The 56,860-nt window shown below is 69.4% G+C and carries 52 protein-coding genes and 5 pseudogenes (2 of these 57 running past the window's edge); 38 read left to right on the forward strand and 19 right to left on the reverse strand.

Annotated elements, in window-relative coordinates; all coding sequences use genetic code 11:
* Positions 1-180, reverse strand: partial view of a nitrate- and nitrite sensing domain-containing protein gene (locus OG737_RS02090; RefSeq protein WP_328924409.1) — the 5' end (the start) only. 2,406 nt of this gene lie to the left of the window's left edge; only the first 180 of its 2,586 coding nucleotides appear in the window; the start codon lies at positions 178-180; its stop codon lies off the left edge, out of view.
* Positions 181-311: 131 nt separating this feature from the next.
* Entirely contained in the window at positions 312-1,088 is a 777-nt protein-coding gene (locus OG737_RS02095) for an MHYT domain-containing protein (RefSeq protein WP_328930183.1), read from the reverse strand.
* 178 nt (positions 1,089-1,266) lie between these two features.
* Here OG737_RS02095 and OG737_RS02100 point away from each other — a divergent pair, with 178 nt between their 5' ends.
* Positions 1,267-1,866 (forward strand): class I SAM-dependent methyltransferase, encoded by a 600-nt coding sequence (locus OG737_RS02100; protein WP_405921125.1) that lies wholly within the window; start codon positions 1,267-1,269, stop codon positions 1,864-1,866.
* Positions 1,867-1,930: 64 nt separating this feature from the next.
* Here OG737_RS02100 and OG737_RS02105 read toward each other — a convergent pair whose 3' ends face one another.
* Complete coding sequence (locus OG737_RS02105) at positions 1,931-2,845, reverse strand: oxygenase MpaB family protein (RefSeq protein WP_328924411.1); 915 nt, start codon at positions 2,843-2,845, stop codon at positions 1,931-1,933.
* A 135-nt stretch (positions 2,846-2,980) separates the two neighbouring features.
* On the opposite strand from OG737_RS02105, the gene OG737_RS02110 reads away from it, so the two are divergent.
* Together OG737_RS02110 and OG737_RS02115 are read left to right on the forward strand one after the other, a co-directional pair.
* Positions 2,981-3,760: a hypothetical protein gene (locus tag OG737_RS02110; protein WP_328924412.1), complete on the forward strand. Its 780-nt coding sequence runs from the start codon at positions 2,981-2,983 to the stop codon at positions 3,758-3,760.
* A 33-nt stretch (positions 3,761-3,793) separates the two neighbouring features.
* Positions 3,794-4,249, forward strand: a complete 456-nt coding sequence (locus OG737_RS02115) for an SAM-dependent methyltransferase (protein WP_328930184.1) — start codon at positions 3,794-3,796, stop codon at positions 4,247-4,249.
* 218 nt (positions 4,250-4,467) lie between these two features.
* Here the strand turns inward: OG737_RS02115 and OG737_RS02120 are convergent, their stop codons facing one another.
* A complete protein-coding gene (locus OG737_RS02120) occupies positions 4,468-4,650 on the reverse strand; it encodes a hypothetical protein (protein WP_215150480.1) in 183 nt (60 codons plus the stop codon).
* A gap of 319 nt (positions 4,651-4,969) precedes the next feature.
* On the opposite strand from OG737_RS02120, the gene OG737_RS02125 reads away from it, so the two are divergent.
* A complete protein-coding gene (locus OG737_RS02125; RefSeq protein ID WP_328924413.1) occupies positions 4,970-6,298 on the forward strand; it encodes a GAF domain-containing protein in 1,329 nt (442 codons plus the stop codon).
* A gap of 53 nt (positions 6,299-6,351) precedes the next feature.
* On the forward strand, positions 6,352-7,875 hold the full coding sequence (locus OG737_RS02130; RefSeq protein WP_328924414.1) for an aldehyde dehydrogenase family protein: 1,524 nt from the start codon (positions 6,352-6,354) through the stop codon (positions 7,873-7,875).
* A 557-nt stretch (positions 7,876-8,432) separates the two neighbouring features.
* Here the strand turns inward: OG737_RS02130 and OG737_RS02135 are convergent.
* A complete protein-coding gene (locus OG737_RS02135; protein WP_328924415.1) occupies positions 8,433-8,711 on the reverse strand; it encodes a helix-turn-helix domain-containing protein in 279 nt (92 codons plus the stop codon).
* A 282-nt stretch (positions 8,712-8,993) separates the two neighbouring features.
* Here OG737_RS02135 and OG737_RS02140 point away from each other — a divergent pair, with 282 nt between their 5' ends.
* From OG737_RS02140 to OG737_RS02210, 15 genes are all read left to right on the forward strand, one after another.
* Positions 8,994-9,947: an ABC transporter ATP-binding protein gene (locus tag OG737_RS02140; RefSeq protein ID WP_328924416.1), complete on the forward strand. Its 954-nt coding sequence runs from the start codon at positions 8,994-8,996 to the stop codon at positions 9,945-9,947.
* Positions 9,944-10,750 (forward strand): ABC transporter permease, encoded by an 807-nt coding sequence (locus OG737_RS02145; protein ID WP_328924417.1) that lies wholly within the window; start codon positions 9,944-9,946, stop codon positions 10,748-10,750. Before OG737_RS02140 ends, OG737_RS02145 begins: the two co-directional genes overlap by 4 nt.
* A 101-nt stretch (positions 10,751-10,851) precedes the next feature.
* Positions 10,852-11,472 (forward strand): hypothetical protein, encoded by a 621-nt coding sequence (locus OG737_RS02150; RefSeq protein WP_328924418.1) that lies wholly within the window; start codon positions 10,852-10,854, stop codon positions 11,470-11,472.
* Between the two features lie 10 nt (positions 11,473-11,482).
* A complete protein-coding gene (locus OG737_RS02155; protein WP_328924419.1) occupies positions 11,483-11,860 on the forward strand; it encodes a nuclear transport factor 2 family protein in 378 nt (125 codons plus the stop codon).
* Positions 11,857-12,873, forward strand: a complete 1,017-nt coding sequence (locus OG737_RS02160) for an LLM class flavin-dependent oxidoreductase (protein ID WP_328924420.1) — start codon at positions 11,857-11,859, stop codon at positions 12,871-12,873. The genes OG737_RS02155 and OG737_RS02160 overlap by 4 nt, the downstream gene beginning before the upstream one ends.
* A 49-nt stretch (positions 12,874-12,922) precedes the next feature.
* Positions 12,923-13,480, forward strand: a complete 558-nt coding sequence (locus tag OG737_RS02165) for a flavoprotein (protein WP_328924421.1) — start codon at positions 12,923-12,925, stop codon at positions 13,478-13,480.
* Positions 13,477-14,457: a hypothetical protein gene (locus OG737_RS02170; RefSeq protein WP_328924422.1), complete on the forward strand. Its 981-nt coding sequence runs from the start codon at positions 13,477-13,479 to the stop codon at positions 14,455-14,457. The genes OG737_RS02165 and OG737_RS02170 overlap by 4 nt, the downstream gene beginning before the upstream one ends.
* A gap of 209 nt (positions 14,458-14,666) precedes the next feature.
* A complete protein-coding gene (locus tag OG737_RS02175; protein WP_328924423.1) occupies positions 14,667-14,813 on the forward strand; it encodes an LxmA leader domain family RiPP in 147 nt (48 codons plus the stop codon).
* Positions 14,814-14,988: 175 nt separating this feature from the next.
* On the forward strand, positions 14,989-16,290 hold the full coding sequence (locus OG737_RS02180; RefSeq protein WP_328924424.1) for a pitrilysin family protein: 1,302 nt from the start codon (positions 14,989-14,991) through the stop codon (positions 16,288-16,290).
* 190 nt (positions 16,291-16,480) lie between these two features.
* Positions 16,481-17,677: an insulinase family protein gene (locus OG737_RS02185; protein WP_328924425.1), complete on the forward strand. Its 1,197-nt coding sequence runs from the start codon at positions 16,481-16,483 to the stop codon at positions 17,675-17,677.
* The gene (gene lxmK / locus OG737_RS02190) at positions 17,674-18,786 is read left to right on the forward strand and encodes a class V lanthionine synthetase subunit LxmK (RefSeq protein ID WP_328924426.1); all 1,113 of its coding nucleotides are present in this window, start codon (positions 17,674-17,676) and stop codon (positions 18,784-18,786) included. The genes OG737_RS02185 and lxmK overlap by 4 nt, the downstream gene beginning before the upstream one ends.
* A gap of 5 nt (positions 18,787-18,791) precedes the next feature.
* Positions 18,792-19,760: a T3SS effector HopA1 family protein gene (locus tag OG737_RS02195; RefSeq protein WP_405921126.1), complete on the forward strand. Its 969-nt coding sequence runs from the start codon at positions 18,792-18,794 to the stop codon at positions 19,758-19,760.
* Positions 19,761-19,839: 79 nt separating this feature from the next.
* Positions 19,840-22,203 (forward strand): SDR family NAD(P)-dependent oxidoreductase, encoded by a 2,364-nt coding sequence (locus OG737_RS02200; RefSeq protein ID WP_405921127.1) that lies wholly within the window; start codon positions 19,840-19,842, stop codon positions 22,201-22,203.
* On the forward strand, positions 22,191-23,606 hold the full coding sequence (locus tag OG737_RS02205) for a KamA family radical SAM protein (RefSeq protein WP_405681461.1): 1,416 nt from the start codon (positions 22,191-22,193) through the stop codon (positions 23,604-23,606). The genes OG737_RS02200 and OG737_RS02205 overlap by 13 nt, the downstream gene beginning before the upstream one ends.
* Positions 23,607-24,096: 490 nt before the next feature.
* Positions 24,097-24,420 (forward strand): hypothetical protein, encoded by a 324-nt coding sequence (locus OG737_RS02210; protein WP_328924430.1) that lies wholly within the window; start codon positions 24,097-24,099, stop codon positions 24,418-24,420.
* A 752-nt stretch (positions 24,421-25,172) separates the two neighbouring features.
* Here OG737_RS02210 and OG737_RS02215 read toward each other — a convergent pair.
* Entirely contained in the window at positions 25,173-25,634 is a 462-nt protein-coding gene (locus OG737_RS02215; RefSeq protein ID WP_328924431.1) for a tetratricopeptide repeat protein, read from the reverse strand.
* Positions 25,635-25,658: 24 nt separating this feature from the next.
* On the opposite strand from OG737_RS02215, the pseudogene OG737_RS02220 reads away from it, so the two are divergent.
* Together OG737_RS02220 and OG737_RS02225 are read left to right on the forward strand one after the other, a co-directional pair.
* Positions 25,659-25,766 (forward strand): annotated as a pseudogene (locus tag OG737_RS02220) (SAM-dependent methyltransferase); the annotation flags it as partial.
* Between the two features lie 199 nt (positions 25,767-25,965).
* A complete protein-coding gene (locus tag OG737_RS02225; RefSeq protein WP_328924432.1) occupies positions 25,966-27,474 on the forward strand; it encodes a DUF4246 domain-containing protein in 1,509 nt (502 codons plus the stop codon).
* Between the two features lie 7 nt (positions 27,475-27,481).
* Here OG737_RS02225 and OG737_RS02230 read toward each other — a convergent pair.
* Positions 27,482-27,630 (reverse strand): annotated as a pseudogene (locus tag OG737_RS02230) (IS5/IS1182 family transposase); the annotation flags it as partial.
* Positions 27,631-27,893: 263 nt separating this feature from the next.
* Here OG737_RS02230 and OG737_RS02235 point away from each other — a divergent pair.
* The 8 genes from OG737_RS02235 to OG737_RS02270 all read left to right on the forward strand — a co-directional run bounded on the left by OG737_RS02235 (position 27,894) and on the right by OG737_RS02270 (position 35,171).
* Complete coding sequence (locus OG737_RS02235) at positions 27,894-28,973, forward strand: COX15/CtaA family protein (protein WP_328924433.1); 1,080 nt, start codon at positions 27,894-27,896, stop codon at positions 28,971-28,973.
* Between the two features lie 426 nt (positions 28,974-29,399).
* Positions 29,400-29,507 (forward strand): keywimysin-related RiPP, encoded by a 108-nt coding sequence (locus OG737_RS02240; RefSeq protein ID WP_158688462.1) that lies wholly within the window; start codon positions 29,400-29,402, stop codon positions 29,505-29,507.
* Positions 29,508-29,609: 102 nt separating this feature from the next.
* On the forward strand, positions 29,610-31,496 hold the full coding sequence (locus OG737_RS02245) for a lasso peptide isopeptide bond-forming cyclase (protein ID WP_328924434.1): 1,887 nt from the start codon (positions 29,610-29,612) through the stop codon (positions 31,494-31,496).
* A 4-nt stretch (positions 31,497-31,500) separates the two neighbouring features.
* Positions 31,501-31,758 (forward strand): lasso peptide biosynthesis PqqD family chaperone, encoded by a 258-nt coding sequence (locus OG737_RS02250; protein WP_328924435.1) that lies wholly within the window; start codon positions 31,501-31,503, stop codon positions 31,756-31,758.
* A gap of 41 nt (positions 31,759-31,799) precedes the next feature.
* Positions 31,800-32,216: a lasso peptide biosynthesis B2 protein gene (locus OG737_RS02255; RefSeq protein ID WP_328924436.1), complete on the forward strand. Its 417-nt coding sequence runs from the start codon at positions 31,800-31,802 to the stop codon at positions 32,214-32,216.
* Positions 32,217-32,274: 58 nt separating this feature from the next.
* On the forward strand, positions 32,275-33,960 hold the full coding sequence (locus OG737_RS02260; protein ID WP_328930185.1) for an ABC transporter ATP-binding protein: 1,686 nt from the start codon (positions 32,275-32,277) through the stop codon (positions 33,958-33,960).
* Between the two features lie 282 nt (positions 33,961-34,242).
* A complete protein-coding gene (locus OG737_RS02265) occupies positions 34,243-34,842 on the forward strand; it encodes an RNA polymerase sigma factor (RefSeq protein ID WP_328924437.1) in 600 nt (199 codons plus the stop codon).
* On the forward strand, positions 34,839-35,171 hold the full coding sequence (locus tag OG737_RS02270; RefSeq protein WP_328924438.1) for a hypothetical protein: 333 nt from the start codon (positions 34,839-34,841) through the stop codon (positions 35,169-35,171). Before OG737_RS02265 ends, OG737_RS02270 begins: the two co-directional genes overlap by 4 nt.
* Here OG737_RS02270 and OG737_RS02275 read toward each other — a convergent pair.
* The 4 genes and pseudogenes from OG737_RS02275 to OG737_RS02290 all read right to left on the reverse strand — a co-directional run.
* Positions 35,156-36,139, reverse strand: coding sequence for an MASE1 domain-containing protein (locus tag OG737_RS02275; RefSeq protein ID WP_328924439.1), 984 nt, complete (start codon positions 36,137-36,139; stop codon positions 35,156-35,158). The two genes, OG737_RS02270 and OG737_RS02275, sit on opposite strands and share 16 nt — an antisense overlap.
* Before the next feature lie 72 nt (positions 36,140-36,211).
* Positions 36,212-37,042 carry a PP2C family protein-serine/threonine phosphatase gene (locus OG737_RS02280; protein ID WP_328924440.1) on the reverse strand — a complete coding sequence of 277 codons (831 nt, stop codon included), beginning with the start codon at positions 37,040-37,042 and terminating at the stop codon, positions 36,212-36,214.
* A 138-nt stretch (positions 37,043-37,180) separates the two neighbouring features.
* Positions 37,181-37,324, reverse strand: a pseudogene (locus OG737_RS02285) (agmatine deiminase family protein); the annotation flags it as partial.
* A 73-nt stretch (positions 37,325-37,397) separates the two neighbouring features.
* Positions 37,398-37,768 (reverse strand): annotated as a pseudogene (locus OG737_RS02290) (agmatine deiminase family protein); the annotation flags it as partial.
* Between the two features lie 47 nt (positions 37,769-37,815).
* Here OG737_RS02290 and OG737_RS02295 point away from each other — a divergent pair.
* A pseudogene (locus tag OG737_RS02295) lies at positions 37,816-37,938 on the forward strand (agmatine deiminase family protein); the annotation flags it as partial.
* An 86-nt stretch (positions 37,939-38,024) separates the two neighbouring features.
* Here OG737_RS02295 and OG737_RS02300 read toward each other — a convergent pair.
* Both OG737_RS02300 and OG737_RS02305 read right to left on the reverse strand, forming a co-directional pair.
* Positions 38,025-38,600 carry a DUF2231 domain-containing protein gene (locus tag OG737_RS02300; protein WP_328924442.1) on the reverse strand — a complete coding sequence of 192 codons (576 nt, stop codon included), beginning with the start codon at positions 38,598-38,600 and terminating at the stop codon, positions 38,025-38,027.
* Positions 38,601-38,701: 101 nt separating this feature from the next.
* Entirely contained in the window at positions 38,702-39,130 is a 429-nt protein-coding gene (locus OG737_RS02305) for a Fur family transcriptional regulator (protein WP_328924443.1), read from the reverse strand.
* Positions 39,131-39,437: 307 nt separating this feature from the next.
* On the opposite strand from OG737_RS02305, the gene katG reads away from it, so the two are divergent.
* Together katG and OG737_RS02315 are read left to right on the forward strand one after the other, a co-directional pair.
* Positions 39,438-41,627 carry a catalase/peroxidase HPI gene (gene katG / locus OG737_RS02310; RefSeq protein WP_328924444.1) on the forward strand — a complete coding sequence of 730 codons (2,190 nt, stop codon included), beginning with the start codon at positions 39,438-39,440 and terminating at the stop codon, positions 41,625-41,627.
* Positions 41,628-41,780: 153 nt separating this feature from the next.
* The gene (locus OG737_RS02315) at positions 41,781-42,563 is read left to right on the forward strand and encodes a DUF72 domain-containing protein (RefSeq protein ID WP_328924445.1); all 783 of its coding nucleotides are present in this window, start codon (positions 41,781-41,783) and stop codon (positions 42,561-42,563) included.
* 24 nt (positions 42,564-42,587) lie between these two features.
* Here the strand turns inward: OG737_RS02315 and recQ are convergent, their stop codons facing one another.
* Both recQ and OG737_RS02325 read right to left on the reverse strand, forming a co-directional pair.
* Positions 42,588-44,618, reverse strand: a complete 2,031-nt coding sequence (gene recQ / locus OG737_RS02320) for a DNA helicase RecQ (RefSeq protein ID WP_328924446.1) — start codon at positions 44,616-44,618, stop codon at positions 42,588-42,590.
* 194 nt (positions 44,619-44,812) lie between these two features.
* Positions 44,813-45,802 (reverse strand): DJ-1/PfpI family protein, encoded by a 990-nt coding sequence (locus OG737_RS02325; RefSeq protein ID WP_328924447.1) that lies wholly within the window; start codon positions 45,800-45,802, stop codon positions 44,813-44,815.
* Between the two features lie 135 nt (positions 45,803-45,937).
* Here OG737_RS02325 and OG737_RS02330 point away from each other — a divergent pair, with 135 nt between their 5' ends.
* On the forward strand, positions 45,938-46,528 hold the full coding sequence (locus tag OG737_RS02330; RefSeq protein WP_328924448.1) for an isochorismatase family protein: 591 nt from the start codon (positions 45,938-45,940) through the stop codon (positions 46,526-46,528).
* Between the two features lie 7 nt (positions 46,529-46,535).
* Here OG737_RS02330 and OG737_RS02335 read toward each other — a convergent pair whose 3' ends face one another.
* From OG737_RS02335 to OG737_RS02345, 3 genes are read right to left on the reverse strand one after another with little or no spacing between them, the layout of a single operon-like run.
* Positions 46,536-47,579: an MBL fold metallo-hydrolase gene (locus OG737_RS02335; protein WP_328924449.1), complete on the reverse strand. Its 1,044-nt coding sequence runs from the start codon at positions 47,577-47,579 to the stop codon at positions 46,536-46,538.
* Complete coding sequence (locus OG737_RS02340) at positions 47,576-48,862, reverse strand: hypothetical protein (RefSeq protein WP_405921128.1); 1,287 nt, start codon at positions 48,860-48,862, stop codon at positions 47,576-47,578. Before OG737_RS02340 ends, OG737_RS02335 begins: the two co-directional genes overlap by 4 nt.
* A complete protein-coding gene (locus OG737_RS02345) occupies positions 48,859-50,037 on the reverse strand; it encodes a caspase family protein (RefSeq protein WP_328924451.1) in 1,179 nt (392 codons plus the stop codon). The genes OG737_RS02340 and OG737_RS02345 overlap by 4 nt, the downstream gene beginning before the upstream one ends.
* Before the next feature lie 142 nt (positions 50,038-50,179).
* On the opposite strand from OG737_RS02345, the gene OG737_RS02350 reads away from it, so the two are divergent.
* Entirely contained in the window at positions 50,180-51,454 is a 1,275-nt protein-coding gene (locus OG737_RS02350; RefSeq protein ID WP_328924452.1) for a pyroglutamyl peptidase, read from the forward strand.
* Between the two features lie 30 nt (positions 51,455-51,484).
* Here the strand turns inward: OG737_RS02350 and OG737_RS02355 are convergent, their stop codons facing one another.
* Positions 51,485-52,303 carry a YhjD/YihY/BrkB family envelope integrity protein gene (locus OG737_RS02355; RefSeq protein WP_405921129.1) on the reverse strand — a complete coding sequence of 273 codons (819 nt, stop codon included), beginning with the start codon at positions 52,301-52,303 and terminating at the stop codon, positions 51,485-51,487.
* 339 nt (positions 52,304-52,642) lie between these two features.
* Here OG737_RS02355 and OG737_RS02360 point away from each other — a divergent pair, with 339 nt between their 5' ends.
* The 3 genes from OG737_RS02360 to OG737_RS02370 form a co-directional block, all read left to right on the forward strand.
* Positions 52,643-52,753, forward strand: a complete 111-nt coding sequence (locus OG737_RS02360) for a class III lanthipeptide (RefSeq protein WP_328924454.1) — start codon at positions 52,643-52,645, stop codon at positions 52,751-52,753.
* 105 nt (positions 52,754-52,858) lie between these two features.
* On the forward strand, positions 52,859-55,555 hold the full coding sequence (gene lanKC, locus OG737_RS02365) for a class III lanthionine synthetase LanKC (RefSeq protein WP_405921130.1): 2,697 nt from the start codon (positions 52,859-52,861) through the stop codon (positions 55,553-55,555).
* Positions 55,552-56,860: the 5' portion of an ABC transporter ATP-binding protein gene (locus tag OG737_RS02370; protein WP_328924456.1), read on the forward strand. It continues 221 nt past the right edge of the window; only the first 1,309 of its 1,530 coding nucleotides appear in the window; the start codon lies at positions 55,552-55,554; its stop codon lies beyond the right edge, outside the window. The genes lanKC and OG737_RS02370 overlap by 4 nt, the downstream gene beginning before the upstream one ends.

The raw sequence follows: 56,860 nt of genomic DNA on the forward strand, positions 1-56,860 counted from the left end.
GGGGCCGCGGACGCGGGGGGCGGTGGGGGCGGCCGGGGCGGGCTGGTGGACCACCTGCTCCGCGGGTTCGTCGGCCGGCGGGCCGGCGTGGGCCCGGCGGCCTGTTGGCGTGGCGCGGCCGTCCGCAGGCGCGGGCAGCCGCGGCGCCGCTGCTTCCGGTTTTCTGCGGGGTGTGCGCATGGGCTCCTCGTTCCGGGGCGGTACCTACAGGTGCGGTCGTACGGTCGTAGGGGCGGTGTGCGTCTGCGTCCCCCGGCGTCTCTGCGTCTGCGTACGTGAGTACGCAACGTCCGGCGGCGGGACAGGCGTGCTCAGGCCGCCGCGGTGTGCTCCCCCAGGTGGCGGGCGGAGGCGGACGCGGCCCGCTCGTCGGCGGTCGGGGAGAGCGCGACGAACGCGGCGGTGATGAACAGGTAGGAGCCCAGCCCGACGGCGAGCGGGAAGATGAACTGCATGGCCGTGGCGCCGGGCAGGGTGGTGTCCGAGGGGCTGACGCTGACGGCGACGGCCATCATCCCGGTGTAGTGCATGCTGCTGACGGCGGCGCCCATGACTAGCGAGGCGACGGCCACGGCGACCGGTGACTTGATGTTGAGCGCGGCCCACAGGGCGGCGGTGGCGGCGACCACGGCGATGGCGACGGAGAGTCCGACCGTGAGCAGGTCGTAGGAGACGTCCCCGTGCAGGCGCAGGGCCGCCATTCCCAGGTAGTGCATGCTGGCGACACCGAGGCCGGTGGTGAGGCCGCCCAGGACGAGCGACCGGCCGCGCTGCCTGCCGTAGCCGACGGTGAAGACACCGGCGCCGACGACCAGCATGGCGACGAGCAGGCTGAGGATGGTGAGCGGCACGTTGTAGTGGATCTCGGTGCCGGTGACGTCGAAGCCGAGCATCGCGACGAAGTGCATCGTCCAGATGCCGGTGCCGATCGCGGAGGCGGCGGTGAGGAGCCAGTTGCGCCGGGAGGGTCCGGTCGCGGCGAGCGCGCGGACGGTGCAGCGCAGCCCGAGGGCCGCGCCGATCGATGCCATCAGGTACGACAGCGCGGGTGTCAGCCAGCCGTAGGCGGCGTGGTCCAGATGTCCCAGGTGTCCCATGGCCACCGGACGCTAGTCCGGGTGAGGGCGCGAACAAGGGGAGCATTTCGAAAGACGCTGGAACTGCTGGGATATGACAGAGATACGTTCATCTTCGATCACGCCACGTGCCACCTTGCACACGGTCCGCAGACCTGGACGGGGTGCGGCGGTGGGGGATCATGGGCGCATGAGCGAAGACCACACGCACGTGCAGGAGTTCTTCGGAGCGCGCGCCGCCGACTGGGACCGGAAGTTCCCCGGGGACGCGCCCGCCTTCGCGACCGCCGTGGCCGAGTTCGGCCTGCGGCCCGGCGACCGCGTGCTCGACGCGGGCTGCGGCACCGGGCGGGCTCTGGCCCCGCTGCGCGCCGCGGTCGGGCCCACCGGCAGCGTGCTCGGCGCGGACCTCACCCCCGAGATGCTGGCCGCCGCACAGCGGGCCGGGCGGGCCACCGAGGGCACACTGCTGCTCGCGGACGTGGCCCGGCTGCCGCTGCGCGACTGGGCACTGGACGCGGTGTTCGCGTCCGGCCTCATCGCCCACCTGCCCGACCCGGAGGCGAACCTGCGCGAACTGGCGCGGGTGGTCAGCCCCGGCGGCCGGCTCGCGCTTTTTCACCCGATCGGGCGAGCCGCCCTCGCCGCCCGCCACGGCCGCGAGCTGACCCCGCAGGACCTGCGGGCCGAGTCCAACCTGGGTCCGTTGCTGGCCCGTTCGGGCTGGGAGCTGACCTCCTACGTCGACGAGGACGCCCGCTTCCTGGCGCTGGCCGTACGTCACCTGTGACACGTCGAAACATGACACGCATGTACGTCGGCCAGGCGCCCGGGATGCGCGGAGGCCATCGGGATCACGCCGGGGGCTGGGCCTCGGCTCCGGCCGGCCGACGGGGATGGGGGACGGGACAGCCGCCCGCGCCGGGCACGGGGAAGGTGCCGAGCTCGCCCACGTCGTAGCCGCCCCGGTAGTTCTTGATCTCCGGGTTCTGGCGGGCGTAGTGCGGGGCTTTGCGCGGGGGCAGCAGCCGTACCGCGCGCCCGCGCAGCCACAAGGCTCGCTGGACCAGCCGCTGGACCGGCGGGCGCGGGCGCTCGTAGCGGAAGGCGCTCAGCAGCGGCTCGTCGAGAAGGGCGAGGCTCCCGCTGCGGACGGCGGGGGCGAGCGGCGCCGGGTACCAGGAGGCCATCAGGTCGAGGGTGGCGTCGGCGACCTTCCGGGCGCCTTCGTCCCAGCCGAAATGGGCCTCTTCATATGCGTTCAGGGTGGTCTCGAACTCCTCGTAGGAGCCCGGAATGTCCTTGATGCCCATGTGACGGCCGAGGGTCGCGTAGTAGTTCGCGCAGGCGCGGCGCTCGTGGTGGGTCAGCGGACGCCAGCCGTAGGCGTCCAGCCAGCGCGACGGAATCACCACGAAGGTGCACAGGACGTAGCGCATGTCCTCGTTGGTGATGTCGTAGCTGCGGTGCATCTGGTTGACGCGGCGGATCGCGGTGCGCGCGGTGTCGCTGTCGAAACCGTGCTCGACGACCGCGTCGAGGAGCAGCGCCGTGTCGTCGTAGCGCTTCTGGGTACGGTCCGTGAACTCGGCGGTCTCGGCCAGCAGGCGGCCGATGGAGGGGACGGCGTACGTCCGGAAGAGGGCGAGTTCCAGGGCGCGGGTGAAGTCCCACGGAAACTCGTAGGTGGCGGTGAGCCGGTAGATGGCGAGGAAATCCTTGTCGGGGTCGAGACGGAGGATCTCCCTCAGCCGGTCGTATCGCTGCACCGGGTGTCCCTTTCTGTGGCGGGCCCCCAACTCTACGTGCAGGCAGCGGCCATGGAAATCGTCGGCCGCAGGCTCTCGACGTGCGGGTTACCCGCTGGTTAAGGTGCGCCGACGAGAGAGCTACCAGGAGGCCAGGTGTCCGACGACGAGGGTGGCGGCTCGCTGTACGTGCTGACCGCCGTGCTGCTGACCCCCGCGCAATTCCCGAGCATCCTGGGCGACGACTTCCCCGAGGCCTGCTCCCTGCTGGGCGTGGAGCAGGCCGGGGACGGGTACGGGCTGGTGCTCGGCCAGGACGAGGAGGGCGCGCGCTGGACGGTCGTCGTGGACGACGTCTCGCTCGTGGCCACGGCCATCGCCTCCTGGGACTGCGGGATGGAGTACGACCTGTCGCCCGACGAGCGGTCGATCGTGGTCTCGCTGGCCGGCTGGCCGCTGGACTTGTCGGTGGCCGCATCGGGGATCCCGGAGCCGCACGATCCGGAGCAGGGGGCGGACGGCACGGGACGGGTGCCTCTGGCGCCGCCGTCGGCCGAGGTGTGGGGTCCGGTGCAGCGGCGGATGGCCGCGGACCAGGTCGCGCGGGAGTGGGCCGACTGGCGTGAGCGCGTGGCGACGGACGGCGGCGCAGCGGCCGCCGCGCATCCCGGGCTGGCCCGGGCACTGGAGGAGGCCCAGGGGTACACGCTCACCCCGCCGCCGCCTGGGCGGGTGCGGTCCTCCTTCGCGGGTGAGGGGGCCCGGACCCTGCGGGTGGACGGGCCCGGCTGGTCATTGGTGGCCCGTACCGGTGACGCGGCTTTCGTCCTGCTCGACGATGAGCCGGGCGAAGTGCTGTCCGTCCCCCGGGAGGGGGAGCATGATCTACCGGAACTGCTGGCGGCGCTGGACCGCGTCGCGCTACGCCCGGCTTGACCGCGACCGGAAGTTCAAGGGGGAGCTGTGACGATGGAGTGCGAGCCGGTGGGCGTGGTGGTGGGCGGCCGCGCGGAGGTGGTCGACGACGACTGGGGGCATGAGGCGGCGGTGATCCGCCTGGACGGCACCCGGTTCGGCCCGGAGGCGCTGTACGGGCTGGAGGACTTTTCGCACGTCGAGGTCGTCTACCACTTCGACCGTGTGCCGGTGGAGAAGGTCGAGACGGGTGCGCGGCGCCCGCGGGGCAACCCGGACTGGCCGCTGGTCGGCATCTTCGCCCAGCGCGGCAAGAACCGGCCGAACCGGCTGGGTGTCTCGCGGTGCCGGGTGGTGAAGGTGGACGGCCTGGACCTGCACGTGGAGGGCCTCGACGCGGTGGACGGCACGCCGGTGCTCGATCTGAAGCCGTACATGGCCGAGTTCGGTCCCCGCGGCGAGTTGCGGCAGCCCGAGTGGGCAACTGCGCTCATGCGCGACTACTACTGAGCGCGCGCCTCGACTCACGCCTCTGTATCGGCCCCTGCGCGGAACTACCGGCGGGGGCCGAACACGGATGCCTCCTGCGGGCACCCGCCCCGCACGGACGCCGACGGCTACCGCGACGACACGGCGGCACGCCTGGGAACCGGCGGCGCCGCCTGACTGCGCCGCGCGGGCCGGCCGGGCTCCGCGCCGAAGGCAGAGCCTGGTCGGCCCTGCCGCCGTCAGCGGCCGATCTGCTTCCTGGATATACCCCGCAGTCGACGCCGCTGAGAGGAGTCCAGCAGGAGGTAGGCGGCCGCGGGCACGCCGATCAGCACCAGCAGCCCCGCCCAGAACCCGACCGCCCAGAACAACACGATGGCTGCCACTACACCGGCAACCGCGACCTTTCCGCTCGTGGACATCTGCGGACACCTCCTCCTGCCGTAGGCCACTACCCCCTCAACGCACCAGCGCGACCGCGCGTTCCCGAGCCCGGAACGCGTGCGTCGCGGTAGCGCCTCGACCGTCCCGTGACCCTCGGTAGCCACACGCACGGATTGCATACTCTCCGTGATCTCCGGCCGAGGCGAGGGCGGGGAGACGGACCCGCAGGCCCCGGCCACGCCCGCGGCGCTTCGGCGCGGACCGGTCTGCGCAGTGGCCGACGTACCGCTTGTCGGGGGCCGGTGCCGGGACGACGATGGGGGCGCTCCGGGTACCGCGGCACCACGGGAGGGTGACATGGACGATCCTTCGGTGGCGCTGCCGGGCGGTGCCGATCCCGCCGCGCGGACGCGGGAACTGCGGCGGGCCCATGCCGCGTTCACCCTGGAGGGCCGGGTCGAGGCACCGGTCCGGGCGGTCATCGCGAAGTCCTGGCGTCGGTGCGCCCGTGCCCGGGTCAGCCCGGAGTGCGCGCCCCGGGTGGAGCTGGCGGAGGCGGAGCTGCGGCCGTACCGCGAGGAGCACCCCCTGGCTCGGGTGATGCCGCTGTTCAGGGACCTCGTGGGAGCCTTCGCCGCGCACGGGGCGCATCTGCTGGCGGTGTGCGACGCGCGGGGCAGTCTGCTGTGGGTGGAGGGCGAGCCGGGCACACTGCGGCGGGCGGAGCGGCTCGGCTTCGTCCCGGGCGCGCGCTGGGCGGAGACCGCGATGGGAACCAACGCTCCCGGTACGGCGGTCGCGGTCGGTGAGCCCGTGCAGGTCTTCGGAGCGGAGCATTTCAGCCGCCGGGTCCATCCGTGGACCTGCGCGGCGGCCCCGGTCCGCGATCCCCGGAATGGCAGGGTGCTGGGCGCGGTGGACATCACCGGCGGCGACGGCCTCGCCCACCCCCACTCCCTCGCCTTCGTGCAGGCGGTGGCGCGGGCTGCGGAGGCTCAGCTGGCCCTGGCCGACCCCGGCCCGCCGGCCGCCCGCGACACCCTCGCCGCGCTCGGTCAGGACGAGGCGGTGCTGGTGACAGGGGGGCGCAAGGTGCGGCTGGGGCGGCGGCACAGCGAGATCATGGCGCTGCTCGCCCACCACCCCGAAGGGTTGTCGGGCGAGGAGCTCGCGATCGCGCTGTACGAGGACGAGTCGGTGTCACCGGTGACGTTACGCGCCGAGATCTCCCGGCTGCGCGCGCTGCTGGGGCCCGCGGCCCCACTGTCGCGGCCCTACCGCACGGCCGGTCCGCTCGACGCCGACTTCACCGCGCTGACCCGGCACCTGGCCGCCGGGGCGGTGTCCGCCGCCCTCCACCACTACCCGGGCCCCCTCCTGCCCGCCTCCACCGCGCCGGGAATCGTGCGGCTGCGGCGTCGGATCGAGGACCAGGCACGGGCCGCCGTGATAGCCCGGGCGGACACCGGCCTGCTGACCGACTGGGTGTGCAGCCCATGGGGCGCGGACGACCGGGAGGCGTGGCGTGCGCTGGCGGCAGCGCTGCCGCCCGAGGGCAGGCCGGCCGCGCTGGCCCGCGTCCACGCCCTGGACCGGGAGTTCGGCGCGCGCGGGCCCGACGTACGGGAGCTCGCTCGGCCCGGCGGCCGCGGGCGTGCAACGTATCCGCAACCTGCCCGCTCCTAGCCTCCCGGCGAGCGCTGTCCGACGGTGGCCGGCGCCCGGCAAGGGAGGACACCATGGCCCGTTACGCTGCGCCCGGTACCGAGGGGGCGCTCATGTCGTACGCGTCCCGCTACGGCCACTTCATCGGCGGCGAGTACGTCGAGCCCGCCCGTGGCCAGTACTTCGCGAACCCCTCCCCCGTCAACGGACAGCCCTTCACCGAGGTGGCGCGCGGTACCGCGGAGGATGTGGAGCGGGCGCTGGACGCGGCGCACGCGGCCGCGCCCGCCTGGGGGCGGACCTCCGTGACGGAACGGTCCACGATCCTGCTGCGCATCGCGGACCGGATGGAGCAGAACCTGGAGGCGCTCGCGGTCGCGGAGACCTGGGAGAACGGCAAGCCCGTACGGGAGACCCTGGCGGCCGACATGCCGCTGGCCATCGACCAGTTCCGCTATTTCGCGGGCGCCCTGCGCGCGCAGGAAGGGGCCCTGAGCCAGCTCGACGACGACACGGTGGCGTACCACTTCCACGAACCGCTGGGCGTGGTCGGCCAGATCATCCCGTGGAACTTCCCGATCCTGATGGCGGTGTGGAAGCTGGCTCCCGCGCTGGCCGCGGGCAACACGGTGGTGCTCAAACCGGCCGAGCAGACCCCGGCGTCGGTGCACTACTGGCTGAGCCTGGTGGCGGACCTGCTGCCGCCGGGCGTGGTGAACGTCGTCAACGGCTTCGGTGAGGAGGCCGGGAAGCCGCTGGCCTCCAGCCCGCGCGTGGCGAAGATCGCCTTCACCGGCGAGACCTCCACCGGGCGGCTGATCATGCAGTACGCGGCCGAGCACCTGAAGCCCGTCACCCTGGAACTCGGTGGCAAGAGCCCGAACCTGTTCTTCGACGACATCTGGTCGACCGACGACGACCTGCGCGACAAGGCCCTGGAGGGGTTCACCATGTTCGCCCTCAACCAGGGCGAGGTGTGCACCAGCCCGTCGCGCGCCCTGATCGAGCGGGGACGGTACGGGGACTTCCTCGACGCGGCGGTGGCGCGCACGGAAATGATCGTGCCGGGCCACCCGTTGGACACGGACACGATGATCGGCGCGCAGGCCTCGGAGGAGCAGCTGAAGAAGGTCCTGTCGTATGTGGAGATCGGCCAGAAGGAGGGCGCGAAGGTCCTCACCGGCGGTCTGCGCCAGGAACTCGACGGCGATCTGGCCGGTGGCTTCTACGTCCAGCCGACCATCTTCGAGGGCGACAACCGCATGCGGATCTTCCAGGAGGAAATCTTCGGACCGGTGGTGTCGGTGACCTCGTTCCAGGACTTCGACGACGCGGTGCGGATCGCGAACGACACGGCGTACGGCCTGGGCGCCGGCGTGTGGACCCGCGACATCAACACCGCCTACCGCGCGGGCCGCGCGATCCAGGCGGGCCGCGTCTGGACGAACTGTTACCACGCGTACCCGGCGCACGCGGCCTTCGGCGGCTACAAGCAGTCCGGCATCGGCCGCGAGACCCACAAGATGATGCTGGAGCACTACCAGCAGACGAAGAACCTCCTGGTCAGTTACTCCCCGAAGAAGCTGGGCTTCTTCTAGAGGCACAAAAGAAGGCGCCTGACCTGGGCTTTTGCCCGTCAGGCGCCTTCTACGCGCCCCTCTCACAACGAGGACCGCTCTGCGCGCCCTATCCCAGTTCCTCCCACCGCCATCCCGCGCCTGACCAGCGGTTCCGGACCAGTCACGGACCAGATCTGACGATCAGCCCTCTGCAGCAGCCTCACCGGCACGCCGGTCCAACTCCTGCAAGGACTGCTCAATGAGCCGGCTGGAGTGCTCCTAAACGCCGGCGAGGAACTTGGCGTAGCGACGGAAGAGGACCCCGATGCCCTGCCCGGCATGTCGAGCACACTCGGCCGGGTCCACGCCAGAGCGAAGCCAGAACGAGATGCCGGCGTGCCGGAGGTCGTAGGGCCGCCCCCTTCCGCTCCTCCGGCGGCTCCGTTCCCCATGCCTTCTTGTTGAACGCCCACGAGCAGAGCGCACGCCGAAGAACGCGCGGCTCAGGAAAGGCGGCCCCAGGGCGTACCAGGCGGGTGCAATCGACGCGCACGACTGGCTCACCGCCTACCACCTGCCGCCCTGCGCACCCGGCCTCAACCCCGTGGCCTGTGGTCGAGGACCGCCTGCCGCACGGCGGCCTGCTCGGCCTCGCCGAGCACCTGGTGCAACCCGACCGGCTTACCGCGCGGGCGCATGACCAGCGCCTCCCGGCCGTCGATCTGCCACTTCGCCCACCACTTGTCGACCGCCTTCAGCGACACCCCGAACAGCGCCGCCACGTCCTCACGGTCCCGCCCCGCCACCAGCGCGGCCACCGCCCGCAGCCGCAGGGCCTCCTGCGCCGACGGCGACAGCTGCCGCGCGTCCCCCACCCGGCCAACGACCCAGAACCCGAACCGTTTCTGATCAATGCCAGCTCGCGTTCACCGTCGCCCGCAGGGCAGCCACTGCCCATCAGGCACGACATGACGCATGAGTTTGACAGAGGGGAGATGGCAGGTTTTGATCAACTTTCACTGGAGGAAAGGGCGGCATCTGGGGAGGGGCGCGCGAGGCTTCTCGATGCCTTGCACGGAACGTCATACCAAATGGCGTCGGCCGGCTGATGACATATCACACTGTCAGCTGCTCGAGAACGACACGAGACTGGAACCATGAACGACGACAACGGTTTAGTGATCGACGCGCGTGACGTGCAGAGAACGTACGGGGCCGGGGGGAGGAACGAGTACAGGGCAGTACGTGGTGTGACGCTGCAGGTCCGCCGCGGCGAAGTCTTTGCACTCCTGGGGGCCAATGGTGCCGGGAAGACCTCCATCGTCGAATTGTTGGAGGGATTGGCGCCCGCGGACGGCGGCACGGTACGCGTACTTGGGCATGACCCCTACCGAGAGCGGACACTTGTGCGCCCATTGACCGGCGTCATGCTTCAGAGTGGTGGGTTTCCCGCAGATCTCACGGTGACAGAAGTAGCGCGTTTCTGGGCTCGGTGTGCTCGCCCTGGCCGAACGGTGTCCGAGGTACTGAGCCTTGTGGGGCTGCAAAGTCGCCAATCGGTGCCCGTGAAGCAGTTGTCCGGCGGGGAGCACCGCCGCCTGGATCTGGCGCTCGCGGTGATGGGACGGCCTGAGGTCTTGTTTCTGGACGAGCCGACGACCGGGATGGACCCCGAAGGCCGTCGGGACACCTGGGAGATCGTCCAGCAGCTGCGGCAGGAAGGGGTCACGGTACTGCTCACGACGCACTACCTCGAAGAAGCGGAAGGCATCGCCGACCGCGTGGCCATCCTGCAGGATGGCGTCGTTGTTGCAGAGGGGACCACCGCTGATGTGATTGCGGACCACCCTTCCCGGGTTTCCTTCGAATTGCCCGCGGATTGTTCGGAGGCGCTGCCGGCCATGCCCGGAGTGACGAGGCGTGAGGTTCATGGGCGGACAGTCGTGCTACATACCCAGTACCTGCAGCCTGTCCTCACAAAGCTGCTGGTGTGGGCCAACCGGCACGGGGTCGTTCTGCAAGGCCTCGATGCGAGGTCTGCGACACTTGAAGATGCCTTTCTGGCCATGACTCCCACCGGGCAGTCACGATCCGTGAAGGTGGGATCATGAGCACGAACCTTTCCTCGGCGACTTCAGCCCGGGGGAATCGGCTCTTTGCCTTGGGGCGCGCAGAGTTGACCATGCTGATGCGGAACAGAAGTGCACTTTTCTCGGCACTCGTCCTGCCTCTCGGATCTCTGGTGATCATGTACTCCTTCGTGCCCTCGACCTTCACGGGCGAGGGCCAGGTGCGAGTCGATTCCAGGCCCGTCCTGGTTACCGGCACGATCGGTATGGTCCTGCTCTTCGTCGTGTACTCCAATCTGGTGGGCGCGTTCGTGGCACGGAGGGAAGGGATGGTTCTCAAGCGGCTGCGTACCGGGTCCCTGACTGATGGCGAGATCCTGGCCGGTACCGCTCTGCCTGCTGCAGCTGTGGCATGGGCGCAGTGCGGCCTCGTCATTGGTCTCGGCATCGGCGTGCTGGGGTTGGTGGCGCCTGCTGACCCGGCACTGCTGACGATCGGCATCCTGGTGGGAACGCTCCTGGTGGCGGCACTGGCCGCCTGCACAGCGAACTTCACTCGCAGCGTGGAGATGGCGCAGCTGACCACGATGCCGTTGCTTCTGGTCTCCGTTGCCGGATCGGGTCTGGCGATCCCTTCGGCAGCCATTCCGTCCTGGCTGGCTGAGTGGTGCGCGTACCTGCCGTTGACGTCGGCGATGGATCTTGTTCGCGCGGGGTGGCTCGGCGCTCCTGACGGGGAGGCTGTCTGGCCTGCGGCGCTGCCTGACCTGGTGGGCGCCGGCGCATGGACGGTCGCTGCTGTGTGGGCCGCCCGTACGCGGTTCCGCTGGGAGGCCCGCAAGTGACTTCTCCTGTAGGCCGTAACCACGATCAGGCCGAATTCGAAACATTCCACAGGATGCCCGCAGGGTCGGATTCTCCGGGTGTGGACGAGGGAGGATCTGCAGTGTCCGTCACCCCCCCTGCAGCGAAAGTGATTCCGAAGCAGTCCAAGCTTGGGATGGCGAAAGTACTGGGCGGAGCCCTCCGTGATTGGGTTGTCCGCCGGCCTCTTCCCGGGGTCGAACAGGCGACGTCGCTGCGGCACTCCTCCGACACCCGCCAGATGATCATCATTCTCTGCATCATGGAGGGCGTCCTGGCATTTCTCGTCTCGAGGATGGTGCCTCCGGTTCTTCGGCCCGCGCACGCGGTGTTGGAGGTATCGATCGTCCTGATCGGGTTCGGTGCGGTTGCCGCCATGCATCGCCATCCACACCTCCTCACCTCCGAGCGGATCACGCTGCGGACGGGGTTTCTCGGCGCAGTGGAGATCCCGGTCCAGGCCATCAGTTCTGTCGGTAGGGGGCTACGCACGGTTACCGGCCGAGGGCTTCGCTCCATAGCAGATGAGGGTGACGCAGTTGCCTGCTCCGTCGGCGCCAGCGTGAATATGTACATGGAATTTGATCGGCCGCTGAGTCTGAATCTCGGGAAGCCCGGTGTTGTAGCGGCGAAGAAGATCTATTTTGCGGCAGACGATCCCGACGCCGCAATGCGAGCAATACGAGCAGTCGTCAAACCGTAAGGAAATTGCTGTGAGTGGTGAAGTGCAGGAATTTATTTCTTTACCGATGGATACCGTGGAAGCCCAAGTGGTCGAGCGCCAGATCGCCGCCTACAACAGCCAGTTGCTCGACGACTTCATGGACTGTTACGCCGACCAAGCCGAACTGTTGATCGACGGAGTCCTCGCCATTTCCGGACAGGAAGCACTGCGCGGCATGTATGCCCAGCAGTTCGCGACCAAGCCTGCTCAGGCCGCCGTGTTGGGCCGCATTGTTCAGGGCGAATGGATCATCGACCACGAGCGGGTCGTCGTGGAAGGCCAAGCGGCGACACTCGTCGCCATGTATCGCATACGGGACGGGCTGATCCAGCAGGTGAACTTCGTGGGCCAGGAGGTAGAAAGATGAACGAATTCACAGCCCGCAAGGGGGCGCAGCTCCCGGCTGGAGATATTTCGGTCTTCTTCCCGGTGATGCCGGCTCGACCGGCCGACGTCATCGGTTTTGCCGAACTCGTCCGCGACACCAGTCTTACCCGCCTGTGGATGGGCCAGTCCCTGACCCTCGACACGAATCAGGTCTTCTCGCATCTCGCGGGTCAAGGGCTCTGCATACCCGTTGGTACCGCAGTGACCGTCATGGCATTGCGCCATCCGTACGAGGCTGCGGCCTCGGCGCGTTCCGTGGCTGCGCTCACCGGGGAGTCGGTCATTGCAGGGTTCGGTCCCGGCGGAGCCAATTTCGTCCGTTCGCTTCGCGGCTCCACCTACGAAAGCCCGCTCACCGCGAGTCGTGAATATGTGTCGCTCGTGCGGGAGGCACTGACCGGGGAGACGGTCCGTCGAGACGGCCGGTACCACGTCCTGCACGGGGCCCTGCCGACGCTGCCTTTCGGGAATCCTCCGGTGCACGTGGGCCTGGGCGTCCTGCGGCCGGGTATGGCCCGGCTCGCCGGCGAAGTGGCGGATGCCGCCATCACCTGGCTCACCCCTCTGCCCTACCTCCGCGACACGCTTCTCCCCGCATTGCGCGAGGGCGCCCGGAGCCAGGACCGCAGCCTGCCGCGCGTGGTGTCACTGGTGCATTTCGCGGTCGACCGCCCCGATCGCGACTCGCGAGCTCTCGTACTGGCCGCCAACAGGATGCATCTCAGCTCGGAGCACTACACATCGATGCTCCGCGGGGCCGGAGTGCAGGCCGATCCCGCGGACGTGAACGCCGGCGCCGAGGCGCTGGTCGAGAACCAGGTCTTCGTTACGGGTTCCGCCGGTGAGATCGCGGAGCGGATTCGAGAGTACTTCCGCTCGGGCGTCGACGAGGTGGTGCTCAGTCCGTCCGGCGTTCTGGTGCGACACGGCATCGAGGCCGCTCTCATCGACCTGCGCGCCGTCCTCGCGGAACTCGAGCACGACCATGTCTGACCCCAGCGCACCTGCGGCCTTCAGGTTCACGCCTCGCAGGCTCCTCCTGGTGGGGACCGGCGCCATCGGTGTGACCTTCCTGCCCTACTGGGTCAAGTGGCTGCGGATGGAGCTCCCGGAAACGGAATGCCGCGTCGTTGTCACGCGCAGCGCAGAGCGGTTCGTGACACGCGAAGCGCTGTCAGCGCTCAGCTCGACCGAGGCAGCCCTCGATGTCTGGCCGGACACACCGCAGACCACGGCCCAGCACGTTGCATGGGCGGAGTGGGCCCAGGCAGTTGCGGTGTATCCCGCCACCCTGAACTTCGTCAGCCGCTTCGCCATCGGCCTGGGTGACAGCCCGGCCATGCTCGCGATGCAGTGCACGCGGGCTCCCATCGGGCTTGCTCCTTCCTTGCCCCCGGGTGGAATCCACAACCCTGTGGTGCGCCGTCACCTCAAGGAACTCGAGGAGCGTCCGAATATCAGCATCCTGCATCCCCAGAGGGGGCCCAGTTCCACAACGGGCCGTAACGATGCCTTCGTGCCCCCAGAGCTGCCCGGGCTTTTGACCTTGATGGAACAATCGCTCGGGGACAGCGGTTCTGCGGGACGCCGAGTCACGTGAGCGCACACCATTACGGGGATCTCGTCGATGAGCTCGGGACCCGTTTCACCAGAACGTCTGTATACCGGCGGAAGGTTGAACAGAGTTGCGCCGACGACGGCGCCTATCTGTGGGTGCGGTCCGCCGGCCCCGCACGTTCGGTCCAGATGCAGGTGCCCGACCGTCCGGTGGAACGCCTGATGCGCGGCTTGCCCGTCACCGCATTGCGCCTGTCCTTGCCCCAGCAGGACGGGCACGCACTCGTGTATCCGGCCCCTGGCCCATGGTCCTTGGGGAAGCTGCTGATGCAGCAGCATCCCCGTCAGTCATACCCGAGGGCCCGTGAACTCCTACGAGAACTGGGAGTCCTGCTGCGGCATCTGCACGCCTCACCTCCCGCGGATGTCGCCCTCCTTGCGGCGGACCGGAGGCCCGACCGTTCGGGAGTGCACCGGCTCGCGCACTGGCTCGCAGGAGGTGACGCCACGGCTTCGGAGCCCTTGCGCCGACTCGCAGCCCTGACCAGCGACCAGCTCGGACAGGGGCGCTGGAGGAAGTTGCGGGACTGGTGCGATGCCGCACTCGACGACAGAGCTGGGAGAGTGCTTCTGCACGGCAACCCGGGGACCGGAGTGCTCGTCCCCGGCCTCGGCGATCTGTCTTCCGTGCTACTCATCGGGGAAGACGTGCAGGTCGGGCCTACAGCTCTCGACACCGGCCGTGTGCTGGGCGAACTCACCGAATTGCGCGGCATCATCACACGCAAGGGAGGCCAGGAGGCCGCCGCCCAGTGGTCGAAACTGGGCCGTGCCTTCTTGGACGGATACGCAGATGATCTGTCACCACTCGCTGGAACGATCGCCACACTGACCGTGCTCGCCCATGTCAGGGACTATTGCGAATTCGTGGGCTGGGACGACTGGTGGTTCTCGGTTGCTCTGGAAATTATCGCGGAGCAGCTCGACGGCAACGGGAAAGGCGCCGTTGACTGGCATTGACAGCCGGCCCCAGTCGCCTGAATGACAGATTCCATTAGCCGGGCGGTTTACGCCGCCCGGCAATTCGACATGCGTGAATTCGAGTCGAAAAAATTGTCGAACATTTCTTGAAAACCCTTTGAGGGGCTGCTCGGACGGTGATAGAAATGTTTCAGCAAGCGGTTCCGGGATTACTCGGAATCGGAATCCGTATAAGAAAGGGGTGTCCCATGGACGCCGAGAAGCTCATCGAGGGTTACACCGTCTACACCAACGCCGAGGAGCTGGCCGCCAGCGCCCAGGACGAGGCGCCTGCCACCTCGCCGGTCGTCCTCACCATCACGGTCACCGCGGCCACCTATGTCGAGGGTTGCTGACGCAGCTGCTAGCTGCACAGTCCCTGTGAAGCTGACACGCTGGCGCCAACTGATCCCGTCAAAAATCGAGTCGGCGCCAGCGTCTCAGATCCAAGGATAGCGTGGGGCTGCGGCTCAGCCGCAGCCCCACGACGCGTGCACATTTCACCTCGTGCAGCGCGACAAAGGAAGCTGAATGCCTGAACTGCAACGGTTTTCCCTCCCCAATGGTCTGAGGGTGCTGCTGGAACCCCGCCCCTCCGCCGCCGTCGTGGCCGTCAGCGTCCACTACGACGTGGGCTTCCGGTCCGAGGCGGAGGGTCGGAGCGGGTTCGCGCACCTCTTTGAACACCTCATGTTCCAGGGCAGCGAGAACCACGCCAAAATGGCCCACTGGACGTACGTTCAGGGCCTCGGTGGTTCCGTCAACGGATCCACGCACCAGGATTACACGGACTACTATCAAGTCCTTCCTTCAGAAGGCTTGGAACAGGTTCTCTCCATGGAGATGGACCGCATGCACACACTCCTCATCACCGAGGAGAACCTCTGCAATCAGCGAGCCGTCGTCAAGGAAGAGATAAGGCTCAACATCCTCAACCGGGCTTATGGCGGTTTTCCCTGGATACCCCTTCCCGCGCTCCTCTACAGCACGTACCCGAATACGCACAACGGGTACGGCTCATTCGAAGACCTCGACTCGGCGAGCGTCGCTGACGCCGTGGACTTCTACCGCGCGCACTATGTGCCCGCCAACGCAGTCCTCACCGTCTGCGGGGCCTTCGACCCTGATCGCACCGCGGCCTACATCGAAGAGGTCTTCGGCGCTCTTCCTCACCACCCCACGCCGGCCCCGGCCGTGCTGCGCGAGGAGCTCCCGGGAACCACTCGCCATGGCCGGCGGGAAGACGTACATGCCTCGCTGCCGGCGCTTGCCCTTGGCTATCAGCTCCCGGACCCCGGGACGGAGCTGGACGCCTACCTCGCGCACATGGTCCTGTGCGAGATCCTCACAGGAGGCTCATCGTCCAGGCTGCACACGCGATTGGTCCGTGAGAAGGGCGCCGCCGTCCACGTGTCGGCGGGTTGCGGACTGTTCAACGCACTGGACACGCGTGCCCCCGACACCCTCGCCCTGGCCGTGACCCACCATCCGCACGCCGACCCCGAATCAGTACTCGCCGAAATCGACAGCGAACTGGCCGGGCTCGCCGAGACGCACGCACTTGCCGATCTCGTGCCCACGGCGGTGGCCCGGGTTGCCGCGAGGTCCGCCCGACGCAATGCCGACCTGCTGGCGCGCACGCGGGCCATGGGGACGTACGAGCTCCTCCACAATGCCCCGGCGCTCGTGGATGAACTGCCCGGCCGAATCCTGTCGATCGGGGCCGAGGCGGTCACCTCCGCGGCCCGCGCGCTGCTCACTGACCAGAGGGCGGTGCTCCGCCTGGTCACCAGCCAGGCCGTCCCGCGCCAAGCAGCAGAGCCGAAGACATAGCGAAGAGAGCTGGCTACCCGATATGGATGGTTTCGCCCGGCCCCGGCCGGCAGTGGACACGACCATGTCCAACGGATTGCGTTGTGTCGTAGTCCCCGACAGCACTGCCTCTCTGGTCGAGATCCGCATGTACATCCCATGCCCCGCCACAGGGGAAGCGCATGCCGCCGCGGCCCACATCCTCAGTGATGTGCTCTTGCACGTGGCGGGCGGGCGGACAGGTGAACACGCGCAGGCCTGGACCGTCGCCGACATCGACTCTGCCCGGAACGCCGAATGGATCGGAGTCTTCGGCTACACCCCCGCGGCTTCGCTGCCAGCCGTCCTGCGGGAAATCGGCCGGCACCTGGCGGAGCCCCGGTTCAGCGACGCGTCCGTAGCCGAGGCCCGCGACCGCCTTGCGGCGCAGGTCGCCATCCGGCGCGGCGAACCGCGGTGGATGGCGCTCACCACCCTGCTGCGCAGGTGCCGTGCGGAGAAGACCATGCCGCACGAACTGCCGTCCCCCGCGGCGCTGAGGGGTGTCGAGCCCGGGGCGGTCCGCAGCCTGCACTCCTCACGTCTCACACCGCATGGAGCGGTCCTCGTCCTCGTCGGCGATGTCCAGGGCTCACCGGTTGCCGCCCTCATGGAAGAGGCCTTCTCCGGATGGCGCAGGGACGAAGCCCCACAGGACCTCCCGGCTCTTCCTTCCGCCGCCACCGACGAAGTCGTACTCGTCCACCGGCCGCACTCCGCACAGGCCGAGCTCCTGATGATGAGCCCAGCGCTGCAACGGACGCACCCGCGACGTCCCGCCCTGGACATCGCGAACGCAGTCTTCGGGGCAGGGGTTGCCTCTCGCCTCGCCATGAACATCCGGGAGCGGAAGGGATACGCGTACATGGCGGGGTCGGCGACCGAGATGGTTGCAGGGAGCCCCACGACCGTGGTCCGCCTGGCGGCGAACGAAGAGACCGCCGCCCTCGCTCTTCGCGACACGAGGGCCGAACTGGCCGCCATGATCTCCAGCCCGCCCACGGAGGAGGAGATCGCGGTGACGAAAAGACTGCTGACCGGACGCATCGCGACCGCACTGGTCTCCCCCTCCGCACACGCGACTCTGCTCGCCAACCTGCTCTCCGAGGGCGTGGGCCCCGAGTGGATGGACCACTACCCACTGGCCCTCGCAGCGGTCGGCTCCGGGGACGTCGTCGAGGCAGCGCTCCATCATCTCGACCCCGCAGGATTCGACACGGTCGTCGTCGGCAATGCGACAGCCCTTGCCGTATCCCTGGCCGATGTCCCCGGGATCACGGTCCGCCGGTTCGAACACATCGACGACGTGCCTCACGGGCTCCCGGCCCCCTCCCAGCTCCAGCGAACCGACCAGGAGGTATCACGGTGACGTCCGACCACCGTTATCGTACGAGGGTCACCGATGTGGACTCCGTGCCGGCGGTCGCGAACGCCCTGGCCGGACTGCGTCTCGGCACCCTCGACAGCACGAACCTGGTGGCACACAACGGCCGCAACGAGAACTGGGCCGGCCGAACGACCAGCGGCGCCAACGTCTTCGTCAAGCGTCTCGAGGGACCTACTGCAGATGTCTCCCGGCGCCTCAACAACATCCTCACTTTCGAAGAGCTCCTTGCCACCTCCTCGACAGCGGCATTGAAAGCCCCGCGCTACCTAGGCTGCAGTGAGGAGGACGCGATCGTTGTCTTCGAACTCCTGCCGGGGGCCCGCACAGGTGCCGAACGGGCGGACGACGACGCATTCGAGGAGAAGGACGCATTCCGTGTCGGCGAGATGATCGGAGCTCTCCACGGAATCAACCCGGCCCCGGCGACAACCCTGGATACGAGCCTGCCTGTCCTGCCTCCCGTCTCGTACCTCGACGCGCTGCCCTTGGAGACTCACCGCAACTCCAGCTTCGCCGAGCTGGAACTGTGGCGAATCCTGCAGCAGGACGACGCGCTCTCCGCGGCGCTCCGACGCCTGAGGGACAGCGAGGGCCAGTCCGCCGACCGTCGTGCGATCCACGGAGACCTCCGCCTCGACCAGCTCCTCTTCGTCGACGACATGCCCTACCTGATCGACTGGGAAGAGCTGCGCTGGGGTGACCCAGCCCGAGACCTCGGCGCGTACATCGGCGAATGGCTGTACCGCGCGCTGCGCAAGCTCCCGGGAACCGGAACCGAGGACTCTCCCGAACCGGCCGACAGCGCGGATTCGGGACGCGAGCTTGTCGCCCGGGGGGTGCGCGAACTACTCCGGCGGCGACCCTTGATCGAACAATTCTGCACCGGGTACCGCTCCACTGGCCGGCCGTTCGAGGCATCGCTGCGCGAGCGCAGCGCGGGCTTCGCGGGCTGGCACCTCATAGACCGCGTGATGGCAGCAGCTGCTCGGCGCCCGAGTCTGACCCCGCTGGACCGAGCAGCGCTGGGGACCGCCAGGACGGTGCTGGTCGACCCGGCCGCTGTTACCAAGACACTCGGTCTGGAGGACTGAAAGCCATGTCGAGCCCCACACCGTCCCCAGTGCTGTCCGAGCGTCTGCGCTCCGCTCTCGAGGAGCTCGAGGTGGACCCGGGTGCCTTGACCGCCCGCGTCCTGGATACCACCGTCACGGCGAGCACCTTGCCCGAACTCCGTCACGCCCTGGCCTACAAGATCTACGAAGTACTGCACGCGGGAATGACCTTGGGGGATGAACCGGCCCTCCGTACCCTGCGCGACAGGCGGTACGAGAGGCTGCTGTCGGACGCCGTAGCCCACCATGACACCTTGGTGGAAGCATCCGTGACGGAGGCCGCAACGAGCGCGGACAACGCACGACGCATCGCGACCATCGACGGGGTGCGCACGTTGGTGGACGCGCCGGCTCCGGCCGACGCACAGGTGGCACGACGTGCTGACCGGGACCGGTTCCTGCTGCGCTATCCCTCTCGCCGCCCCGCGCTTTCTCCGGGATTCTTTCTGGTGGACGGTTCCCGCGGGCGCCCCCGAACCACTCGTCTGCGCCGCTACTACCTTCACATCGAGGACGCAGCAGCAGCCCCGCAGGCATGGGGGCAATTGCTGACGGTGCTGGAGGGCGGCGCGACCCGCTACCGAGCCAAGATCAGCTCGAATCCGCTGTACTACCCGCGCAGGGATGCGATCGTCGTCTACCTGGACGACGATGACGCTGCTCTCTTCGACGCCGCAGGGATTGCCGCCGTCCTCACCGGACTCGGCCGTACGACGTCGGTTTTCGCCCGGGAGCTTGCCCCCGGCGTGTCCTCGGCCGAGGAACCGTCCGACAGCCGTCCCGGCATGGCCCGCATGAGCTTCGGCCAACACCGGTCCCATGCCGTGGCCGAGGGGCTCATGGACCACGCCCTGCATCCCGCCGGTCCGACCGCCGAGGCAGCGGTCTGCAGTGCACTCGCCCAGGCCAACATCGTGCCGCACGCGCCATGGATGAACGGCGACGGGCGATGAGAGGACCCCACCGCCCTCTGCCGCCCCTGCGGAAGCAGCCGACACACATCCCCGACCCCAGCCCCCACAGGAGGAGCAGATGACAGCCGAACCGCGCATCGTACTGATCACCGGCGCCACGTCGGGCCTGGGCCGGCACCTGGCGGAGCAGCTCGCAGATCAGGGCGACACGATCCTGGTACACGGGCGCGACGCCGGACGTGTGGACTCCTGTGTCCAGGGCCTTCGCGCCGCTGGAGCCGCAGCCCACCCCTACGTCGCGGACCTCGCGCGTCTCGACGAGGTACGAGCCCTCTCGGAACAGATCCTCGCCGAACAGCCACGCATCGACGTACTGATCAACAATGCGGGTGTGGGCCCGGGGCCGGAAGGCGCCGAAAGACAGCTCAGCGACGACGCGCATGAACTGCGCTTCGCCGTGAACTACCTGGCGCCGGTGCTTCTCACACGCCTTCTGCTGCCAGGGCTGAGGAATGCCCGTTCGCCCCGCGTAGTGAACGTCGGATCCGCCGCACAGCTCGAAATCGACTTCGACGACCTGACGATGGACCGCTTCTACCACGGGTGGGTGGCGTACGGGCGATCCAAGCTCGCGCTGGCGTCATTCAGCACGGACCTTGCCGCGGAACTCGCAGGTGAACACATCCCGGTGAACTGCGTCCACCCGGCCAACTTCATGCCGACGCCCATGGTCCAGGAGCTCGGCATTCCCTCGGAGTCGACCATCGAGCAGGGCGCCGAAGCCGTCCTGCGACTGGCCTGCGCGACCGGAGACACAGCGGCAACCGGCGGCTACTACGACGGAGTGAATGCGGCGCCGCCTCACCAGGACGTCCTGGACCCCGCCAAGCGCGCCCTCCTGGGCGAAACCAGCGAAGAGATTCTGGCCAGCCATCTCGCGGCCGGGTCGGACTTCCGTACGCACGTCGAGAAGATTCTCGCAGGGCTCGAAACTTCGCCCGCCCGAGAAGCCCTCGTCCACCGGGGACGGCGCACGACCGCGCTCGAGCTCCGCGCCATGGTGTTCCGCATGGCCCGAGCCCTGCGCCGCCAGGGGGTGGACCGCCGACAGACGGTGACCATTCTCAGCGGGACCCGGCCCGAGGCCCTCGCCGTCCGATTCGCCGCAGGCCTGGTCGGCTGCCGCGTCCACCATCTCAACAACAGTCTGACGGCCGAGACGCAGGCGGCCATCGTCCAGGACATCGAGACCCACACGCTGATCGTCGATCCCGGGTACGGCGATCGAGCCGAAGAACTGACCGGCCTGGCGTCGGTGGCGCAGGTCCTCTCGCTCGGTCCGTCAGACACGCGTACGGACCTCTTGGAGCTTGCCGCACAGGAGGCGGCAGATCCGTTCCCCAGCCGAGCACGCCCCCAGGACATCTGCGTGTTCAATTACACCGGTGGCACTACGGGCCGGCCCAAGGGTATCGCCGTCACCTATGAGGAGATCAGCGGCAACTACACCGCTCCGCCCGCCGGCGGGGCGCAGAAACCCCGCCTGCTGATGTGCACCCCCCTGATGTACACCGGCGGCGTGATGGCCGACGTCGTCCTCATGAGCGAGGGGACTGTCGTGCTTCACGACGGCTTCGACGCCGGCGAGGTGCTTGCCGCCATCGAACGCGAGCGGATCACGCACATCTTCCTCGTGCCGCCCATGCCCTACCAGCTGGTGGACCATCCGGCCTCGGTCACGACCGACACCTCCAGCATGCGCACCGTCATGTACGCGGGCTGCCGGGCCTCTGCCAGCCGTCTCGCCGACGTGGTCCGGCGTTTCGGGCCGGTCCTCGTGCAGTCCTACGGACAGAACGAGGCGGGAGGGATCAGTGTCCTCGCGTCCCAGGACCACGACCCCTCGCGGCCGGGCGTGCTGAGCTCCTCCGGCAGGCCGCTGCCGTGGGTCACGGTCGCGATCCGGGACGAGGCCGGACGCGAACTTCCGCCGCTCGAACACGGCGAAATCTGCGTGCGCTCCAAGACCGTCATGCGCGGGTACTGGAAGCAGCCCGACGAATCGGACGCGGTACTCAAGGACGGCTGGCTGCACACCGGTGACATCGGGTTTCTGGACAGCAACGGATACCTGACCGTCACCGACCGGGCCAGGGACATGATCAACGTGGCGAGCGACCACATATATCCCTCCGACCTCGAGGATCTGCTGAACTCCCATCACCTGGTCGCTGACAGCGCTGTCTTCGGCGTGCTCGGCGACGATGCGATCGAGCATGTTCACGCGGTCGTCGTGCCCGTCCCCGGTGAGACCATCAACCCGCAGAAGCTCCTGGAGATGGTGCGCGAGGCATGGGGGGAGATCTGCGTCCCCATACAGCTCGGCTTCACGGACAGCCTGCCGAGGACCGGCGCCGGAAAGCCTGACAAGCAAAGACTGAAGGCTCTCGCGAGCACGCGGAAAGTGGAATCGGAACTGTGAGCGCCACGACGGAAGCGGCGGCCGCAGGGACACGGCTGCCGGGCTCGGCCTTCCAGCCGTACACCTACCGCCGAACCGAACTGGTCGAGCCGGACTGGCAGCGCTTCCCCGGCTGGCGCGAGGTCAGCGCCGAACAGTGGATGAACCCTCAGTGGCAGCGCGTGCACTGCATCAAGAATGCGCGTCAGCTACGGGGCGTGATGGGGAACCTGCTGGACGACGACTTCTACGACGACTGGGAACGCGACCGACTGCACCGCGCCACGATGTCCGTGCTGGTGCCGCCGCACATGCTCAACACCATGGTTCCGTTCTCCGTACCCACCGGTGCGGGCTCACTCACCGCCGAGTTCTACACCGACGCTGTCCGCCGGTACATGCTGCCGGTGTTCTCCGACAGGCACCCCGTCTGGTCGTCCCACCCGAGAGCGAGCCGCGACTCCCTGCACGAACAGGACATGTGGGTTGTCGAGGGTCTCACGCACCGGTATCCCACCAAGGTGCTCGCGGAACTCCTGACCACCTGCCCCCAGTACTGCGGGCATTGCACCCGGATGGATCTCGTCGGCACGTCGACGCCCCAGGTGGAAAAATCGCGCATGACGCTCAAGCCCGCCGACCGGGCAGAAGCGATCCTGCAGCATCTGCGGCGCTCACCGGGAATCAGGGACGTCGTGGTATCCGGCGGCGATCTGGCCAACATGCCGTGGCCCCGCCTGGAGGCATTCCTCAACGAGCTCTTGGACATCGACAACATCAGGGACATCCGGCTCGCCAGCAAGGCACTCATCGGCCTGCCGCAGTACTGGGCTTCCGCCCCGGTTCTGGAGGGTATCCACCGTCTGGCGGCGAAGGCGGTGCCACGGGGCGTCCAGATCGCCCTGCACACCCACGCGAACGCAGCTCAGCAGGTGACACCGTACGTCGCTCGCACTGCGCGAGCACTCCTGGCTGCAGGATTGCGTGACGTGCGCAACCAGGGTGTCCTCATGCGTGGGGTGAACGACAGCGCTCAGTCTCTGCTCGACCTGTGTTTCGCGCTGTGCGACCACGCCTCCGTCACCCCCTACTACTTCTACATGTGCGACATGATTCCCCATGCGGAGCACTGGCGGCTTTCGGTCGGCCAAGCGCAGCGCCTCCAGCACGAGATCATGGGGTACCTTCCCGGGTTCTCCACTCCGCGCATCGTGTGCGACGTTCCGTTCGTAGGAAAGCGGTGGGTCGACCAATACGAGGCCTATGACCGTGACCGAGGCATTAGCTACTGGGGGAAGAACTACCTCACGTCCCTGGAGGACGGAGAACATGGTGCTCTCGGCCGACAGCACCAGTACTACGACCCCATTGACCTGTTGCCGACATCGGGCCAACTGTGGTGGAAGGAATCCGCCCGGGGCTGAAGCGCGGCGGTTGTCGGCTTCGAGCGGCGGCCGGTAAATCGGCGCGCACGAACGCGAAGTGCTAGGTCACCGCTGCTTCGAGTCCTCGAGCCGGGCCGGCGCGGGTCGAGGAGCAGGACCGCGATCAGCATTCCGCTGGACAAGGAACCCGGTGACGGAGCATCGAGCAATTCCATCGCCATAAACAAAGCCGGCGTTGAAGGCGGACCGCAGCTGTCAAGAAGGCCACACGTGCAGCTGTTCCAAGACCTTCAGTTGTTGTTTCACGTCATCACCGATGGCTCTGGAAGCCAGGTGCCCCGGAGGTGACTTTACCGGCCTGGCCCGGGCGACCCCGCACGAGGCGGTCGAGGACACCGACGAGCGCCGCATCCTGCGCGAGACGACCAAAGTTGATCCTGGACCGCCGCCAAGAGTGACGGCCCCACACCAGCCCCCATACCAGCCCCCACACCGTCGCCACCGCGCGACCGACCAGAAGGAGACACACATGTCCCACCCGATCCTGCGCAAGGCGGCCGTTCCCGGTGCCGTCCTGGCGGCCACGGCAGCCCTCGTCCTGGGAGCCTCGCCCGCGTCCGCCGCCGCACCGCAGTCGGCCGCATCCGGGTCCGCCGTGTCCGCGGCGGCCGCCTGGACCCCTCCGCCGGGCTACGTCCGGGAGACCTCCTACGTCGGCTCGCTCGCCGCGTGCGAGACGAAGGGCGCGGAAGGCGTCGCGAACGGCGCCTGGACCGCCTACGTCTGCCACCAGGAGTACCGCCAGCTGACCGACATCTGGATGATCTTCACCTCCCTCTACATCAAGAAGTAACCACCGCCGACGCGGCAGCCTCCTGACAGGCCGTCGCCACGGCCGACCGGGGGCGTCCGAAGTCACCTCTGCTGACTTCGGACGCCCCCTTCGACCGCGCCACGGGGCCGGCCGGACAACTTCCGCCGTCCCGGAGTGGGGCGTCCAACCATCAAGCCGAGGTCGTGAGTTGCCGGTGCAGCCTGGTGGGACTGGGACATCATCGCCTGGAACCCCGCGCGGTTGGGTCCGGGTGCCGGGCAGGCACGACATCTCGTATGCCCACGGCCTGGAGCCGGTGTTCAGCGACCCGGTCTTCGTCACGTGCCCGGCCGCCTTCCAGGACCCGGTGCTCCGTACTCCGACACCTGACGTGCTCCGGCAAGCCGAGCCCCTGCTTGCGCTGGCCGAACTCCTATTACTCCAGCAGGACTTTGGTGTCTGACCTGACCAGCTACCGTCCCGCTACACTCCAGCCGCCCGGCATCCTCCCAGGTCAGACAGCAGAACCCTGCTGGAGTGCTAGAACGAGCGCCAGACCCGTCCCAACACGGCACCCTGCGTCACGCAGGACAGGAAGGCCGCCGGGCGGGCCAGGCCGTCGGCCTCCCAGACCACCGGCAGACGAAGAATCTCCTCATCTCGTACTCCCCGAAGAAGCTCGGCTTCCTCTAGAGCCACGAAAAACGGCGCCTGAACTGGGCTTTTGCCCGTCAGGCGCCGTTGGCGCGACCCGCTCGACACGGAAGGACCCGTCACGGCCCAAACCGAGCTCACCGAGTACGCGGCGCCCCTGGCTGACCCGATGGGCACCCGCCTGGTTCCGGAACGCCCGGTCGAGGTGCTGGTCGATGGCGTTCATGACGTCTGATCGGTGGTGATGCCACCGGCTGTCCGGGCGCGTTCGCGGTCGGCGCCAGTCCGTGCTCGGCCACGGCCTTGGCGAGGTCGCCCATGGACCGGGCGGCCTCCGCAAGGGCGTTGAACGACTCGGCCTCGTCTCCGGGGAAGTCGAGCCTGCGGCTCAGCTCCACGGCGTGGTGGTGATGGCGCCGGGCCTCGTCGTAGCGGCCTTGCAGCAGCCCGATGTTGTTCAGCACGATGGTCTCGCCGATGCGGGATCCCGCCTCGCGGTACACGTGCGGCGCTTGCCGATGGCGCTCGTGGGCGTCCTCGTACCGTCCTTGGCGATCGTGGATGATGCCAAAAGTCGGTCCGGCATCTGGCTTCGCCACCGCGGTCGCCGAGCTCGCGGAAGAGCCTGCTGGGGCTCGCTGGCCTCATGGGCGCTGGACCACCCTGCCGATCCAGTCGGCGCACAGGTACTGGAGACGGCCACCGCCCAGCGTTCGCAGTGGCTGCCCGGTGCTGTACTCGGACGCAGGGACCGTACCCCCAGCAGCGCCTCCATGTTCGCCTCGAACAGGTCCGGCACCTCCTCCTCTATGACGCGACTACGTCGAAGCCCTGGCTCCCGGACCAGCGATGACGGGGACCACGACTGCGGTGTCAGTCCGCTCAAGTATCCTTCCCGCCACCGCACACCGACTCGGAGGACCGAGAGAATTGACCGGCCTGCCTGCTTTCCCGCTGCCCTTTCACGCATCCCGTTCCATATCGTTCGCGACACCCCGAACGCTGCGGGAACTTCAGATGATGCAGTGCAGCTCACACATTCGGGCGAAGCCGGGATGGTTCGACAAGATGAACGATGCCGACATCGTCGCCAGGTGGACGCAGGAAGCGGTCGCCCAGGGCCTCACCGAAGCACAGGTTCGTTACGTGCTTGCCGAGCTCGTGCATTACGCCGCGCTGCGGGACGGGCGAACCGGCGTCGAGGTGTCGGCCGTCGACGGGGTGTGGCAGTCGGACGCACTGGTCGACGACAAGCTCAGATCCCGGCTGCGCGAGGCGGTTCAGGTTCTGGAACAGGTCCCCGAAGCAGAACAGGACTGGCATCCCGGATCCGACGGCCAGGTGCTGGATCTGGTTCATCCCTCACTGTTCTGCCTGGTGAGAGAGGCGAGTGGCGCGCCCGAGCGGGCTTGGCAGAACCCGACGGACCGCTATTCGAGGTACGAATTCTCGGAGAAGTTCCAGTGGCTGCCCACGGACGTCGACGTCAGTGACGACGGCGATGTCGCCTTCCGTTCGTACGTCAACAACGTCCACCCCGAGATTCACCACGAACTGGCCGCCGTCCTACCGGACTTGTTCGCACGCATGCGCCCGCTGCTGGAGAACGTGCTCACCGATCTGCGCCATCCGCGGCCCGTGCGTATCGAGGCCGATCCTTACGGGTGGTACGACTCGGAGCCGGAGTATCCGAGCAAATCCTCCTACAGTGATGACGAGGCCTACGCAGAGGCCCGTGGCGCGTGGGAACAGGCCCAGGACGACTGGTGGGAGAACCGCCGCCCGGTCATCCCGGACGCCCCGGCCTTCACCCCGCCCGAGTTGCCGGACGCATCCGCCCGAGTCGACCTGCGCGGCCGCCGCCTCCAGGTCATCGTCAAGCTCGCCACCATTCATCTCACCGCGGACAAGCCCGAGTACCCCGGCGGTTCCTGGCACGTCGAGGGGATGATGAACGAGCGGATCGTCTCGACCGGCATCTACTACTGGGACAGCGAGAACATCACCGAAAGCCGGCTGAGTTTCCGGGCGGCACTCGACGACCCGAACTACGAACAGAACGACGACAACGGTCTGCGTGAGGTCTACGGCCTGGAGGACGAAGACGCACTGAACCAGATACTGGGATCGACATCGACCCCGGCGGGCCGCTGCCTGGCGTTCCCGAACATCCTGCAACACCGCGTCGACCCATTCCGCCTCACGGACACCACCCGCCCGGGACATCGCAAAATTCTCGCGTTCTTCCTGGTCGACCCGTCGGAAAGGATCGTCTCGACATCCGATGTGCCACCGCAACAACCATGGTCCGACACCTCGACCATGACGCTCGAGCAGGCAAAGGACTACCGCGAACAACTCATGCAGGAACGCAAGTTCTTCGTCGACGAACACAACGAGCAGCTCTACGAACGAGAATTCTCCCTCTGCGAGCACTGAACCTCATTCATCCTGAAGACGTGCGGGTCAGGAGCGTGTGGACGGCCTGGACGATGGCGCCGATGCGCCGGGGGAGCCTTTGGCCCGCCGGCGCAGTCGCCAGGTTTTCAGCTGTGCGAAGGCACGCTCTCCAGGAGCCCGCAGCCGGGGGTGTCCACGGTTGAACTCCCGTGCGGGAAAGGTGTCCCACCAGGCGCCAGCTCGAACCTGAACGGCTCTTGCTCGGCAGGTGGGCGGGCGATGCGCCCCGGGAACCACGCGTACCAAGATCCGGACCATCTCCGGGCCGGCCCTCTCCAAGGGCCCTGGAGATGCTCGCTCCCTTCCGTTTGCGACGCCCCGTCAGGCCGGGTGATCGTGCGGCGTACGCTGGGGTTCCGCGCCACAGCACGTAAAAGTGAAATAAAGGAAGACTGATCGTGCGAACTCCCCTCTCATGGCTTGCCGACAGGTATTCACTCGGAGCGAGAAGCGTCAGACTGGCCGCACTGGGTTCGGTCGTGGCAAGTATCGCGATCATCGTGACCGGTGGAATCGTCCGCGTCACCGGCTCCGGTCTCGGCTGCACCGATTGGCCCATGTGTACGGGAGAGACGCTGGCCCCCACTGCGGAAATGGGGGTGCACGGCGCCATCGAATTCGGGAACCGGCTCCTGACCGGGGCGCTGTGCGCGGTGGTGGGCTGGGTCATCATTACCGCGCGCCTCCAGGAGAGGCCGATGCCCGCGGCGCTGCGCGGCGGATGGGCGCAGTTCTGGATCGTCATGCTGAACGCGGTCGTCGGCGGAGTGACCGTATGGATGCGGCTGAGCCCGTACATCGTCGCCGCGCACTTCCTCGCCGCCACGCTGCTGCTCACCGCCGCGGTGTACACCTGGCACGCGGCGTACGCCGATGCCGGTGCCGACGGCGCTGGGCGGGGCGCGGGGGGCGGGGGTGGCCAGAGCGGCGTGGGTGGCCAGGGTGGCGACGGTGACCGGCCCGGCGCGCCGGTCCCGCTCGCGCCGGTCCCGCTCGCGCCGCGGTCCTTCGTGCGGATCCGATCGCTGTCGGCGGCCCTGGTCGCGTTGACGGCCTTGCTGGTCGTCGTGGGCACGCTCGCCACCGGTTCCGGACCGCACGCGGGTGACTCCTCCGATGTGGCGCGGATGCCCTTCAACTGGACGGCCGTGACCGTCGTCCACGGTGTGCTGGCCGGGTCGGTCCTGGTCCTGGCCGGAGCTCTGCTGTACGCGCTGCCCAAGGACGGCTTCGGCGCCGCGCGCCGCAAGGCGGTCGCCTTCCTGGCCGTGCTGCTGGGCCAGGGCCTCGTGGGGCTGGTGCAGTCGCTGACGGCCCTGCCCTCGCTCCTCGTGATGCTCCACCTGCTGGGCTCGGCGCTCGTGTGGATCGGAGTGCTTCAGGTGCACTTCACGGTCAAGAGGTCCCCTTCCGGCCATTCGGGTCCGCTCGACGGTGCACCGCTGCCGCGTGCGCGGGGCGCCGCGGCGCACGCCTGACGCTCCAGGCTGACGGCGCGCGCCGGAGGTTCGGGCCAGCCTTCATGCCCGGCACACCTCGGTCCTGCGCGGGGCTGCACCGAGGGCTGGCCAGCCGCACCGGAGTCCGCTTGCCCCGGCGGATAGGCGTGCCGACGGCAAAGGGCACCTGCGCCCAGCGCCGCCGAAAAGTATGCCTTTACGTCCCCGGTGTTGCTGGTGTTGCGCACGCGGTCGGATTCCCGCCGTTCCAGAGGCTGGCGGAATCGTTCGGCGGCGCGCAAGGCGACTTGCGCGCCACGGGCGTGCAGCGGCCGGACCGGAGACGGCATTGCGATGATCCGCTCACCCTACGTAGCGTGGTCGAGCGGAATGACCGGTCTTCGGATCGGGATTCCGCCGCATGCGCATGCACCCCGCAACCCCGAAGCGAAAAGGAGTTCGACCATGACGTATGAGCGCCCCACCCTCACCAAGGCCGGCAGCTTCCGCAAGGTGACCGGGATCAAGAACACGGGGCCCAAGGACGTCCTCGGCGGCAAGCAGCTCCTCTGACGTGAGGGCCCGGCCGCGACGCTGAACCGGCGGCCGAGCCAAGGGGTGGCGGCCCCCGCCGCCACCCTGCTCTCCGCACATCACCGACCGAAGGCCGTAGCCGTGGAAGACTCCCTGTCACTCCAGGCCCTGCGCACCTGGTTCGTCGTCCTACCCGACACCGACGCGGCCGCCGCTGTCGCCGCCAAGGCGCTCGCCCATGCCGCCCAGGGTCTGCGCCACCGCTCCGGGCGCCCCTGGCTGGTGGGGCGCTGGGCACCCTCGGGCATCGTGGTGGGCGAGTGCGGAGGGACCCGCGTCGCCGTGCTCGGCGAACACTCCGTCACCGCCGAAGCGGCCCGACGCGCAGCCGCAGCCGCCGAAAGCGCGTCCCTGTCGGCGCTCGACCGCACCAGCGCCACCTGGGCCGGCAGCCTCCACCTCGTGGCCAGCCGCAGTGGGCGGGTCCGGGTCCAGGCCGGCGTCGTCGGCGTGAGGCGGGTGTTCTTCACCGATGCCACCCTCGCCGCGAACGGCGGCTTCAGCCTTGCCTCCGATCGGGCCGACGTACTCGCCGAACTGGTCGGCGCGGAACTCGACGAACGCAGGCTCGCCCTCGAACTGCTCACCCTGGGCGTACCGCACCCGCTGTCGGGCTCCCCCATGTGGAAAGGCGTACACGCCCAGCCCGGCGGCCACTACCTGACGCTCGACTCCGACGGACGGGCCGAGGTGACCCGCTGGTGGTCGCCCCCCGATCCGCACCTGCCCCTGGCCGAAGGTGCCGGGCGCTTCCGGGAGGCGCTGACCGCCGCCGTAGCCACGCGCACGCGCGGGCGCGAGCTGGTGACGGCCGACCTGGGCGGGCTCGACTCCACCGCCGTGTGCTGCGCCGCCGCCCGCGGGGACGCGAAGGTCGCGGCGTACACCGCCGCCATCCACGACGAACTCGGCGACGACGTGTACTGGGCCCGCCGGACCACCCGGGCACTGGGGACGATCGAGCACCACATCGTCCCCGCGCCCGACCTGGCCATGACGTTCGACGGGATCGACACCCTCGACGACCTCCTGGACACCCCCAGCATCCTCACGGTCGACCGCAACCGTCGCATGCACATCATCGCCCTGGCAGCAGCCCGTGGATCGAGCCTGCACCTGACCGGCCTGGGGGGCGACGAGCTCCTCGCCGGAGCGCCCGCCCGCCTGCACGCGCTGATGGGCACTCATCCCCTCACCGCGCTGCGGGATCTGCGCGGCTACACCGCGAAGTACCAGTGGTCCCGGTGGCACGTGCTGCGCCAGCTCCTGGATCGTCGCTCCTACCGTGCCTGGCTCGGCAGGGTCGCCTGCGACCTGAACGCGCCCCCCGCCCCGGCGGACGAACCGCTGCTCGACTGGTCGGCGCCGCCGCGCATGCCGGGCTGGGCCACGCCCGAGGCCGTAGAGGCGGTACGCGAACTGCTCCGCGCCCAGCTCCCGGAAGCCGAGCCGCGTGGCCGCGGGCACGGCGAGCACCGGGAAATGGCCGCGATGGACGGCATTTCCCAGTGGACACGGCACATCGGCCAGATGGCCGCCCCGCTGGGCATCACGGTGGCGGCCCCCTACTACGACGACCGGGTGATCGAGGCGGCCCTCGCCATCCGGCCGCAGGAGCGGATCACTCCCTGGCGGTACAAACCGCTGATCGTCGAAGCCATGCGCGGCATCGTCCCCGAGGCCAGCCGCACCCGTGGCACCAAGGCCAACGCCACCTTCGAGGAGGAGGCGGGGCTGCGCCGCCACCGCGCCCGCCTGCTGGCGCTGTGCGAGGAGTCGCGCCTCGCCCGGCTGGGCCTCGTCGACGTGAAGGTCCTGCGCGAGTGGTGCCGCCGTGCTCTGTCGGCCGAGACGGAGAGCTACCTGCTGCACCCGACCGTAGCCTGCGAAGTATGGCTGCGCTCCCGGGAGATGACGCCCTCCCTGACGCGACCCCTGACGCGACCTCTGACGGAACGGGAAAGGTGAGCCGATGTGCACGTTGAAGCCCGGGGTGCTGCTGACCGAGACCGAGTACGGCATGGCCCTGCTCGATCAGAAGAGCGCCGAGTACTGGACCCTGAACCCCACGGCGGCCGTCGTTCTCCGTGAACTCCTGGACGGCAACAGCGCCGAACGGGCGGCGGCGGCCCTCGTCGAACGGTACGAGGACGTGGACACCGAAGTGGCCGCGCAGGACGTCGCGGGCATCGTCGAGGACCTCCGCTCCGCAGGGCTCATCACGCCGTAACCGGACCCGGTCGCCGGCCGCCCCGGAGAAGGGATACGCAGATGTCGACCCCGGAAGCCGTTCCCTACAACCCTCGCTCCGTCCCCCTGCCCCGCCGCCTCGGGGCGCGCATCGTGATCGGCTGCGCCCATGTGCTGGCCACCCTTCCGCCCCAGCGGATCCGGGCCGTACTGACCCTGCTGCGCCGCGGAGCCCGGCCCGCCACGTGGGCCGAGGCGGAAGCAGCCCGGGAGACGGTGCTCGCCGTGAGCCTGGCCGCGGGCGGACACAAGGGCTGCCTGCCGCGGTCGCTGGCGACGACGCTGCTGTGCCGCTGCCTCGGCCAGTGGCCCACTTGGTGCGTGGGGGTACGCACCCGTCCGCCGTTCGCCGCGCACGCCTGGGTGGAAGCCGAGGGCAAACCTGTCGGCGAGGGCACGCCGGCCGGATACTTCCAGCGCTTCTTCGCAGTGGAGTGAGCCCGTGACCCCTGCGTCGCGCGCCCTCATCGGGCACCTCCGACCGCAGCGCCACCGCATGACGGCGGGTGTCCTGCTGGGTCTGCTCGGCAGCGTGATGGGCCTGGCCCAGCCCATGGCGGCCAAACAGGTGATGGACGACATGGGCCGGGGAGGCCCGGCGTACGGCCCGGTGATCGCCCTCAGCGTGCTGGTGGCGGCGGGAGGGATCCTCGTCGGCCTCGGGCACTACGTGCTGGACCGGTCCGCGGAGTCCCTCGTCTGCACCGCCCGGCGCCGGCTGACCGACCGTCTGCTGGCACTACGCGTACCGGTGGTGGAGCGCACCGAACCGGGAGACCTGATCTCCCGCGTCACCTCCGACACGGCGCTGCTGCGGCAAAGCGTTCCTCAGGCGGTGTCGGCCGCGGTCACCGGCACCCTGATCACCCTCGCGACGGTGGTCCTGATGGGCCTGCTCGACGCCGTGCTGCTCGGCGTCACGCTCGGCGTGGTCGCGTTCGTCGGCATCGTCGTCGCCGTCGTGGCTCCGCGGATCGGCCGGGCGACCCGGCACACGCAGGAGGCGGTCGGCCGCATGGGCGCCGCACTGGAACGAGCCCTGGGCGCCTTCCGTACGATCAAGGCGTCGGGTGCCGAACACCAGGAGGCGGAGGCGCTGTACCGGGCGGCCGAGCACGCCCGGCGTACCGGCGTCCGGGCCGCCGCCTGGGAAGCGGTGTCCGCGACCCTGTCGGCGGTCGTCGTGCAGGTCTGCTTCCTGGTCGTGCTGGGGGTGGGGGGCGCGCGCGTCTCCTCCGGCGCCATCGACGTCTCCACCCTGGTCGCGTTTCTCCTCTACCTCTTCGCGCTCGCACCCCGGATCGGCCAGTTGGTCGAAGGCGTCGGCCAGTTCCAGATCGGTTCGGCCGCCGCCTCCCGGATCCGGGAGGTCGAGAGTCTGGAGGTCGAGGACACGCACTACGGAAGCGAGGGCAGTACGAGCCGGCCGAAAGCGGATCCGCTGCCCGCCCGCGTGGCCTTCCGCGATGTCCGCTTCGCCTACCGCCCCGGGCTGCCCCAGGTCCACCACCGTGTCTCCTTCACCGTTCCCGGCGGAGGCCTGACCGCGTTCGTCGGGCCGTCCGGCACGGGCAAGACCACGGTCTTCTCCCTCATCGAACGCTTCTACGATCCGGACGCCGGCCACGTACTGCTGGACGGGAAGGACGTGCGGCAATGGCCCCTGGCCGAACTCCGCGCAGCCATCGGATACGTAGAACAGGACACGCCCGTCCTCGCCGGCACCCTGCGCGAGAACCTGACGCTGGGCGCGGTCGATGCCACGGAGGAAGAACTCCGCCGCGCCCTGCGCCTTGTCCGCCTCGACTCGGTGACGGACCGTCTGCCCCGTGGCCTCGACACCGACGTCGGCCACCGCGGCAGCAGCCTCTCGGGCGGCGAGCGCCAGCGCGTCGCGATCGCCCGGGCCCTGCTGCGCCGCCCGAGACTGCTGCTACTGGACGAAGCCACCTCGCAGCTCGACGCGGCCAACGAGGCGGCACTGCGCGACACCATCACCGACATCGCCGGTCGCATCACCGTCCTCGTCGTCGCCCACCGCCTGTCCACGGTCACCACGGCCGACCGCATCGTCGTGATGGAGGCCGGCCGCGTACGGGCGGTGGGCACCCACTGCGAACTCCTCGAAGCGGACGCCCTCTACCGCGAACTGGCCACCACCCAGCTGCTGAACGGGCGGTGATCGCCACCGGCCCGGACCCCGCGACCGGCTCGTACCGCCGGATTCCTCACGCAAGCGCCGGCCATCTCGCCGGAGGTGAATCCTTTCCGGGCCGCGCCGCCTCTTATGTGCGTACCGGCCGGACCGGGCCGGCAGAACCGGGAGGAAACGCCAATGATGGTCACTGGTCTCATGGTGATCGGAGCCCTGCTCGTGGGCGCGTGCAGCTGGCACCTGATGCGGCGGTACAAGAGCCGAAGCTGACCAGCGCCGCGCAGGAGGCCTTACGGATATGAGTAGCAGATGAAACAACGATCCCCCTGGCCGGACGACCGGCTGATCAAGGCCGCCCAGGACGGCGACGCCACTTCGCTCGCCACCGTCGTCATGGCATCGCAGCCTCATGTGCGCAAGTTCGCCATGTCGCTGTGCGCCTCGCCGCACGACGCGGAGGACGCGGCGCAGGAGGCGCTGATCACCCTTTACCGGAAGATCGGCACCTTGCGGGCCACCGGCGCGCTCGCCTCGTGGATGTTCCGGATCGTGCGCAACGAATGCCTCCGGCAGGTACGGCTACTCGTCTCGCGGAGGGACGAGGCGTCGGCCGGACCGGAGACGTCCGCGGAAAGGTCCGCCGAGGACGCGGTGCTCCACAGGCTGGAGGTGGAGCGGATCTCGGCTGCCGTCAGCGCCCTTCCCCGTGACCAGCGGCAGGTCCTGATCATGCGGGACATGCAGGGCCTGCCCGGCAAGACCGTCGCCCATTCGCTCGGTCTGAGCAGCGCTGCGATGAAGTCCCGGCTGCACAGGGCACGCGCGGCACTGCGTCACTCACTGGCAGTGACCGACCGGGTGCCCGACCGAGCCATCGACCAACCAGCGGGAGAAGACGCACGGCCATGAACACCACGAAGCCCCCTCGGGGGGCGCCCGAGATGAATTTCGCCAGCCGGTCCGTCCCGCGCCACCTGGCGCGCGGCGCCATCGGCTTCGGGCTGATCATCGGCTCGATCGCCCTGGTGCCCGTCGCCGGCCCGGCCACCCTGCTGGCGGCCCCGTTGGCCTTGATCGCCTTCCGCGGCTGCCCCACCTGCTGGATGGTCGGCCTGGCCCAGACCGTCTCTCGCGGCCGTCTGGAGCGCCAGTGCGTGGACGGCGTCTGCTCCCTTGCCAAGGCGCACCCGGCGTCAACCGCCGGAAGTGCCCCACCGGGGCGTCACGGCGGCGGATAGTTCTCGGGCGGATACTCGTCCGGCTCGGGCCGCGGCTCCATCCGGGCCACCATCTCCGAAAGCCGCGCGCAGACCCGTGTGAGCTTCTCATGCGTTCTGTCGCGTTCGGTGATGACGGCCGCGATGAGGAGAGCCGTCAGCGCCGTCGTGCCGTTGAAGGCCTGGAGCGTGACCATGTTGGCGAAGACGTCCTTGCCGACGAACGGGCCCCTGTCGCCGGCGGCCGCCAGAATCGCCAGCGTCGACACCACGAGCGCGCACGGCGCCGCGCCGGGCAGCCGGAAGCGGAAGCCCGCCCAGATCAAGAACGGCGAGATGAGGAAGAGCAGGTTCGAATCAGGCGTGTGCGTCACCAAGAGCGTGACGAAAACCGTACCGAGCGCCAGCGCCACCGCCTCGAGCCACCGGCCGGGTCCGGCCCGCGACGGCCACCGCGCCTTGCGCAGCACGAGCAGGAAGGGTGTGACGACAAGGATTCCCATCGCGTCACCGGTCCACCACACCGACCACGTCGGCCAGAATTCGCCCGCATCCAGTGCTCCGGAGAGGACCAGCACGCCGCTGCCGATGGTTGAACTGATCAACATACCGGCGAGCGCGCCGAGGAAGACCAGCGCCAGTACGTCGCGCAGGCGGTCCAGCTCGTTCCTGAACCCGGCGCTGCGCAGCATCAGGCAGGCGCAGACCGGCGCCAGGGTATTGCCCACCGCGATGGCAATTACGGAGATCAACGACGGCCCGAGGAACACATTGGCCAGGAACGCGCCCAGTGCGATGCCCGGCCAGACGCGCAGCCCCAGTATCAGGAGCGCGGCCAGCGCGACGCCGGTCGGCGGCCACAGGGGCGTGACCTGGTCACGCACCAGCTGCTGAAGAAGGCCGACCCGGGCGGCCCCGTAGTAGACGGCGGCGACGGCGAGAATGCGCAGAGCGGTGGACCCGTGACGACCGATCGTTGCGCTGCGCACGACAGCAGTCTGCGCTCAGATCCCGCCACCGGCGACCGCGGCAACGGCGACGACGGCGGCCACGCTCATCGGTCAGGCCGGCTCCTGCGGACCGTCGTAGCGGACGACGAGGACCGCGGCATCGTCGCGGTGTCCCGTCAGGTCGGCCACTTTGACGACGGCGGAGGCCAGCACGTCGGGATCGGCGTCGAACCCCGCGCGCACCAGTTTGACCACTTCGGCCAGACCGGCCTCCATCGTGTAGTGCGGGCCCTCCACCACTCCGTCGGTGAGCAGCACGAGAACCCCTGCCTCTGTCAGACGCCGGTGGGTCACCGGATACCGCTCACCCGGCATGATGCCGAGCGGCGGCCCTCCGCGGTCGAGTGCTATGCCGTAGCGGCCGCTGGCGGTGGCCCAGACCATCGGGACGTGGCCGGCCCTGGAGTCCGTCAGATCGCGACTGACCGGATCGAAACGAAGGAAACAGCACGTCGCGAAGAGGCCGCACCCCATGGCGATCAGCAGATCGTTGGCGCGGCCCAGCACCTCGCGGGTGTCGCTCGTCGTCTGTGCGAGGGCACGCAGGCTGGTACGCACCTGCCCCATGAAGGCGATGGCCTCCACGTCATGGCCCTGTACATCGCCGACCGTGAGCCCCAGTGACCCGTCGTGCATGACGAAGGCGTCGTACCAGTCGCCGCCCACGTCCAGACCGCCTCGTGACGGCGCGTACCTGGCGGCCAGACGCAACCCGGGCAGCTTCGGCAGCCCGGGCGGGAGCATGTGGCGCTGCAGAGCCATGGCCAGCTCGACCCTGGCCCGCTGGTACTCGATCCGTTCCAGGGCCTGATCGACGAGCTGTCCGAGTGCGACCAGAAGGTCCTCAACACTGTCGGGCGGCTCAGGACGGGGTCCGCGCATCACGGCTCCTGGCTCTCCCCCAGCCTCCTCACCTCACCCTAGCCGCCGTCGGCGCATGCCTCCACAGGGGTGAAACGGTGGGCGGGACGTCGCGGTGTACGCCCGCGCGGGCACGCCCCCCCGCGTGCCCGCGCGGGATCAGGCAGCGGGAGGCACGACCGGCTGCGACTGGGTGCCGCAGTGGATGCCGCCGCCACCGCCGGCGATGTTGTCGATGTTGAGCTGGACGACGCTCCGGCCGGGGTACGCGGCCCGCAGGATGCTGTAGGCGTCGCCGTCGGCGACGCTCTCGCCGAACTGGGGGGGCGATGACGGCGCCGTTCACGGTGTAGTAGTTGGTGTGGCTGGACAGGAAGTCCTTGCCGCGCCCGCGGATGTAGCGGCGGTCCGGGCCGGGCAGTTCGGTGATGGCCAGCCGGCGGCCCTGGGTGTCGGTGGCGCTCTGCAGGGCCCGCTTGGTCTCTTCGTAGACCGCGACCCGGGCTTGTCGAGGATGACCTGTCCGGGCGCGGTGAACCGGGCGAGGCAGTCGATGTGGCAGTCGGTGATGTCCTGACCGGCCAGGCCCGGTACCCCGATCACCTTGCCGATGCCGAGCGCCGTCTTCATCGCCTGTTCGACCTGGTCCTGGGTCCTGCCCGGGTTGCGGTTGCTGTTGGCCAGCGAGCTGACCGTGGCCAGCAGCGTTCCCTGACCGTCGGTCTCCAGCGAGCCGCCCTCGCCCACGAACGAGGCCTGGATCCGGTTGACACCGTACTGTTCGGCGAAGGGCTCCCGATCAGCAGGCGGCGGCCCAGAAGGCGTGCGGCTCCGAGGTCGAGGTCATCCCCTTGGCGGTCGACGACCTGTGGGCCCGTGACACCGTGCCGGTGTTCGTGGAAGAGGGCGCCCGGCTCGGTGACGGACCTACACGCTGCGGGACTTGCGCAGATCGATGCCGCGGACGGCGTCTCGGCTGCCCGGACGTGGCTGCGCTCCGCGCCTACGGCACGGCATCCGCGCCGACGGCCCGCCGGTAGGCGACGTGTCCGCCCAGCGCGCCACTCACGGCGACCGCCGTCAGCCCGGCGAGGGACCAGCCCCGGCCCTTGACCGTGTGGCCTCGCATCCTCGCCTTGAGGGACAGGACGTAACAGGCGATCACGGCCACGTTCGACACCGCGTGGGCCAATCCGACCCGGGCCTCGCGCGGCGGCAGATCCGCCCAGTCGAGCCAGCCGGCCACGGCCGCCGGACCGGCTCCCGCCAGTCCGACGGCCGTGAGCGTCGAGACCGCGGGCTGCCCGCCGGGCACGACGTCCATCACCCCGGCCGACAGCAGGCAGCCGACCGGCACCTGCACCAGTACGGGATGCAGCGGATGCCCCAAGGGCCTGCCCCGCAGGATGTCGCGTGCCCCGCCCAGTGGAAGAGCCCGGATGGCCCGCTGGAGAACACGAACCGCCGGATCCACGATGGTGGTCCGTTCGATGTGGTCCACGCTTCTCAGCCACCCGGCGGACGCCGTCTCGAGAGCCCCGGCCGGGCCCGTCTTCATGGACCTGATCTGTGTGTTCATGGAGGTCGCCTACCCGGCCGTGCTCCGCCACGCCCGCAGGTCACCGAATTCCCAGCCAGATGGCCGCCGCCCGCACCGCCCCGCTCCGCGGTGCCCCGGGGTCACCCGTGCGGCCGGACCTGCACGCAGGAGGGGCAGAGCCCGCGGTAGACGACCTCGGCCCCGGACACCGTGAAGCCGAACCGCTCCTGCGCCGGGAGACCCGCCAGCACGTCGCCGACCGGGTGGACGTCGCGGATGATGCCGCAGCCGGAGCACACCAGGTGCTGGTGCGGGTGGTGCGCGTTGGGGTCGTAGCGCTTCGCGCGGCCGTGGGCGCAGACCTCCACGACCTCACCGAGCAGCACGAGTTCACCCAGGGTGTTGTAGACGGTCGCCCGGGAGATCTCGGGCAGTCGCCGTGCCGCGCGGGCGTGCACCTCGTCGGCCGTCAGGTGCACGTGCTCGCCGTCGAGGACCTCCGCGACGACACGCCGCTGGGATGTCATGCGCCAGCCACGCCCTCGCAGTCGCTGCAGCAGGTCACTCATTTTCGGTTCACCTGTTCAGGCTCGGCGGGATGGAAGAAGTCTACCGGCACGGGTTCGGCTTCTGACGGGAAGCGGCGGAGGCGGTCTTCCGGGCGGCAGCGCCATATGTCTCGGAGGAATTCCGACTGCTTGTTAGGCGACGGCGCCCTGCGTGTTCTCGTGGCCGCGCGGTCCGCGGTGCGCGACCATACGGACGCCGCCATGGCGCGCCACGGGCGCGGATCGCAGTACTCGAATCGGAAAAGCAGACAGCGTCAAGAGCAAACAGCCAGCAGACGGAAACACCGAGACAGGAAGAAGGACGGACGTGTCCGGCAGCGAAAGCGAGAACCCAGCAATCCCCTCCCCGGCCCCTGCGCCGACCGCCCCCAGGACGAACCGGGACTGGTGGCCGAATCAGCTGGAACTCCAGGTTCTCCACCAGCATTCGCCTCGGTCCAATCCGATGGGTGATGACTTCAACTACGCGGAGGCGTTCGCGGCCCTGGACGTCGACGCGCTGAAGCGGGACGTCTTCGAGGTGATGACGACGTCGCAGGACTGGTGGCCTGCCGACTACGGCCACTACGGGCCGCTCTTCATCCGTATGAGCTGGCATGCCGCGGGTACGTATCGCATCGCCGACGGCCGTGGCGGTGGCGGCTCCGGCGCCCAGCGCTTTGCACCCCTCAACAGCTGGCCGGACAACGCGAGCCTCGACAAGGCGCGCCGACTGCTCTGGCCGGTCAAGCAGAAGTACGGCCAGAAGATCTCATGGGCCGACCTTCTGGTATTCGCCGGCAACTGCGCCATGGAATCGATGGGGTTCAAGACGTTCGGGTTCGGCTTCGGGCGAGAGGACATCTGGGAGCCAGACGAAATCTTCTGGGGGCCCGAGGACACGTGGCTCGGAGATGAGCGCTACAGCGGCAACCGGGAACTCTCCGGTCCTTTCGGTGCGGTGCAGATGGGGCTGATCTACGTCAACCCGCAAGGACCCAACGGAAATCCGGATCCGATCGCCGCCGCCAAGGACATTCGCGAGACGTTCGGCCGTATGGCGATGAATGACGAGGAGACGGTCGCGCTTATCGTCGGTGGCCACACGTTCGGCAAGTGCCACGGCGCGGTCGATCCCGAATACATCGGTCCGGAGCCCGAGGCCGGCCCGATCGAGCAGCAGGGCCTCGGATGGAAGAACTCGTACGGCAGCGGCATGGGCGTCGACACGCTCACCAGTGGGCTCGAAGGCGCATGGACCACCGAGCCGACGAAGTGGGACAACGGCTACCTGGACAACCTGTTCCGGTACGACTGGGAGCTGACGGCGAGCCCGGCCGGTGCGCACCAGTGGACCCCCAAGGATCCCTCGGCCCAGGGCACGGTGCCCGATGCGCACGACCCGTCGAAGCGGCACGCTCCCATGATGCTGACGACGGACCTCTCGCTGAAGCTGGACCCGGTCTACGCGCCGATCTCGAAGAGCTTCCACGAGAACCCGGCCAAGCTCGCGGAGGCGTTCGCCAAGGCCTGGTACAAGCTGTTGCACCGTGACATGGGGCCCCTCTCGCGTTACCTCGGCCCGTGGATTCCCGCGCCGCAGCTGTGGCAGGACCCCGTCCCCGAGGTCGATCACGGACTGGTCGGGGACGCGGAGATCACCGGCCTGAAGGCCCGGATCCTCGACTCGGGGCTGTCCGTCTCCCAACTGGCCACCACCGCCTGGGCGTCGGCGGCGAGCTTCCGCGGCACCGACAAGCGGGGCGGGGCCAACGGGGCACGGATCCGACTCGCGCCGCAGAAGGACTGGGAGGTCAACGACCTGCCCGAGGTGGCCGAGGTGGTGCAGGGCCTTGAGCAGATCCGGCAGGACTTCAACGCCTCGCAGACCGGTGGAACGAAGGTCTCGCTCGCCGATCTGATCGTCCTAGGCGGGTGCGCGGCCGTCGAGCGGGCCGCGAAGAACGCCGGGCACGACATCACGGTCCCGTTCGCACCGGGGCGCACGGACGCCTCGCAGGAGCAGACCGACGTGGACTCGTTCGCCGTACTCGAACCCCGGGCCGACGGGTTCCGCAACTACCTCCGGGCGGGAGAGAAGCTGTCGCCGGAGACCCTCCTGCTGGACCGCGCCAACCTGTTGACGCTGACCGCACCCGAGATGACGGTCCTGACCGGCGGCATGCGGGCCCTGAACACCGGCTTCGGGCGGTCCGCGCACGGTGTCTTCACCGACCGGCCGGAGGCATTGACCAACGACTTCTTCGTCAACCTGCTCGACATGGGTACGGAGTGGAAGGCGTCGGCCTCGGCCGAGAACGTCTTCGAAGGCCGGGATCGCGCCACGGGCGAGGTCAAGTGGTCCGCCACCGCGGTCGACCTCGTCTTCGGTTCGAACTCCCAGCTCCGAGCCGTCTCGGAGGTCTACGCGTCCAAGGACGCGGGAGAGAAGTTCGTGCATGACTTCGTGGCTGCGTGGGACAAGGTGATGAACCTCGACAGGTTCGACCTCGTCTGAGCCCGATGCACCGGCCTGCCCCGTCCTGACTGACGCGTCAGGACGGAGCAGGCCGTCCAGGTCCCGCCGGATCGGGGGGCGCCCTGCCACTGGACGGGGGAATCGGCCGACGGGTCGGCGGGGAGCCCCGCCCGGGCGGGCAGGGATCGGAGCATGCCCATGCTTGTCGGAACCTCGGGGTGGCAGTACAAGGACTGGCGCGGCGTCCTCTACCCGCCCGAGCAGCCGCAGCGGCTGTGGCTGGAGGAGTACGCCCGGCATTTCACCACCGTCGAGAACAACAACGCCTTCTACCGGCTTCCCACGACGGAGGTCTTCGGGTCCTGGCGGGAGCGGACACCCGAGGGGTTCGTCATGGCGGTCAAGGCCAGCCGCTACCTGACCCATCTGAAGCGGCTGCACGACCCCGAGGAGCCGGTGCACCGGCTGCTGGAACACGCCGCAGGCCTCGGCGACCGGATGGGCCCCGTCCTGCTGCAGCTGCCACCCGGCTTCCGGGAGGACGTCGGGGCGCTGGACGCGTGCCTCGGCTGCTTTCCCGGCACGGTCCGGGTGGCGGTCGAACTGCGCCACGCCTCGTGGTGGGAGGCGGAGCGGGAGCTGCGGGCGGTGCTGGAGCGGCACGGCAGCGCGCTGTGCTGGGCGGACAGGTGGTCCCGCCCGGTGACGCCGCTGTGGCGGACCGCGTCATGGGGGTACGTCCGGTTCCACGGCGGCATCGCCGAGCCGCCGCCGCACTACGGCCGGCAAGCCTTGAAGTCCTGGGCCGTACGCATCGCCGAGCAGTGGCCGGACGAGGCGGACGTGTACGTGTACTTCAACAACGACCTCGGTGGTGCGGCCGTCGTCGATGCCGTGAAGTTCGCCCGGACGGCGGCCGCGATGGGCAGGACGGTGAGCCGTACGCCCCCGCCCCCACCTCCGTCCCCGACGTAGCCGAGACCGTCCGCCCCCGACCGGCTACTGCCAGTCGTCCCACGGCGGGTCCATCTCGTCCAGGTCGAACGGCGGCTCGTCGGCATCCGGCGCCACGGGCTGCGCCACCGGGACGGGCGCCGCAGGGGCCGGGACGGCCGGGGACGGGGGGACGGACTCGGCCGGGGGCGCGGGGGCGGTGGAAGCGTGGCCGGCTCCGGAGGCGTCGCACTCCGCCAGGGTGTCGAGCACGCCCCCGGCGTACTTGGTGAGCTTGGCCTCGCCGACGCCGCCGATCGTGCCCAGCTCCTCGACCGTGGCCGGAAGCCGCGTCGCGATCTCCCGCAGCGTCGCGTCGTGGAAGACGACGTACGCCGGTACTCCCTGCTCGCGGGCCGTTGCGGCCCGCCAGGCACGGAGGGCCTCGAAGACAGGTACGACAGCCGCCGGCAGGTCGACGGGCACGCGGGCGCCCTTCCCGGAGCCCGACCCGGACGCCTTACGGGGCTGGCCGACGGCCGCCCTCTCCTTCCGCATCGGGACGCTGCGGCGCCCGCCCAGCACCTCGCCGCTGTTGTCCGTCAGCACGAGCGTCCCGTAGTCGCCCTCCACCGCCAGCAGCCCCAGCGCCAGCAGCTGCCGGACGACTCCTCGCCACTCCGTGGTGCCCAGGTCCGACCCGACGCCGAACACCGAGAGCGCGTCGTGGTCGAACTGGATGACCTTGGCCGTCTTCTTGCCCTGCAGGATGTCGATGATCTGGCCGGCGCCGAACTTCTGGCGCCGCTCCTTCGCCAGCCGCCACACCGTCGACAGCAGCTTCTGTGCCGCGACCGTGCCGTCCCAGGTCTCGGCCGGAGTCAGACAGGTGTCGCAGTTGCCGCACGGCGCGCCCGACTGCCCGAAGTACTCCAGCAGCCGCACCCGGCGGCAATGGACCGTCTCGCACAGCGCCAGCATGGCGTCCAGGTGTACCGCCAGTGAGCGGCGGTGGGCCTCGTCGCCCTCGGAACCGTCGATGAGCTTGCGCTGCTGGACGACGTCCTGCAGGCCGTACGCCAGCCACGCCGTGGCGGGCTCGCCGTCGCGGCCGGCCCGACCGGTCTCCTGGTAGTAGCCCTCGACCGACTTCGGCAGGTCGAGGTGGGCCACGAACCGTACGTCCGGCTTGTCGATGCCCATGCCGAAGGCGATCGTGGCCACCACCACGACCCCGTCCTCCCGCAGGAAGCGCGCCTGGTTCGCCGCACGCACGCGGGCGTCCATCCCCGCGTGGTACGGCACGGCGTCGATGCCCTGCTCCACCAGGAAGGCCGCCGTCTTCTCCACCGAGGACCGCGAGAGGCAGTAGACGACTCCGGCGTCCCCGTCGTGCTCGGTCCGGAGCAGCTCCAGCAGCTGCCCCAGCGGCTTGTCCTTCGCGACGATGCGGTACTGGATGTTCGGCCGGTCGAAGCCGGCGACGAAGTGCCTGGCGTCCCCCAGACCGAGCCGCGCCGCGATCTCGGCGTGGGTGGCCTCGGTGGCCGTCGCGGTCAGCGCGATCCGCGGCACCTTCGGCCAGCGCTCGTGCAGCATGGACAGCGCGAGGTAGTCGGGCCGGAAGTCGTGACCCCACTGGGCGACACAGTGCGCCTCGTCGATCGCGAAGAGCGACACCTTGCCCCGGTCGAGCAGTCGCTGTGTGCCCTCGGTGCGCAGCCGCTCGGGAGCCAGGTAGAGCAGGTCCAGCTCGTCCGCGAGGAATGCCTGCTCGACGGCCTGCCGCTCGTACGGGTCCTGCGTCGAATTGAGGAATCCGGCCCGCACCCCGAGGGCGGTGAGCGCGTCCACCTGGTCCTGCATCAGCGCGATGAGCGGCGAGATCACGACGCCCGTGCCCTCTCTGACCAGCGCCGGGATCTGATAGCAGAGCGACTTGCCACCGCCGGTCGGCATCAGCACGAGGGCGTCGCCGCCACCGACGACCTGCTCGATGATCTCCTGCTGCTCGCCGCGGAAGGAGCTGTAACCGAAGACGCGGTGGAGCGTCTGCAAAGCGTCGGAGATCTCGGGGGAAGCGTCCGGAAGGGCCATTCACGAAGCCTAACGGCACCCGCCGACACCTCCGTCCCGTCCGCCGGAACCTGTGGACGAGGCCCGCGTCCCACCGGACCGCCGTCCCGGTCGCACACCCGGGTGGCACGGGCGTCGCGGGGTCTCGACCCCGCCTCCTGGGCTAGGCGCGGGCTAAGCGGCCTCGGGGAAGTGGGGCACGTCCCCGAGACCGCTTAGACGGGAGTCCGGAAGCGGTTGCGGTATTCCGTCGGTGTCGTGTCGAGCTTGCGGCGGAACGCCCGGATGAGGGTGTCGGTCGTGTTGAAGCCGCAGGTGGACGCGATGCGCTCCAGGGTGGCATCGGTGGATTCGAGTTGGTTGCGTGCCACTTCGACGCGGGCCGATTCGATGTAGGCGGCCGGGGTCATGCCGAGTTCGGTCTTGAAGATCCTCGTGAGCTGCCGTTCGCTCACATGGGCCTCCCCGGCGAGATCGGCGACGGTGAGCGGCTCGGCGATGTTCCGCGTGATGTGGTGGCGGAGGTCCTCGATGCGTCGCGTCGTCGAGACGGGTTCGAGCGGGACGCTGAACTGGCTCTGCCCGCCGGGCCGCTTGAGGTACATCACGAGCTGCCGGGCGACGCGGAGGGCGACGCCCTCGCCGAAGTCCTCGGCGACGAGCGCGAGGGACAGGTCGAGGCAGGCGCTGATGCCCGCGCCGGTCCACACGTCGTGGTCGCGGATGAAGATCGGATCGGAGTCGACCTCGACCTCGGGATGGTCGGCGGCGAGTTGCTGCGCCGTCGACCAGTGGGTCGTGGCGCGCTTGCCGTCCAGCAACCCGGCGGCAGCGAGAATGTGCGCCCCCACGCAGACGGATGCGACGCGCCGTGCGGTGCCGGCGAGAGTCCTCACCCGGTCGACCACTGCGGCATCGGTAACAGCGTGTACGCGCCGACGGCCGTCGACCTCGACCGCGCCGGGCACCAGGAGGGTGTCGATGCTCCTGCGGGACACCTCCTGGAAGGTGGTGTCGGGGAGCACGCGCACCCCGGCCGAGGTGGTGACGGGGCCCAGGGTCTCGGCCGCGAGGACGACCTCGTATCCCGCGGCGTCGCCCACCTCGCGTTGCAGCAGGGAGAACACCTCCGGGGGGCCGGTGACGTCCAGCAGGTCGACACCGTCGAAGAGGATGACGACGACGAATCGTTTGACGGTGCTCAAGTGCCCTCCACGCGATGTCCGTATCTGCAAGTTGGATGACATTGCCGACACATCTGGTGGGTCGTAGCGTTCCATACGCAGCCACCGCGTGATGGCGCGGCCTTTCGATACGACGCCCGTGGAGGGGTATTTCACATGGCTACGACAACCCTGCGTGAGCTCAGCGGCTTCGATCAGACCCCGGCATCGCTCACCGATGCGACGCTGATCCTGGTCGACTACCAGAACACCTACACCCGTGGCGTGATGGAGCTGACGGGGTGGCGGCCGGCCCTCGACTCCGCCGCCGCGCTGCTGGCCAGGGCCCGGGAGGCAGGCACGAAGGTCATCCACGTCGTGAACGACGGCGGCGCCGGAACGCCGTACGACATCCGGAGCGAGATCGGCGGGATCCACTCCGCCGTGGCTCCCGTCGAGGGCGAACCCGTCGTCGTCAAGACGGTTCCCAACGCATTCGTCGACACCGACCTGGGTGAGCACGTCGACGCCGCCGGCAACAAGAACGTCATCGTCGCCGGGTTCATGACCAACATGTGCGTGACCTTCACGGTGGAGGGCGCGTTCCTACGCGGCAACCGGCCCACGGTGGTCGCCGACGCCTGTGCCACCCGGCCTCTGCGGACGGCACTCGCCGACCTGTCCGCCGAACAGATCCACCACGGTGCGCTCGCGACGATCTCCGATCTCTACGGGGTCATCGTCCCGTCCGCGTCGTCCCTGAGCTGAGCACGGATCAGAAGTCCACGGTGAGGAAACCGTCCTCGTCGGCCGGCGCGGGGGCCAGCACACGGTATCCGAACTCCTCCTTCAGAGCGGCGAGGTCCCAGTTCGCGGCCCGCTCGCGGTAGTTGAAGAAGAGTTCCTTCGTCTCCCCGCCGTTCTTGAGGATGCGGGCGATGGCGACGTCGTCCGGGTGGCCGTGGATCTTGCCGTTGGTGGAGATCAGATAGCGGCCGCAGTCGAGGAGGCCGAGCAGGTCGTTCGAGAGGTTCCTGGCGCTGCCGTGGTGGGCGACCTTCAGGGCGTCGATCCGCAGCCGCCCGCCCTCGGCCTCGGCGCGCGGCCGGAGCGAGGCCACCAGGCGGGGGTCGTCCGCGTCGCCGGTGAAGACGATGCGGGTGCCCTCGAACTCGAACAGCAGGCCGATGCTGGTGGGGTTCGTCGGGGAGCCGTCCCGGTTGAACGGCGTGGCGGCCAGCTTGTCGACGTCGATCGGGCCGAAGTGTTCGACGCCGGCCGCCAGCTCCCTCTCCTTGGGGTCCACTCCGGGGATCAGCCCGGCCTCCTCGCACTTGGTCTTCCACGTCGTGATCAGCGACTCGAGCAGCCGGCGGTCCGGCGCCAGCACCTCCATCGTGGATCCGTCGTCGAACCAGGACAGCGGATGGCCCACCTCGATGCTCCGGCCCTCGAAGGCCTTGTTCCAGGGGAGGTGCTGGGTCATGAGCGCGGTGGTGAGCTCCTCCCCGTCCACCGCGCCGAGCACCTCGCGGTCGTGGAGATGGTCGAAGCCGTTGAACCACACGTCCCCGAACTGCACCGGCCGTTCGAGGTCGTCGAGCATCGCCAGCACACCGAGGATGTGGTCCTGGTCGACGTGTGTCACCACGAGTACGTCGATCCGGCCGCCGTCCAGCCCGGCGAGCAGCGGTTTGATCCGTCCGTAGGTACCGTGCCGTCCGCCGTCGAAGAGGATCCGCCGGGCGAACTCGTCATTGCCGTATTCGAGGAGCAGGCAGTCGCCGTCCTCCGCGGGCAGCATCCTGAGCCGGATCATCGAGTACTCCCTTGCCGCAGGTCGAGAATGAGGAACGGCTCGCGCATGTCGGCCAGCCAGGACAGCCGGCGCGCCTCGTCGAGTCGGCGTACGCATTCGGGGTCGTCGGGGAAGGCGGAGAGCCCGTCGACGAGCCACGCGAGCCCGAGCGTGTAGAAGGGGATGCCGCGGTCGAAGGCCTCGATCAGCCCGTCCCGCGCCCGCGCCCGGTCCGGCGAGCCCCGGCGCAGCAGCCGGACCGCCCGCAGGATCGCCCCGTCGCTGATCCGGGGGAAGGAGTCGGCCAGCCGGTCCAGCCACGGGTCCCAGTACGTCACGCCCTTCGAGTGGTCGGTGCCGATGAGGACGTAGGCCCCGGCTGCCGCCGCGAGCGGGTTCTGGAGCTTGGAGTAGAGCATCGCCTCGACGTCGGTGAAGAGCCGGGCCGCCATGTCCAGGGCGCCCTGGGACATGTACGCGAGCCCCGCGCCGACCGCCGGGTCGCGGACGGCCACGGCGACGGCGCTGCCGGTCGGACTCTGCCGCAGATTGACCAGGACCTCGACCTCTGTGGTGCCCCAGGGCAGGGGGAGGGTGACCAGCCGTACGGATCCGGCGGTCTCCACGACCAGGAACTGCCGCTCGCCGACGGGTTCGCCGGGGGCGCCGACGGGCCCGTCCGGACCGAAGCGGTAGAGCGGTGACACCGCTGCCCCGCGCACGGCGGGCGTCGGCAGGACGCGGGGCTCGCCGTGGGCGATCAGCCGGGCGACCTGGGGCTCCGGCCCGTTCCTCCCGAGCGCGAGCATCGACGCGAAGGAACAGCTCGTCGGCGCGGCGTCGGGGATCCAGGTGGCGAGCGCGGTCAGGTCGACGGCCGCCCCGGGGGCGTCATCGTCCGGCCCGGCGGCGGCGACGATGGACCGTGAGGCGACCGACGCCGCGAGCGGGACCTCGGCGGGGCTGTGGTAGACGCTGTCCGGCTCGATGTTGCCCATGAGGTACTGCCAGGAGTGCGTCTCGTACGGCGAGTCCGTCATGACGAAGTCCACCGGTGTCTCCTGGCCCTCCACCGCCACGGCGTTCTCCGTCAGCACCAGCCCGGACGGCAGGGCCGCCGACACGACGTAGCGCCCGGGCGTGACCGGGTATGACGCGGGCCGGGGCGAACTCCCGCAGGGGATCAGGATGTTGCGCCGGGACTCGCCCGTGAGGTCGGCGGAGTTGATGTCACCGACGATCACCGCGTCGTTGGACTCCCCCGCGGACGAGAGGAAGAGCCGGACGGCGAGTGCGGTGCTCATGGCCTGGCCAATCCGATGCGGAACAGCGGTGGGCGCGCGTCCAGTTCGTTGCTGCGTACGTCCTCGGGACCGAGGACGGCCTCGACCTCGTACCGCCCGAACGGCAGGAACAGGGCCCACTCGCCGAGGTCGGGTTCTTCGCCGGGCGCGGGCGGCGGGCGCCGCCGTTCCGCCTGCTCGGGGTGGCGGCAGATGAATTCGGCGCGCGCGTTGTCGGCGGGGTCCTTGCAGCCGATGTACACCGGGACGACCGGGTCACCGCGCAGTTCGTGGAAGTCGAAGTCGAACGATTCCTTGCCGACCGGTACGGAGGCCCCCACGAGGGACCCCGCGAACGAGGGCTCCCTCATGAAGCGGACGGTCGCGTGCAGCAGGGTGGCGGTGGTCACCCGCCACACGCTGTCCTCGGTGTTCTCGCTTCCCGCGCCGTCGAAGCTCCGCAGCAGCGCGTCGGTGAACAGGCTGACGCCTCCGGCGCGGGCGACGGCCTCCGCGCCGTGCAGGGTCGCGTAGATGATGGCGTGTTCCCGTGGCACGAACCCGTCGGGGCGTACGTTTCCGGCGACCGGGACCCGCCCGAGGGAGTCCGTGCCCACCTGGCGGACGAGTGCGTCGGAGCCCTCCCGGCAGGCGTCGACGAAGAAGACCTGCTGGCCGGCCCGGCAGTTGTTGAGTCCTCTCGTCAGGGCCTCGAAGTGCAGTGCGCCGTTCAGCGGGCTGTTGCGGTCGGCGAACACGTCCGCCGCCAGAAGGGACGTGTCGACCCCCAGCGAGATCCCGTGGCCGCAGAAGTAGAAGACCAGGCGGGCCTGATCGTGGTCGCCCCGGTCCTTCCACTCCGTGACGGCGGCCACGATGTTGTCGATGGTCGCCGGTTCCACGCCGTGCTCGCCTTGCGTCTTCGGGTGGACGAAGGGGGCGGGAGCCGCTTCGCTCAGCAGGAGTGCCAGGCTCCCCAGCGGTCTGCCCTTGTCGAGGTACTGGTCGATCATCCAGGTGGCGAAGGCGCGCGCCGATCGGGGTGGTGAGGACAACTGCCGCATCCCCACGGCTCCCGGGTGGTCCGTCGGAGACGGGCCGCCGTCCAGGTGCTCGTACGCCCCGACGCCGATGACGAGCGCGTGCGTGGACGCGGGCCCCGCGTGCTCGTCCAGGTGGACGGTGAAACCGGCCATGGAACCTCCGCGTGACGCACCGGCACAACAAAGAGGAGGCTTTGATCCCATTATAAGAAGAAGTAGGACGTACGCCCCTCGGGGGCCACATGGGCAAAAGGCGCCTGGTGGGGCTGACAGGCCCTATGTAATGTCACATCGCATGATCCTCTTACGCCGTGCCGCGACGGCCGCGGTCCTCCTCGCCACGTTCCTTCCGATCGCAATCGCCGCCCCCGCGCAGGCGGCTGACGACGTCTCCTGCTCCACGTCCGCCGCCGCCTCCCTCGACCCCGAACAGGCACGGCTCGCCGATCGCCGGACCTCGGCGCTCGTCGAGCGGGCTGGGCTGGCGAGCTTCGTGCGGCGCTTCCCCGCCGCTCTGTGCTCCGCCCGGGGGCCCGCCGAGGCCGCCCGGCTGCTCGACGAGTGGGGCGAGGCCCTGTGGCAGGCCTCCGTACGACGGGCCCAGGACCCGCGGCCGGGAGGCGATCTCGCGACCGGCGACGACCGGCCGCTGTACTGGGCGCGTCTCGCCATGACCGCCTCGCTCGCCCGCTGGGAACCGGGATTCGCCGTCGACCGCCCCGCGCTGCGCGCCCGCTTCGAGGACGCCTCCCGCGGCCTCACGGACAACGGCTTCACCAGCCGGCCCGGCGTGCGGCGCGTCTTCATCAGCGGCTTCGACCCCTTCGGGCTCGACGCCGAGATCCGCCGCGCCAACCCGTCCGGCTCGGCCGCCCTCCAGCTCAACGGCAGGCGCGTGACCCTCGGCGACGGCAGTACGGCCGAGATCCGCGCGGTCGTCCTCCCCGTGCGGTACGCCGACTTCGACGCGGGCATCGTGGAGCGGGCGTTCGCCCCGCGCCTGACGGCCGGCGGCCCTGGAGCGGCGGACCTCATCACCACCGTCAGCCAGGGCTATCCGGGCATCTTCACCCTGGAGGAGTGGGCGGGCCGGTCCCGGTCCGCGGATCCCTACCCCGACAACACCGGCGCCCTCTCCGGGGGCACCCGTGCGCATCCGGTGACCGCCCCGGGCCTCGGCGCGGGGCCCGAGTTCATCCGCACCACCCTCCCCGCGGACGCGGTGACGGGCGCCGTCCAGACGCCGTACCCGGTGCTGCTGAACTCCGCCGTCACCGAGATACCGGCCGACGGGACGGCGCCGGTCGACCGGGAGGACGGCCCGACCCCCGGCTCGCGGGCCGTGGCGGGCGGCGGAGGCGGCTACCTGTCCAACGAGGTGGCCTACCGCTCCAACCGGCTGCGCGGTGAGCTGGCCCCGCTGCTGCCGGGAGGCCATCTGCACACCCCCGTGCTCACCGGCCTGCCGGCGGATCCGCAGGCCTTGACCGGCCCCGAGTTCGAACGCAACGAGAGCGCCATCGTCTCGGAGGTCCGCGCGGTCCTCGAACACGTCGCCGTCCGCCGCTGAACGCACTCTCCCCCGCCGGGCCCCGCCGGGTCACCGTGGGGCAGCCGCCCCCTCGGGCCCGGTGGCGGGAGTCTTGAGCCAGCGCGCCGGCAGCGGCTCGTGGGCCAGTACGTATCCCACGGCCATGGCCACCGTGACGACGACGAAGAACCCGATCAGCCACGACAGCAGGACGAAGACCAGCCCGAGGCCGCCGAACTGCTCCAGGCTGTGGTCCACGGCACGGGGGATGTAGTACCTCGAACCCCAGGTGATCACCTGCCCCCCGACGGCGACGAAGACCGCGCCGGGCAGCAGTGGCAGCCACGGCACCCTGGCACCGAGCAGCAGGTGCTGGGTCCACCACCACAGCAGTGTGCCGCTGACCAGCGCGATGGCGGCGCCGAGGGTACGGCCGACGCCGAAGGCGTCCTGGATCGGCCCTTGGAAGATCAGGGCCGTCAGCCAGACGGCGAGCCAGGCCACCCACCGCCAGGCGGCGAGGCGGGCTCCGGCCTTGGGCAGGTGCCAGCACCTTTCGCACGTCTTCTGCAGGGCGCGGCTGCACGCGGTGGCGGACAGCAGCGTCACCACGACGCCCACGGCTCCGGTGCTCGCGACGGCCGTGGTGCTGCCGGCGTCGTACACCTTGCGCACCTCGTCCAGCGCGGGGTCCGTCAGGCCCAGGGTCGTACTGATCGTCGAGACCAGCTGTTGCTGCACCCAGTCGGGGGCGATCGCGCCGATGACGAAGATGGCGGGGATCGCGCCGAGGAAGGCCTGTGCCGCCATCCGGGTGGCGCAGTCCAGCACGTTGACGGCCGTGAGCTGTTCGAGGGTCCGGCCCAGGAGCGGTGTATACCTGCGCATCCAGCCCGGCACGGCGAACCGGCGCCGTGGGGCTTGCGGTCCGGGCACGGTGGCGGCTCCTTCCGGGAGCGGCGCCCGCCGGCTGCGGCTGCCTCTCCATGAGAAGGATGAGGGAGAGGGGAATATCCGGCATTTCCGGATGATCTGCGACAGCGGACCCTCACGGCGACCACCACCATTCACCCCCGCCCGGGCCGGCCCTCGCCTGGGGGCAGCACGCGCGAATTATGGGGGGCGAACTCTCATGTGCGTGTCAGGTGCATGGCGTTGACTCGGGCATGCCGATCGGCCGGCCGGTACGGATCCCGACTCCACTTGTCCTCCGAGGAGGTGACCTCAATGAGCGTTCTCAAGCTCCAGAACCTGCAGCCCGTGGCGACGAACAACAGCGCTGCCGTCATCAGCCTGACGAGCAGCAGCAGCAGCTGCTGTTCCACCAAGCCGGAGTAACCCCGACGGCGATCCGTGCGAGGGCGCCCCGCGCCCTCGCACGGATCCCGCCGTTTCCACCAGCCGCTGCCGCCCGCGGCACCCCGTACGAACACAGAGGCCGAGATGCGCAACGAACGATGGGTCTACCGATTCCTCTTCGCGTGGAACGACACGCTGTTCTTCGACCCGCTCGACGTCTCCTACGAGCCGAGGGCCGACCACTTCCTCGCCGGACTCGACGAGCAGGTGCGGGCGCGATTCGTCCGCAGCGGCATCTGGTGGAGCCATCGGCACAACCCGGACCTGCCGACCCAGGGCTGGAAGATCCACGTATCGGCGAGTCAGCGCAACGTGCACGAGGTCGCCGCCTCGGTGATCGGGCACCTCGTGCCGCGCGGTATCGACTTCAAGATCGCTCTCGACCTCAACGTCTTCGAGATGCTCAACTCCAAGGCCATGTCCCGGGGCAGTGGCGGCAAGCTCGTCACCGTCTACCCGCGTGACGACGACGAGTTCCGGTCGTGCCTGGCCGACCTGGCCCGTGTCCTGGAGGGCGCCGAGGGCGCCTACGTCCTGTCGGACCTGCGGTACCGCGACAACAAGGCGCTCTACTTCCGGTACGGCCAGTTCCTCGCCACCCACACCGTCGACGTCCTCGGCCGGCAGGTGCCGCACATCCTGGGACCGGACGGAACCGTCCCCGACGACCGGCGCCCCGGGTACGCCCAACCGTGGTGGGTTCCCTGGCCGTTCACCGACTGGAAGCCCGCCGGCGACGACGAGGACGACGGCCTGCTCGGCGGTCGTTTCCGGGTGACCGGTGCGCTCCAGTTCTCCAACAGCGGCGGGGTGTACAAGGCCGAGGACACGGCGGACGACGACCGGCCGGTGGTGCTCAAGGAGGCCCGTCCGCACACCAACATCAACCCGCGCCAGGACCACGACGCCGTGGACATCCTCGCCCGGGAGTGGATGTTCCTGAACCGCCTGGCCGGCGTCGGCTCGTATCCGGCTCCGATCGCCACGTTCTCGCACTGGGAGCACCACTACATAGCCGAGGAGTTCATCGACGGCTCCGACATCCGCTCGGTCCTGCTCGAACGCAACCCGCTCGCGCGGCCCGGGACCGACATCGAGCAGTCCCAGGAGTTCCTGAAGATCTTCATCGCCGTCTTCCGCGGACTGGCGCGTGCGATCCGGGCCGCCCACGAGCGCCAGGTGATCCTCGGTGACTTCACCCCCGCGAACCTGCTCATCGACCCCGACACCTACGCGGTGACCATCGTCGACCTGGAGGCGTGCCGGCTGGCCGAGGCCGGGGACGGCGACGGCGAGGCGCCGCTGGAGAAGCCGGTCGAGCTCTTCACCCCGGGTTTCAGCCTGTCCCGCAGCCGCTTCAAGGCGTTCGGAACGGAAGGCGACCTGTACGGCCTGGCGAACACCATGGCGTACTTCATCTTCCCGATCGCCGCGATGTCCTACCTGCGCGAGGACGTCCTCGACACCTACCGGATCTTCATCGACGACCTGGGCTGGCCGGAGCGTATCCACCGGTTGCTCACCGATCTGGCCCGGGCCCGGATCACCCTCGACGAGGTGCTCGAAGCCCTGGACGACGAGGCGGAGCTGCTCGGGCAGGTGGCGGCGCCGCCGCCGCGACCGGTCGTGGAGGAGCGGCTCGGGCTGGCGGAGGCCGAGGCCGGGGTGGCCGCGTTCGTCGACGCCGTCGCCGACACCGGCCGGGACACGCTCTTCCCCGTGGACCCCTTCGCGCACGTCACCAACCCGCTGAGCCTCGGATTCGGGGCGAGCGGCGTCCTGTGGTCGCTGAACGCCTCCGGTGTTCCGATCCGGCCCGAATGGCGGAGCTGGCTGCGCGAGAAGCTGGCCGGCATCGACGTGGCGGGGTACCCGGACGGCCTCATGAGCGGCCTGGCCGGCATCGCCTGGGCGGCCGACTCGCTCGGGCTGCGCACCGAGGCCAGGGAACTGCTGGCACACGCCAACCGGCGCGCGCCCGAGACCGGTGACCACACCTTCTACTACGGCCTCGCCGGGCTGGGGATGACCAATCTGCGCTTCTTCCTGCGCAGCCACGACCCGCGCGATCTCGCCGCCGCGTGGGACTGCGCGCGTACGCTGTGCGACTCCGCGCAGCGTGACGGCGGGAGGGCCTACTGGCTGAACGGATTCTCGACCGCGGAGCCGCTGACGGGCCTCGGCTTCGGACAGGCCGGTGTGGCGATGTTCCTGTTGCGGGCGCACCAGGTCACGGGGGAGGAAGGCTTCCTGCGGGTCGGGCGGGAGGCGCTCGCCTGGGAGATGGCCCATGCCAAGCCACTGGACGCCGCCGTCGAGGGCAGCCCGGTCATGTTCGAGCACGAAGGGACCATGGAGCCGTACATCGAGGTGGGGTCCGCCGGTGTGGTGCAGGTGCTGCTGCGCTACGGCGACATCGACTCCGCGCGAACGGTCCTGCGCGGGCTGGACGTCGGACACTCGGTGCTGCCGGGGTACGCCTTCGGCATGAGCGGGGTCGCCGACGCGCTGCTGGACGCGGCCCGGTTCACCGGCGACCGTTCGTACCGTGACACCGCGCTGCGCCAGCTCGACTTCGTCCGGAAGGTGTTCCTGTTCGAACCCGCCGAGCACTTCGCGGTGCCGCGCCGTGACGGGCAGAGCCTGCTGGGCGTCCCCGGCGAGGGGCTGCTGCGCTGCTCCACCGACTACCTGACCGGCTCCGCGGGCGTGCTGCGGGTACTCCACCGCGTGAACCACGGGGGCCCGGCCGACTTCCTGCTGGACGAGGCGACGCGGTGAACCAGCTGTGGCACACCCTGCGGGGTCACCGGGCCCAGTTCGCCGTGATCGTGGCCGCCGAGGCGACCATGGGCGGGCTCGAGGCCCTGCTGCACCCGCTGCTGCTCAAGGCGCTGTTCGACCAGGCGATCCTGACCGCGGACTTCCGCAGGTTCCTCGTCCTCGGCGGCTGCTACCTGCTGCTCGGCCTGACCCTCAACCTCGCAGGCTACTGGGTGTCCTGGTGGCGCAAGCGGTACGAGAACGCGTTCACGCTGGTGCTGGAGACGGAGCTGTTGGGCCGCACGCTCGGCCTCGACGGCCGAAAGGTGTCGGAGGCCGGAAACGCCTCCTATGTCAGCCGCATCCACAACGACGTCTCCGAGGGCGTCCTGCCTGCCGTGGACGTCTGCATCCGCATCGCCCGGCAGACGGTCGCCTCGGTCGTCTTCCTCGGCGTGCTGCTGTACCTGTCCTGGCAGGCCAGCCTCATCCTGCTGGTCATCGTGCCGCCGCTGGTGCTCGTGAGCAACCGGCTGGCCAAGCGGATCGAGGACAACACCGAGTCCGAACGCGAGGCGGAAGCGCGGTACATCAACAAGCTGACCCGGACGCTGGAGTCCTTCCACGCGCTGCGCGGTCTGCCGTCGCTGCGGCCCGGCACCCGCGCGGCGAACCGGGACGCGCTGCGCGGTTTCCTCGGCATCACCTTCGTCAACTACCGGCTGTCGCAGAAGCAGCGGACGCTCAGCGACCTGGTCATGAACCTGTCGGACACGGCGTCGATGGTCATCGGAGCCTTCTTCGTCTTCTCGGGCAGGATGTCCTTCGGCAGCTTCCTCGCGTTCGTGAACTCGCTGTGGCGGGCCGTCACCGGGATCTTCGACCTCGTCAACATGATTCCGCAGGTCCGCCGGAGCTCGGCCGTCCTCAAGCGGATCGAGACCCTGCGCGGCTCGCGGCAGACGCCGTACCACGACGAAGGATCCGTGGTGCGGGTCCGCGGGGCCCGGGTCGCGTACGGGGACGGCGCCGAGGTGTCGATCGACGATTTCGAGCTGAGCGCCGGCGAGCACGTGCTGCTCCGCGGTCCCAACGGCTGCGGAAAGACCACGCTCCTGCACATCATCTCCGGGACGCTCGCGCCCGACACCGGTGCGGTGGTCCTGCCGCCCCGGGTGGCGAGCCTGACCACTCCGGTGAACCTGCCCCCGCTGCCGGTGCGCGAACTGGTCGCCGACGAGCGGCTGCGCACCTCGATGGGCCTGGACTCCCTGGCCGACCAGCTGCCCTCGGAGCTGTCGTCCGGCCAGCGCCAGCGGGTCG

Source organism: Streptomyces sp. NBC_00122 (assembly GCF_045160845.1).
Classification (GTDB): domain Bacteria; phylum Actinomycetota; class Actinomycetes; order Streptomycetales; family Streptomycetaceae; genus Streptomyces.

Bases quoted from the DNA above. Each gene is read 5' to 3' on its own strand.
- OG737_RS02100 (WP_405921125.1), top strand. From the start codon at position 1,267: ATGAGCGAAGACCACACGCACGTGCAGGAGTTCTTCGGAGCGCGCGCC.
- OG737_RS02115 (WP_328930184.1), top strand. From the start codon at position 3,794: ATGGAGTGCGAGCCGGTGGGCGTGGTGGTGGGCGGCCGCGCGGAGGTG.
- OG737_RS02120 (WP_215150480.1), bottom strand. From the start codon at position 4,650: ATGTCCACGAGCGGAAAGGTCGCGGTTGCCGGTGTAGTGGCAGCCATC.
- OG737_RS02125 (WP_328924413.1), top strand. From the start codon at position 4,970: ATGGACGATCCTTCGGTGGCGCTGCCGGGCGGTGCCGATCCCGCCGCG.
- OG737_RS02130 (WP_328924414.1), top strand. From the start codon at position 6,352: ATGGCCCGTTACGCTGCGCCCGGTACCGAGGGGGCGCTCATGTCGTAC.
- OG737_RS02140 (WP_328924416.1), top strand. From the start codon at position 8,994: ATGAACGACGACAACGGTTTAGTGATCGACGCGCGTGACGTGCAGAGA.
- OG737_RS02145 (WP_328924417.1), top strand. From the start codon at position 9,944: ATGAGCACGAACCTTTCCTCGGCGACTTCAGCCCGGGGGAATCGGCTC.
- OG737_RS02160 (WP_328924420.1), top strand. From the start codon at position 11,857: ATGAACGAATTCACAGCCCGCAAGGGGGCGCAGCTCCCGGCTGGAGAT.
- OG737_RS02175 (WP_328924423.1), top strand. From the start codon at position 14,667: ATGGACGCCGAGAAGCTCATCGAGGGTTACACCGTCTACACCAACGCC.
- OG737_RS02180 (WP_328924424.1), top strand. From the start codon at position 14,989: ATGCCTGAACTGCAACGGTTTTCCCTCCCCAATGGTCTGAGGGTGCTG.
- OG737_RS02195 (WP_405921126.1), top strand. From the start codon at position 18,792: ATGTCGAGCCCCACACCGTCCCCAGTGCTGTCCGAGCGTCTGCGCTCC.
- OG737_RS02200 (WP_405921127.1), top strand. From the start codon at position 19,840: ATGACAGCCGAACCGCGCATCGTACTGATCACCGGCGCCACGTCGGGC.
- OG737_RS02210 (WP_328924430.1), top strand. From the start codon at position 24,097: ATGTCCCACCCGATCCTGCGCAAGGCGGCCGTTCCCGGTGCCGTCCTG.
- OG737_RS02240 (WP_158688462.1), top strand. From the start codon at position 29,400: ATGACGTATGAGCGCCCCACCCTCACCAAGGCCGGCAGCTTCCGCAAG.
- OG737_RS02250 (WP_328924435.1), top strand. From the start codon at position 31,501: ATGTGCACGTTGAAGCCCGGGGTGCTGCTGACCGAGACCGAGTACGGC.
- OG737_RS02255 (WP_328924436.1), top strand. From the start codon at position 31,800: ATGTCGACCCCGGAAGCCGTTCCCTACAACCCTCGCTCCGTCCCCCTG.
- OG737_RS02260 (WP_328930185.1), top strand. From the start codon at position 32,275: ATGACGGCGGGTGTCCTGCTGGGTCTGCTCGGCAGCGTGATGGGCCTG.
- OG737_RS02265 (WP_328924437.1), top strand. From the start codon at position 34,243: ATGAAACAACGATCCCCCTGGCCGGACGACCGGCTGATCAAGGCCGCC.
- OG737_RS02270 (WP_328924438.1), top strand. From the start codon at position 34,839: ATGAACACCACGAAGCCCCCTCGGGGGGCGCCCGAGATGAATTTCGCC.
- OG737_RS02280 (WP_328924440.1), bottom strand. From the start codon at position 37,042: ATGCGCGGACCCCGTCCTGAGCCGCCCGACAGTGTTGAGGACCTTCTG.
- OG737_RS02300 (WP_328924442.1), bottom strand. From the start codon at position 38,600: ATGAACACACAGATCAGGTCCATGAAGACGGGCCCGGCCGGGGCTCTC.
- OG737_RS02305 (WP_328924443.1), bottom strand. From the start codon at position 39,130: ATGAGTGACCTGCTGCAGCGACTGCGAGGGCGTGGCTGGCGCATGACA.
- OG737_RS02315 (WP_328924445.1), top strand. From the start codon at position 41,781: ATGCCCATGCTTGTCGGAACCTCGGGGTGGCAGTACAAGGACTGGCGC.
- recQ (WP_328924446.1), bottom strand. From the start codon at position 44,618: ATGGCCCTTCCGGACGCTTCCCCCGAGATCTCCGACGCTTTGCAGACG.
- OG737_RS02330 (WP_328924448.1), top strand. From the start codon at position 45,938: ATGGCTACGACAACCCTGCGTGAGCTCAGCGGCTTCGATCAGACCCCG.
- OG737_RS02335 (WP_328924449.1), bottom strand. From the start codon at position 47,579: ATGATCCGGCTCAGGATGCTGCCCGCGGAGGACGGCGACTGCCTGCTC.
- OG737_RS02340 (WP_405921128.1), bottom strand. From the start codon at position 48,862: ATGAGCACCGCACTCGCCGTCCGGCTCTTCCTCTCGTCCGCGGGGGAG.
- OG737_RS02345 (WP_328924451.1), bottom strand. From the start codon at position 50,037: ATGGCCGGTTTCACCGTCCACCTGGACGAGCACGCGGGGCCCGCGTCC.
- OG737_RS02350 (WP_328924452.1), top strand. From the start codon at position 50,180: ATGATCCTCTTACGCCGTGCCGCGACGGCCGCGGTCCTCCTCGCCACG.
- OG737_RS02355 (WP_405921129.1), bottom strand. From the start codon at position 52,303: ATGCGCAGGTATACACCGCTCCTGGGCCGGACCCTCGAACAGCTCACG.
- OG737_RS02360 (WP_328924454.1), top strand. From the start codon at position 52,643: ATGAGCGTTCTCAAGCTCCAGAACCTGCAGCCCGTGGCGACGAACAAC.
- lanKC (WP_405921130.1), top strand. From the start codon at position 52,859: ATGCGCAACGAACGATGGGTCTACCGATTCCTCTTCGCGTGGAACGAC.